The 57671-nt window shown below is 68.4% G+C and carries 52 protein-coding genes and 3 tRNA genes (2 of these 55 running past the window's edge); 24 read left to right on the top strand and 31 right to left on the bottom strand.

Features of this window, described 5'->3' with window-relative positions:
* The 4 genes from ACWEKS_RS07860 to ACWEKS_RS07845 all read left to right on the top strand — a co-directional run.
* On the top strand, window positions 1-879 hold the 3' portion of the coding sequence (locus tag ACWEKS_RS07860; RefSeq protein WP_452339367.1) for a hypothetical protein. The gene continues 45 nt to the left of window position 1, outside the view; the window shows 879 of its 924 coding nt (coding positions 46-924); its start codon lies off the left edge, out of view; its stop codon occupies window positions 877-879.
* A gap of 248 nt (window positions 880-1127) precedes the next feature.
* On the top strand, window positions 1128-2111 hold the full coding sequence (gene trxB, locus ACWEKS_RS07855) for a thioredoxin-disulfide reductase (RefSeq protein WP_452339366.1): 984 nt from the start codon (window positions 1128-1130) through the stop codon (window positions 2109-2111).
* Window positions 2112-2123: 12 nt separating this feature from the next.
* Window positions 2124-2462 carry a thioredoxin gene (trxA, locus tag ACWEKS_RS07850; RefSeq protein WP_354849029.1) on the top strand — a complete coding sequence of 113 codons (339 nt, stop codon included), beginning with the start codon at window positions 2124-2126 and terminating at the stop codon, window positions 2460-2462.
* A gap of 220 nt (window positions 2463-2682) precedes the next feature.
* Entirely contained in the window at window positions 2683-3879 is a 1197-nt protein-coding gene (locus ACWEKS_RS07845) for an N-acetylmuramoyl-L-alanine amidase (protein WP_379384558.1), read from the top strand.
* Window positions 3880-3958: 79 nt separating this feature from the next.
* Here ACWEKS_RS07845 and ACWEKS_RS07840 read toward each other — a convergent pair whose 3' ends face one another.
* The 9 genes from ACWEKS_RS07840 to rpmH all read right to left on the bottom strand — a co-directional run bounded on the left by ACWEKS_RS07840 (window position 3959) and on the right by rpmH (window position 10703).
* Window positions 3959-4678, bottom strand: coding sequence for a GNAT family N-acetyltransferase (locus ACWEKS_RS07840; protein WP_452339365.1), 720 nt, complete (start codon window positions 4676-4678; stop codon window positions 3959-3961).
* Window positions 4679-4839: 161 nt separating this feature from the next.
* On the bottom strand, window positions 4840-5856 hold the full coding sequence (locus ACWEKS_RS07835; RefSeq protein WP_452339364.1) for a ParB/RepB/Spo0J family partition protein: 1017 nt from the start codon (window positions 5854-5856) through the stop codon (window positions 4840-4842).
* 51 nt (window positions 5857-5907) lie between these two features.
* Window positions 5908-6876, bottom strand: a complete 969-nt coding sequence (locus ACWEKS_RS07830) for a ParA family protein (protein WP_452339363.1) — start codon at window positions 6874-6876, stop codon at window positions 5908-5910.
* A gap of 351 nt (window positions 6877-7227) precedes the next feature.
* Window positions 7228-7965, bottom strand: a complete 738-nt coding sequence (rsmG, locus tag ACWEKS_RS07825) for a 16S rRNA (guanine(527)-N(7))-methyltransferase RsmG (protein WP_452339362.1) — start codon at window positions 7963-7965, stop codon at window positions 7228-7230.
* Window positions 7966-8122: 157 nt separating this feature from the next.
* Window positions 8123-8659 (bottom strand): Jag family protein, encoded by a 537-nt coding sequence (locus tag ACWEKS_RS07820; RefSeq protein WP_452339361.1) that lies wholly within the window; start codon window positions 8657-8659, stop codon window positions 8123-8125.
* A 30-nt stretch (window positions 8660-8689) separates the two neighbouring features.
* Window positions 8690-9778: a membrane protein insertase YidC gene (gene yidC, locus ACWEKS_RS07815; protein WP_379400795.1), complete on the bottom strand. Its 1089-nt coding sequence runs from the start codon at window positions 9776-9778 to the stop codon at window positions 8690-8692.
* A gap of 4 nt (window positions 9779-9782) precedes the next feature.
* Window positions 9783-10103, bottom strand: a complete 321-nt coding sequence (yidD, locus tag ACWEKS_RS07810; protein ID WP_354849007.1) for a membrane protein insertion efficiency factor YidD — start codon at window positions 10101-10103, stop codon at window positions 9783-9785.
* Window positions 10100-10471 (bottom strand): ribonuclease P protein component, encoded by a 372-nt coding sequence (rnpA, locus tag ACWEKS_RS07805; RefSeq protein WP_452339360.1) that lies wholly within the window; start codon window positions 10469-10471, stop codon window positions 10100-10102. The genes yidD and rnpA overlap by 4 nt, the downstream gene beginning before the upstream one ends.
* A gap of 88 nt (window positions 10472-10559) precedes the next feature.
* Window positions 10560-10703, bottom strand: coding sequence for a 50S ribosomal protein L34 (gene rpmH, locus ACWEKS_RS07800; RefSeq protein WP_033085250.1), 144 nt, complete (start codon window positions 10701-10703; stop codon window positions 10560-10562).
* 535 nt (window positions 10704-11238) lie between these two features.
* Here rpmH and dnaA point away from each other — a divergent pair.
* The 8 genes from dnaA (at window position 11239) to ACWEKS_RS07760 (ending at window position 23585) form a co-directional block, all read left to right on the top strand.
* Window positions 11239-13200 (top strand): chromosomal replication initiator protein DnaA, encoded by a 1962-nt coding sequence (gene dnaA, locus ACWEKS_RS07795; RefSeq protein ID WP_452339359.1) that lies wholly within the window; start codon window positions 11239-11241, stop codon window positions 13198-13200.
* A gap of 802 nt (window positions 13201-14002) precedes the next feature.
* Window positions 14003-15172, top strand: coding sequence for a DNA polymerase III subunit beta (dnaN, locus tag ACWEKS_RS07790; protein WP_354848996.1), 1170 nt, complete (start codon window positions 14003-14005; stop codon window positions 15170-15172).
* Window positions 15173-15334: 162 nt separating this feature from the next.
* Window positions 15335-16519 (top strand): DNA replication/repair protein RecF, encoded by a 1185-nt coding sequence (gene recF, locus ACWEKS_RS07785; RefSeq protein WP_452339358.1) that lies wholly within the window; start codon window positions 15335-15337, stop codon window positions 16517-16519.
* Window positions 16520-16654: 135 nt separating this feature from the next.
* Window positions 16655-17263 (top strand): DUF721 family protein, encoded by a 609-nt coding sequence (locus ACWEKS_RS07780; protein ID WP_379384577.1) that lies wholly within the window; start codon window positions 16655-16657, stop codon window positions 17261-17263.
* A 434-nt stretch (window positions 17264-17697) separates the two neighbouring features.
* A complete protein-coding gene (gene gyrB, locus ACWEKS_RS07775) occupies window positions 17698-19731 on the top strand; it encodes a DNA topoisomerase (ATP-hydrolyzing) subunit B (protein WP_452339357.1) in 2034 nt (677 codons plus the stop codon).
* Between the two features lie 124 nt (window positions 19732-19855).
* Entirely contained in the window at window positions 19856-22369 is a 2514-nt protein-coding gene (gene gyrA, locus ACWEKS_RS07770; RefSeq protein WP_452339356.1) for a DNA gyrase subunit A, read from the top strand.
* Between the two features lie 45 nt (window positions 22370-22414).
* Window positions 22415-23374, top strand: coding sequence for a DUF3566 domain-containing protein (locus ACWEKS_RS07765; protein WP_452339355.1), 960 nt, complete (start codon window positions 22415-22417; stop codon window positions 23372-23374).
* A gap of 137 nt (window positions 23375-23511) precedes the next feature.
* Window positions 23512-23585: transfer RNA gene (locus ACWEKS_RS07760), tRNA-Ile, on the top strand.
* A 156-nt stretch (window positions 23586-23741) separates the two neighbouring features.
* Here ACWEKS_RS07760 and ACWEKS_RS07755 read toward each other — a convergent pair.
* From ACWEKS_RS07755 to ACWEKS_RS07745, 3 genes are all read right to left on the bottom strand, one after another.
* A tRNA-Ala gene (locus ACWEKS_RS07755) sits at window positions 23742-23814 on the bottom strand.
* A gap of 50 nt (window positions 23815-23864) precedes the next feature.
* Entirely contained in the window at window positions 23865-24461 is a 597-nt protein-coding gene (locus ACWEKS_RS07750) for a MarR family winged helix-turn-helix transcriptional regulator (protein ID WP_452339354.1), read from the bottom strand.
* A complete protein-coding gene (locus tag ACWEKS_RS07745) occupies window positions 24455-25045 on the bottom strand; it encodes a protoglobin domain-containing protein (protein ID WP_452339353.1) in 591 nt (196 codons plus the stop codon). Before ACWEKS_RS07745 ends, ACWEKS_RS07750 begins: the two co-directional genes overlap by 7 nt.
* Window positions 25046-25106: 61 nt before the next feature.
* Between ACWEKS_RS07745 and ACWEKS_RS07740 the strand changes: the two genes are divergently transcribed.
* Window positions 25107-25214, top strand: a complete 108-nt coding sequence (locus ACWEKS_RS07740) for a DLW-39 family protein (protein ID WP_354848972.1) — start codon at window positions 25107-25109, stop codon at window positions 25212-25214.
* A gap of 98 nt (window positions 25215-25312) precedes the next feature.
* Entirely contained in the window at window positions 25313-28462 is a 3150-nt protein-coding gene (locus tag ACWEKS_RS07735) for an ATP-binding protein (protein WP_452339352.1), read from the top strand.
* On the opposite strand, the gene ACWEKS_RS07730 is transcribed toward ACWEKS_RS07735, so the two are convergent.
* Complete coding sequence (locus ACWEKS_RS07730) at window positions 28440-29234, bottom strand: ABC transporter permease (protein ID WP_452339351.1); 795 nt, start codon at window positions 29232-29234, stop codon at window positions 28440-28442. The two genes, ACWEKS_RS07735 and ACWEKS_RS07730, sit on opposite strands and share 23 nt — an antisense overlap.
* Window positions 29231-30181 (bottom strand): ATP-binding cassette domain-containing protein, encoded by a 951-nt coding sequence (locus tag ACWEKS_RS07725; RefSeq protein WP_452339350.1) that lies wholly within the window; start codon window positions 30179-30181, stop codon window positions 29231-29233. Before ACWEKS_RS07725 ends, ACWEKS_RS07730 begins: the two co-directional genes overlap by 4 nt.
* A 183-nt stretch (window positions 30182-30364) precedes the next feature.
* On the opposite strand from ACWEKS_RS07725, the gene ACWEKS_RS07720 reads away from it, so the two are divergent.
* From ACWEKS_RS07720 to ACWEKS_RS07710, 3 genes are all read left to right on the top strand, one after another.
* Window positions 30365-31390, top strand: coding sequence for an adenylate/guanylate cyclase domain-containing protein (locus ACWEKS_RS07720; protein ID WP_452339349.1), 1026 nt, complete (start codon window positions 30365-30367; stop codon window positions 31388-31390).
* Window positions 31391-31828: 438 nt separating this feature from the next.
* On the top strand, window positions 31829-32824 hold the full coding sequence (locus ACWEKS_RS07715; RefSeq protein WP_452339348.1) for an ATP-binding cassette domain-containing protein: 996 nt from the start codon (window positions 31829-31831) through the stop codon (window positions 32822-32824).
* Window positions 32821-33663, top strand: a complete 843-nt coding sequence (locus tag ACWEKS_RS07710) for an ABC transporter permease (protein ID WP_452339347.1) — start codon at window positions 32821-32823, stop codon at window positions 33661-33663. Before ACWEKS_RS07715 ends, ACWEKS_RS07710 begins: the two co-directional genes overlap by 4 nt.
* A 25-nt stretch (window positions 33664-33688) precedes the next feature.
* Here ACWEKS_RS07710 and ACWEKS_RS07705 read toward each other — a convergent pair whose 3' ends face one another.
* From ACWEKS_RS07705 to ACWEKS_RS07695, 3 genes are read right to left on the bottom strand one after another with little or no spacing between them, the layout of a single operon-like run.
* On the bottom strand, window positions 33689-33871 hold the full coding sequence (locus tag ACWEKS_RS07705) for a hypothetical protein (RefSeq protein ID WP_354847382.1): 183 nt from the start codon (window positions 33869-33871) through the stop codon (window positions 33689-33691).
* Window positions 33872-33926: 55 nt separating this feature from the next.
* Window positions 33927-35765, bottom strand: a complete 1839-nt coding sequence (gene glmS / locus ACWEKS_RS07700) for a glutamine--fructose-6-phosphate transaminase (isomerizing) (protein ID WP_354847385.1) — start codon at window positions 35763-35765, stop codon at window positions 33927-33929.
* A gap of 15 nt (window positions 35766-35780) precedes the next feature.
* Window positions 35781-36050, bottom strand: coding sequence for a hypothetical protein (locus ACWEKS_RS07695; protein ID WP_354847388.1), 270 nt, complete (start codon window positions 36048-36050; stop codon window positions 35781-35783).
* A 133-nt stretch (window positions 36051-36183) separates the two neighbouring features.
* Between ACWEKS_RS07695 and ACWEKS_RS07690 the strand changes: the two genes are divergently transcribed.
* Window positions 36184-36723 (top strand): peptidylprolyl isomerase, encoded by a 540-nt coding sequence (locus ACWEKS_RS07690; protein WP_364609714.1) that lies wholly within the window; start codon window positions 36184-36186, stop codon window positions 36721-36723.
* 36 nt (window positions 36724-36759) lie between these two features.
* Window positions 36760-37626: a rhomboid family intramembrane serine protease gene (locus ACWEKS_RS07685; protein WP_452339346.1), complete on the top strand. Its 867-nt coding sequence runs from the start codon at window positions 36760-36762 to the stop codon at window positions 37624-37626.
* On the opposite strand, the gene ACWEKS_RS07680 is transcribed toward ACWEKS_RS07685, so the two are convergent.
* Together ACWEKS_RS07680 and crgA are read right to left on the bottom strand one after the other, a co-directional pair.
* Window positions 37623-38066, bottom strand: coding sequence for a PH domain-containing protein (locus ACWEKS_RS07680; RefSeq protein ID WP_452339345.1), 444 nt, complete (start codon window positions 38064-38066; stop codon window positions 37623-37625). The two genes, ACWEKS_RS07685 and ACWEKS_RS07680, sit on opposite strands and share 4 nt — an antisense overlap.
* Window positions 38067-38152: 86 nt before the next feature.
* On the bottom strand, window positions 38153-38419 hold the full coding sequence (gene crgA / locus ACWEKS_RS07675; RefSeq protein ID WP_040862582.1) for a cell division protein CrgA: 267 nt from the start codon (window positions 38417-38419) through the stop codon (window positions 38153-38155).
* Window positions 38420-38568: 149 nt separating this feature from the next.
* Between crgA and ACWEKS_RS07670 the strand changes: the two genes are divergently transcribed.
* The 3 genes from ACWEKS_RS07670 to ACWEKS_RS07660 all read left to right on the top strand — a co-directional run bounded on the left by ACWEKS_RS07670 (window position 38569) and on the right by ACWEKS_RS07660 (window position 40436).
* Window positions 38569-39207: an aminodeoxychorismate/anthranilate synthase component II gene (locus ACWEKS_RS07670; RefSeq protein WP_452339344.1), complete on the top strand. Its 639-nt coding sequence runs from the start codon at window positions 38569-38571 to the stop codon at window positions 39205-39207.
* Between the two features lie 91 nt (window positions 39208-39298).
* Window positions 39299-39982 carry a RibD family protein gene (locus ACWEKS_RS07665; protein ID WP_452339343.1) on the top strand — a complete coding sequence of 228 codons (684 nt, stop codon included), beginning with the start codon at window positions 39299-39301 and terminating at the stop codon, window positions 39980-39982.
* Window positions 39972-40436 (top strand): dCMP deaminase, encoded by a 465-nt coding sequence (locus ACWEKS_RS07660; protein ID WP_452339342.1) that lies wholly within the window; start codon window positions 39972-39974, stop codon window positions 40434-40436. Before ACWEKS_RS07665 ends, ACWEKS_RS07660 begins: the two co-directional genes overlap by 11 nt.
* Before the next feature lie 84 nt (window positions 40437-40520).
* Here the strand turns inward: ACWEKS_RS07660 and pknB are convergent, their stop codons facing one another.
* The 7 genes from pknB to ACWEKS_RS07625 form a co-directional block, all read right to left on the bottom strand.
* A complete protein-coding gene (gene pknB / locus ACWEKS_RS07655) occupies window positions 40521-42419 on the bottom strand; it encodes a Stk1 family PASTA domain-containing Ser/Thr kinase (RefSeq protein WP_354847406.1) in 1899 nt (632 codons plus the stop codon).
* Window positions 42416-44020: a protein kinase domain-containing protein gene (locus ACWEKS_RS07650; RefSeq protein ID WP_452339341.1), complete on the bottom strand. Its 1605-nt coding sequence runs from the start codon at window positions 44018-44020 to the stop codon at window positions 42416-42418. Before ACWEKS_RS07650 ends, pknB begins: the two co-directional genes overlap by 4 nt.
* 34 nt (window positions 44021-44054) lie before the next feature.
* Window positions 44055-45530: a peptidoglycan D,D-transpeptidase FtsI family protein gene (locus tag ACWEKS_RS07645; protein ID WP_379392950.1), complete on the bottom strand. Its 1476-nt coding sequence runs from the start codon at window positions 45528-45530 to the stop codon at window positions 44055-44057.
* Window positions 45527-46993 carry an FtsW/RodA/SpoVE family cell cycle protein gene (locus ACWEKS_RS07640; protein ID WP_452339340.1) on the bottom strand — a complete coding sequence of 489 codons (1467 nt, stop codon included), beginning with the start codon at window positions 46991-46993 and terminating at the stop codon, window positions 45527-45529. Before ACWEKS_RS07640 ends, ACWEKS_RS07645 begins: the two co-directional genes overlap by 4 nt.
* Complete coding sequence (locus tag ACWEKS_RS07635; protein ID WP_452339339.1) at window positions 46993-48501, bottom strand: PP2C family protein-serine/threonine phosphatase; 1509 nt, start codon at window positions 48499-48501, stop codon at window positions 46993-46995. The genes ACWEKS_RS07640 and ACWEKS_RS07635 overlap by 1 nt, the downstream gene beginning before the upstream one ends.
* Window positions 48498-48965: an FHA domain-containing protein FhaB/FipA gene (locus ACWEKS_RS07630; RefSeq protein WP_040862589.1), complete on the bottom strand. Its 468-nt coding sequence runs from the start codon at window positions 48963-48965 to the stop codon at window positions 48498-48500. The genes ACWEKS_RS07635 and ACWEKS_RS07630 overlap by 4 nt, the downstream gene beginning before the upstream one ends.
* A 208-nt stretch (window positions 48966-49173) precedes the next feature.
* The gene (locus tag ACWEKS_RS07625) at window positions 49174-50592 is read right to left on the bottom strand and encodes a DUF3662 and FHA domain-containing protein (protein ID WP_452339338.1); all 1419 of its coding nucleotides are present in this window, start codon (window positions 50590-50592) and stop codon (window positions 49174-49176) included.
* 292 nt (window positions 50593-50884) lie between these two features.
* Here ACWEKS_RS07625 and ACWEKS_RS07620 point away from each other — a divergent pair.
* Window positions 50885-50967, top strand: a tRNA-Leu gene (locus ACWEKS_RS07620).
* Between the two features lie 823 nt (window positions 50968-51790).
* Here ACWEKS_RS07620 and ACWEKS_RS07615 read toward each other — a convergent pair.
* Window positions 51791-52843: a stage II sporulation protein M gene (locus tag ACWEKS_RS07615; protein ID WP_452339337.1), complete on the bottom strand. Its 1053-nt coding sequence runs from the start codon at window positions 52841-52843 to the stop codon at window positions 51791-51793.
* A gap of 76 nt (window positions 52844-52919) precedes the next feature.
* Between ACWEKS_RS07615 and ACWEKS_RS07610 the strand changes: the two genes are divergently transcribed.
* The gene (locus tag ACWEKS_RS07610) at window positions 52920-53726 is read left to right on the top strand and encodes an RDD family protein (protein WP_452339336.1); all 807 of its coding nucleotides are present in this window, start codon (window positions 52920-52922) and stop codon (window positions 53724-53726) included.
* On the opposite strand, the gene ACWEKS_RS07605 is transcribed toward ACWEKS_RS07610, so the two are convergent.
* The 4 genes in view from ACWEKS_RS07605 to ACWEKS_RS07590 are tightly spaced (at most 3 nt apart) and all read right to left on the bottom strand, a layout consistent with a single transcriptional unit that may run on beyond the window.
* On the bottom strand, window positions 53704-54999 hold the full coding sequence (locus ACWEKS_RS07605) for a DUF58 domain-containing protein (RefSeq protein WP_452339335.1): 1296 nt from the start codon (window positions 54997-54999) through the stop codon (window positions 53704-53706). The genes ACWEKS_RS07610 and ACWEKS_RS07605 overlap by 23 nt on opposite strands.
* Window positions 55000-55002: 3 nt before the next feature.
* Window positions 55003-56022: an AAA family ATPase gene (locus ACWEKS_RS07600; RefSeq protein WP_452339334.1), complete on the bottom strand. Its 1020-nt coding sequence runs from the start codon at window positions 56020-56022 to the stop codon at window positions 55003-55005.
* Complete coding sequence (locus ACWEKS_RS07595; RefSeq protein WP_452339333.1) at window positions 55998-57083, bottom strand: DUF4129 domain-containing protein; 1086 nt, start codon at window positions 57081-57083, stop codon at window positions 55998-56000. Before ACWEKS_RS07595 ends, ACWEKS_RS07600 begins: the two co-directional genes overlap by 25 nt.
* On the bottom strand, window positions 57080-57671 hold the 3' portion of the coding sequence (locus tag ACWEKS_RS07590; protein WP_452339332.1) for a hypothetical protein. The gene runs 284 nt beyond the window's last position; 592 of the gene's 876 nt are visible here — the last part of the coding sequence; its start codon lies beyond the right edge, outside the window; its stop codon occupies window positions 57080-57082. Before ACWEKS_RS07590 ends, ACWEKS_RS07595 begins: the two co-directional genes overlap by 4 nt.

The following is a 57671-nucleotide window of genomic DNA, read 5'->3' as shown; positions in this document are numbered from 1 at the left end:
CCGCCCTTCTCCACCGAACTGCTCGCCGATCTGCACGGCGGCAGTCTGCCGCCGGAGGAATCCGAGCGGCTCTGGCCCGCGGTCCGCCGCGACCCGGAGGCCATGCGCTATCTGCACTCACTCGACCGCGTCGACGATCGCCTGCACGACCTCGGCCGCGACGAACACATCGCCCACCCCATGCCCGCCGAGGTGGCCGCCCGTCTGGAACGCATGATCGAAGACCTCGCCACCGGCGACGAGGCCCCGGCCACCGCCGACCGGCCCGCCACCGTCACCCGGCTGCCCGTCGCGCCGCCGCCCGTCACCCGCTCCACCCATCCGGCCCCGCCCTCCACCACCCCCATGCCGGTGCTCGACGGCTCCGTCTTCGATACCGGCCGGCTCGATCCCCGTGAGCTCGAGGATCCCGAACCCCCGGCCGCGTTCGAGGACGACACGGATCCCGGCGAGCCCGTCCCGTTCGAGACCCCCTCCCGCCGCCTGCGCTGGCTCACTGTCGCCGCGGCCGCCGCGGCGGTGGTCGCGGGCGCCGTGGTGGCCGTGGACGCCGTCAGCACCCGCACCGTGGCCCCGGCCGCCCAACCGGCCGCCGACGCCAACCTGGACCCGGGTCTGGCGCCGACGGCCGTCCTCACCGCCATGGGCCGCCACGACATCACCGGCCCGCTGGCGGCCGGCAACGCGCTCGCCGCGTGCCTGCAAGCGGCCGGGCTGGACCGCCAGGTGCTCGGCTCCCGCAGCGTCGTGTTCTCCGGCACACCCGGCGTCCTGGTCCTGCTGGCCGGACCCAAACCCCCGCAGATCACCGCGGCCGTCCTCGGAACAGCCTGCGGCCCAGGCAATCCCCAGGTGCTCGGACGCGCCGATATCGGCTAGCGCCCAACGATCCTGGAGATCGGCCTGTAGTTCGCGGCCCGGCTCGATTCTGGACTGCGGCTGGAATAGACCTCCGCCTTGGAGCGGGGGAGCGGAGGAGGGAAGAATCGAGCTTGCCAGGGCCGCGAACCGCCCGGAGCGAAGCGGAGGGCAAATAGGCACGGGAACAACAGCGTTTAGGCTGTTGTTGACCGACACGCTCACGCTCGAGCGATCGAGATTCTGCACAACAGCTTCGGAGGGCCACCTTGAGCACGCCTGTTCGCGACCTGATCATCGTCGGTTCCGGTCCGGCCGGCTACACCGCCGCGGTGTACGCCGCCCGGGCGGAACTGGAACCGCTGCTCTTCGAGGGCACCCAGTTCGGCGGCGCGCTCATGACCACGACCGAGGTCGAGAACTTCCCCGGCTTCCGCGAGGGCATCATGGGCCCCGACCTCATGGAGGAGATGCGGGAGCAGGCCAAGCGCTTCGGCACCGACATCCGCACCGAGGACGTCGACGCCCTCGACCTGACCGGTCCCATCAAGAAGGTGACCGTCGGCGGCGAGGTCCACGAGGCCTACGCTGTGATTCTCGCCATGGGCTCCGCGGCCCGCTACCTGAACGTGCCGGGCGAGCAGGAGTTGCTCGGCCGCGGCGTCAGCGCCTGCGCCACCTGTGACGGCTTCTTCTTCAAGGGCCAGGACATCGTGGTGGTCGGCGGCGGCGACTCGGCCATGGAGGAGGCGACCTTCCTCACCAAGTTCGCCAGCTCGGTGACCGTCATCCACCGCCGCGAGGAGTTCCGCGCCTCCCGCATCATGCTGGAGCGGGCCAAGAACAACGACAAGATCCGCTTCGTCCTGAACTCGGAAGTCGTTGCGGTGCACGGGGATACCGCGGTCACCAGCCTGACCCTGCGCGACACTCGCACCGGCGAGACCTCCGAGCTGGCCGCGACCGGTCTGTTCGTCGCCATCGGCCACGACCCGCGCAGCGAGCTGGTGCGCGGCCAGGTCGATCTGGACGGCGAGGGCTACGTGCTGGTCCAGGGTCAGAGCACCTACACCTCGCTGCCGGGCGTCTTCGCCGCCGGCGACCTGGTCGACCACACCTACCGGCAGGCCATCACCGCCGCCGGTACCGGCTGCCGCGCGGCCATCGACGCCGAGCGCTGGCTCGCCGAGCAGGGTGACATCACCACCAACACCCTCGATCACGCCGGTCAGCCGGTGGAAGTGAACAACTAAAAGGAGCCAGGCATGTCCGACGCCAAGACCGGTGCCACCAAGACGGTGACCGACGCCACGTTCGCCGACGAGGTATTGCTCAGCGAGAAGCCCGTTCTCGTCGACTTCTGGGCCGCCTGGTGCGGCCCGTGCAAGATGGTCGCACCGGTGCTGGATGAGATCGCCGCCGCCAACACGGACAAGATCACCATCGCCAAGGTGGACGCCGACAACAACCCGGAGACCGCGGCCCACTACGGCATCATGTCGTTGCCTACCATGGTCCTGTTCCAAGGGGGCAAGGAAACCAAGCGGATCGTCGGTGCGAAGGGCAAAGCTGCCCTCCTGCGCGAACTGGAAGAAGTTCTTTAACGACGCTGGATAGAATTTCGGCGCCAGCGGGGGCCTACGTGGTTACGCAAGCTGCCTCCTTCGACCCCGGACGCGGGCGCCAGGGTTAGGATGCCTGCACTCGACAGTTGCCGAAATTCGGTCCGGGTCTGAAACAATCGTTCGACGCTCCGGTCGTGCGTAGGTATGAACCGCCGCATGAATGGGTACCCGGGTTGGCGGAAGGAAAGGGCTCTCACGCATGCACCGACTTCGTCACGGCGATACAGGACCAGCCGTAGCAGAGGTTCGGAGCACCCTGGCAAGCCTTGGGTTCCTGCATTCCCGCCCCAACAGCGACCCCTCGGGTCCGATCGGGGAGTACTGGAAGGACGCCGACGCGACCTTCGACCATGATCTGGACTCCGCGGTGCGTGCCTTCCAGCAGCACCGCGGACTCCTGGTCGACGGCGTGGTCGGTCCGGCGACCTACCGCGCGCTGAAAGAGGCGTCCTACCGCCTCGGCGCGCGGACCCTCATCTACCAGCTGTCCGCACCGCTGTACGGCGACGATGTCGCCACCCTGCAGCGGCGACTGCAGGATCTGGGCTTCTACGTGCACCGGGTGGACGGCTACTTCGGCCCGCACACCCACGACGCGCTCACCTCGTTCCAGCGCGAGATCGGGCTGTCCTCGGACGGCATCTGCGGTCCCGACACCCTGCGCTCGCTGGATCTGCTGGGCGCCCGCGTCACCGGCGGCAACCCACACCGCATCGCCGAGGAAGAGGTGGTGCACCGGGCCGGGCCGCAGCTCACCGGTAAGCGCATCGTCATCGATCCGGGCCTGGGCGGACCCGACAAGGGGTCCCCGGTGCCGACCGAATTCGGTGACGTCTACGAATCGGAGATCCTCTGGGATCTGGCCAGCCGGCTCGAAGGACGCATGGCCGCAACCGGTATGGAGACCTTCCTGTCCCGGCCGTGGGGGGCCAACCCCTCCGACGCCGAGCGGGCCGAGACCTCCAACACCTTCGACGCCGACCTGATGATCTCGCTGCGCTGCGCCAGCAATGACAGCGGTGCCGCCAGCGGCGTGGCCAGCTTCCACTTCGGCAACTCGCACGGCTCTACGTCCATGATCGGACAGGTGCTGGCCGGGTTCATCCAACGCGAGATCGTGGCACGAACCTCGTTGCAGGACTGCCGGACCCACGCCCGCACCTGGGATCTGCTGCGGCTCACCAAGATGCCGACCGTCCAGGTCGACATCGGCTACCTGACCAGTGATTACGACTCCTCGGTGCTGACCAACCCGCGCATGCGCGACGTGATCGCCGAGGCCATCCTGATCTCCGTGAAGCGGCTGTACCTGCTGGGCCAGGACGACCAGCCCACGGGGACATACACATTCGCCGAACTGCTCGCCGAGGAACTGGCGGCCGCAGACCGGCTCTGATGTTTCACATGAAACAAACCCCTCCAACCCATTCGGGCTGGAGGGGTTTTTCGTCGGGGGAGTGGGAACCCCGGGCGGGCTACCGCGTGGCGATGCGGGTGGGCATGGTCAGCGCGGCCGCCGCGAGGAGCTGGTCGAGCGCCCGCTCGACGTCTTCCTTCCACAGGTGCTCGTGATCCAATTCCAGACGCAGGCGCGGGAATCGATGATGCGAGGCGACCACCTTGAAACCGACGTCCTCCAGGAAGTCGGCCTCGATCATGCACTGCTCCGGCGAACACCCGGACGGGGCAGGCGCGGGCGAGCGGCGCGGCGTGCCGATCCGCTCGCGCAGGGTCATGGAACCGGCGGCCGGCATCGCGGTGGTCGGCGGATCCTTGCGAATGCCGAACGCCTCGATGGCCCGCACGCCGCGGCGCACCAGATCGCCCACCACGGCCTGAATCAGCTGGAGGGCTATGTCGGTGTCACGGTAGGGCATTTCGGCGCTCAGCGTGGTCAGCAGCACCGCATCCGGGCTCACCGGAGACGTGGGGAAGAGACCGGCACGCGGCACAGCGCTGGGCGGCGCATAGAGCGCGCAGCCCGCCGACCGGTCATCCACCACGGCGACCTGTCCGCACGACCCCCACTGCAACATGACGGTGGAGAGCCAGGCCTCCTTCTCGAAGGTCGGGTCGCTGAAGCTATGGGAATCCGCCGCCACCGCCGGATCGATCTCCCAGAACACGCACCGCCGCGCATGTACCGGAAGTTTGTCGAGTCCGCCGAGGGTAAGTGCGGTCACGCTGGTCGACACCGCTCTGCTCAGCCTCCAGCTGTCTGATTCATCCACACTCACGCCGCATCACACAGTGCTCGCCAAAAAGAATAAGCGATCAACGCTTTACGCCTCTCCAGGGCCATGAACCCGAACGTCACAGTGACGTTTCCACTGTGACCCCCGGGGGGGGACCCACTCTAGGGCTTCGACTGCTCCATGAGACTGACAATTCGCTCGAGATCATCGATAGAGCCGAACTCGACCGTGATCTTGCCCTTGCGCTTACCCAGACTGACCGTCACGCGGGTGTCGAAGGACTCCGACAACCGCTCCGCCACGTCCTGCAGACCCGGCATCTGAATCGGCTTGCGCTTGGGCGCCGGGGGAGTCACCGCATCCGGATTCCGGTTCGCCAGCGTGACAGCTTCCTCGGTCGCCCGGACCGACATGCCCTCCGCCACGATGCGCGCGGCCAGGGCCTCCTGCGCATCGGCCCCCGCCTCCAGGGCCAGCACGGCACGGGCATGGCCGGCCGACAGCACGCCGGCCGCCACCCGGCGCTGCACCGGAATCGGAAGCTTCAGCAGGCGAATCATATTGGTGACGACCGGACGCGAACGGCCGATGCGCGAAGCCAGTTCCTCGTGGGTGACGCCGAACTCCTCCAGCAGCTGCTGATAGGCGGCCGCCTCTTCGAGCGGGTTCAGCTGCACCCGATGGATGTTCTCCAGCAACGCGTCTCGCAGCATGGAGTCATCCGCGGTCTCACGCACGATGGCCGGGATGGCGGACAGGCCCGCCTCCTGGCTGGCCCGCCACCGCCGCTCGCCCATGATGAGCTGATAGCGGGGGACCGGTACGGACTCGACCTGACGCACCACGATGGGCTGCATCAGACCGAATTCCTTGATGGAGTGCACCAGTTCGGCGAGCGCCTCTTCTTCGAAGACGGTGCGCGGCTGCTTGGGGTTCGGCTCGATCTGCTCCGGCGGGATCTCCCGGTAGACCGCACCCGCGTCCGTGCCGTCGACGGCCGGCTCGACCGGATCGGGAACCCGATGCAGGTGCGCCGACGCCGGCTGCGGACCAACCGGATCCAGGCCGATGACAACATTGGCGGCGGCACTGCCGAGCCCGCCGGGCGTGGTCGCCGGGCCGGTCGGGATCAGTGCCGCTAGGCCGCGCCCCAGTCCACCCTTCTTCGCCTGACTCATCGGCCTACCGACCCCTTCCGTTGTTCACCGTTCACCGCCACCGAGATTCACCTACACACCGGATTGTGCGTCCGAAACGGGCGCCGACGCAGTCTGGCGCGCCGAGTTACGCGACGCGATCTCACGTCCGGCATCGAGGTAGCTCATCGCACCCCGCGAGCCCGGATCGTAATCGAGGACGGTCATGCCGTAGCCGGGAGCCTCCGACACCTTCACGCTGCGCGGGATGACCGCGCGCAGCACCGCATCGCCGAAGTGCGAGCGCACCTCCTCGGCCACCTGATCCGCGAGCTTGGTGCGGCCGTCGTACATGGTGAGAACGACGGTGGAGACGTGCAATCCGGGATTCAAATGTGCCTGCACCAGACCGATATTGCGAAGCAACTGACCCACGCCCTCGAGTGCGTAGTACTCGCACTGGATGGGGATCAGCACCTCCTTGGCGGCGACCATCGCATTGACGGTGAGCAGACCCAGCGACGGCGGGCAGTCGATCATGACGTAGTCGATGTCGTACCCGGCGAGATTGGCCTCCTGGATGGCGGCCTTGAGCCGGCCCTCGCGGGCGACCATGGAGACGAGTTCGATCTCCGCGCCGGCCAGGTCGATGGTGGCCGGGATGCACAGCAGCCGTTCATTGTGCGGGCTCTGCTGGATGGCGTCGCTAACCGAGCACTCGCCGATGAGGAGTTCGTAGCTGGAGGGGATGCCCGAGTGGTGCTCGATGCCCAGGGCGGTGCTGGCATTGCCCTGCGGGTCGAGGTCGATGACGAGCACCCGCATGCCCTGAATGGCGAGCGCGGCAGCCAGATTCACGGCCGTCGTGGTCTTGCCCACGCCGCCCTTCTGATTGGCGATGGTGATGACGCGCTGTTCCCGGGGACGCGGAATTTGAGCATTGGTGCCCGACAGCACCTGACTCGCGCGCTGCGCTTCGGCGGCAATCGGGGTGTCAGCGGAGATGTTCCCGAACGGGGTACGGCTGAACTCGTCGGTATCGAAGGGACCGCTATCGAGCATGCCGGGAACCCGGGACGTTGTTTCCCGTGAAACATTCGCCGGACCGTTGGACATACAGGCTCCTAACCCGAAGAACTCAAAGACACATGGCCGAGCAGAATTTCGCGCACCAGGCAGCAACGGCCGCGACGCTGCGTTGTCACCGAGGGCTGGCTCGAATCGGCTGGAAGTCGTTCACGCTCGACGTTCATTAGCTTGCCAGTAGAGGACACAATACGGAAGTTGAACGGGCAGCTTCGCACCGCGACACGCCTCGAGTCAGGGAAACTCACCCGCGAAACCACTCAAAGATCGCAATCGGCTTCATGTTTCACATGAAACATCGCGACGCCGGGAGTCGCCCGAGCTTCGTCAGTGACGCTTCGGGCGACTGGTCCCACGACCCCCGTCCTTGCGCTCCGCCCGGCGCTCGGCGCGCGCCAACCGCTCGGCGCTGATGACATAGGTCGGCGTCTCGAGCACTCCCACACCACATTCCAGGACCTCGGCGTGCCCCGCCCCCGCCTTGGTCAGGTCGTCGCGATCGCGCTCGAGTTCCTCCGCGGCGCTGATTCCCTTGAGCGCCAGCATCCGTCCGTGTTCGTGAACCAGCGGCATGGACCACCCCGCCAGCTTCGCCAAGGGAGCGACCGCGCGGGAGGTGACGATGTCCGCGCCGCCCGCCTCCTTCTTCACGCCGGCCTGCTCGGCCCGGCCGCGCACAATGAGGACATTGTCGAGTCCGGCCTCGGCCACGAACTCGGCCAGGAAGACGGTCCGGCGAAGCAGCGGCTCCACCAAGGTGATTCGGAGATCGGGGCGGGCAATCGCGAGCGGGATGCCGGGCAGGCCCGCCCCGCTGCCGATGTCGACCACGCGCACGCCGTGGGGGATCAGGTCACCGATCACCGCGCAATTGAGAATGTGGCGATCCCACAGCCGGGGGACCTCACGCGGGCCGATCAATCCGCGCTCCACGCCCGCGGTGGCGAGGGCGGTGTAGTAGAGCCGGGCCTTGTCGAGCCGATCGCCGAAAACGACCGCGGCCGCGGCCGGGGGATCGACCGGACCCGGAGCGGTCATCTCGGTGTCAGGTTCCACGTGAAACATCCTTCCGAACGAACTTGCCCAACCCATGGGGGACTCTCGGGGATCGTGCCCCCGAACCCCCTCGCACGGTGGCGAATTGCGACGGGGGACGACTTCAGATAAGCGTAGGGCCCCCGGGTCTCTGTAACCCGGGGGCCCTGCCGTACGTGTCCGCGTGTCAGGCGGGGAGTACCACCACGCGACGGTTCGGCTCCACGCCTTCGCTCTCGCTCACCACACCGTCGAGGGCGGCCACGGCGTCGTGGACGATCTTGCGCTCGAACGGCGTCATGGGAGCGAGGGCTTCACGCTCACCGCTTTCCAGCACGCGCTTGGCCGCCTCGGTGCCGAGCGCGCTCAGCTCCGAACGACGATTGGCACGCCAGCCCGCGACATCCAGCATGAGCCGGCTGCGCACACCGGTCGCCTGCTGCACGGCCAGCCGGGTCAGCTCCTGGAGCGCGTCCAGCACCTCACCCCGGCGACCGACCAGCTTCGCCAGATCCTTGCCGCCGTCGATGCTCACGACGGCGCGGTCGCCCTCCACATCGAGGTCGATATCGCCGTCGAAGTCGAGCACGTCCAGCAGCTGCTCGAGGTAATCGCCGGCGATCTCACCCTCTTCGATGAGCGCTTCCTCGGCGTCGGTCGCGGCGTCCGGTGCCGCAGTCGCTGCCGTCACAGTGGGTTCCCCTCCGTCGGTTTCAACAGTCATGGTTGTTTCCTTCATCTGGAGTTGTCAGTCTCAGCGACGCCGCTTCTGGTTGGCGCGGCCACGATTACCCGAGCGCTTCTTGCCGGTGCTCGGCCGGGCGCCGGGCGCGGGCTTGGCACCATTCTGGGACGCCTGCGGCGCATCGGAGACAGCGTCCTCGACGGCATCGGCGGGGGCGTCCTCGACCTTGGCGGCCGCCTGCTTCTTGCGGACGTCGACCGGCTTGGCGCCCGGCTTCGGGGCGTTCTGCGCGCGACGCTCCAGGGCCGCCTGCTTCTTCTCTTCTTCTTCCTTCTCGATGCGGCCGAAGACGAGGTGCTGCTGCCCGTAGGTCCAGATGTTGTTGGAGACCCAGTAGATCAGGATGGCCACCGGGAGGAACGGACCACCCACGAGTACACCGAGCGGGAAGACGTAGAGCGCCATCTTGTTCATCATGGCGGCCTGCGGGTTGGCCGCGGCCTCCGCCGACTGCCGGGCCACCGAGGCGCGGGCGTTCATGTGGGTCGCGACACCGGCGATCACCATGAGCGGAATCGAGACCAGCGCGATGGCCAGCTTGGTCGGCACGCCGCCGTAGTCGGCGAAGGACTGCAGCACGGTGGCGGGCTCGGTGATGTAGGCCGAGAGGGGAGCGCCGAAGAGCCGGGCGGACAGGAAGGACTGAACGTCGGCCGCGGAGAAGATGTAGTTCGGGGTGTGGGCATTGTCGTAGGGCGTCATGCCCAGCTGCCCGATCCCGTGGCCGGTGCGGTTGAACGACCGCAGCACGTGGAACAGACCCAGGAACACCGGAACTTGCAGCAGCACCGGCAGACAGCCCATGAGCGGGTTGAAGCCGTGTTCCTTCTGCAGCTTCTGCATCTGGACCGTCATTTCCTGACGGTCGTTCTTGTACTTCTTCTGCAGCTCCTTGATCTGGGGCTGCAACTCCTGCATCTGCCGGGTGGTGCGCACCTGCTTCACGAACGGCTTGTAGAGCACGAGCCGCAACGTGAACACCAGGAACACCACGGCCAGTGCCCAGGCGAATCCGCTGTTCTTGCCCAGCACATACCCGAATGCCTGGTGCCAGAACCACAGAATGGCCGACACCGGGTAATAGATGAAGTCGAGCACGGCGCTATGCACTCCCGTCGTTCGTATCGCCGGTCACCGCGGGCGATGATCCTTCGTAAGCTGATGCCGCGTGCCGATGCTTGCGCTCCGGTACGGGGTCCCACCCACCAGGGTGCCAGGGCGCACATTTCGCCAATCGGACGGCCGTCAGTCCGAGCCCGACGAACAGTCCGCGGGTGCGCAGCGCCGTCACCGCGTACTCACTGCACGAGGGAGTGAATCGGCACACCGGCATGCGGGTGGGGGAGATATAGGTCCGATACAGCTCGATGAGGAATATCAGAGCTTTGGCCGGTATCCGGGCAGCGGCGCGCAGGGCGTTCATGACAGAGCGCCGAGCTTGCGCAAACCGCTGTGCAATTGACGCAGCAGTTCGTCGGAGGGCGTGCCGGCCGCACCCGGCAGGGCGCGAATGACAATGTCTGCGCCGCCGGGCAATTCGGCCGCCACGCGTGCGCAGATATGACGCAGGCGGCGGGCCACCCGGTGGCGTACCACCGCCGGACCCACCGCCTTGCTGACGATCAAGCCGAAACGCGGACCGCCCACCCGGATGGCCGGGGTCGATCCGCTCGACTGATCATCGTGTAGCAGTACGTGCACAACGAGGTCCCGTCTCCCGATCCGCCGGCCCTGGCGCACCGTCCGGGAAAAGTCGATGCGCCGGTGCAGCCGGTAGGGCTCAGGCAGCACCTGAGCATCCAGCGGAGTGCGGGCGGATGGGGGACCGGAGACCGGACGGCGAGTCGTACATACGACGCCGCATCCGGGGGTTACCGAATCAGGCCGTGAGCTTGGCGCGGCCTTTGCCACGGCGCGCCGAGACGATGGCACGACCCGCACGGGTCCGCATCCGAAGACGGAAGCCGTGGACGCGCGCCCGACGACGGTTGTTCGGCTGGAACGTCCGCTTGCCCTTGGCCACGGTCAACACTCCTCTAGGTGGTGGGCATCCGGTGACGCCCGAAGCTTGTCGGTGAAACAGTGCTCTCGAGGGACCCGGGTCTCTCGGCGCAATACCCTTGTCGGCACGGGCAGCAGACAGCCGCCACCGCACCACAGGGTGACTGTAGAAGGGTACTTACCCCCTGGACGAGGGTCAAACTCGGGGGTAGAGGCCCGATTTCCGGACTGGATCGATCGTTCCGCGTGGCGTTTGCTGCGGGTTCGTGTCGCGGCGCGGGCGTCGTGTACGGTCCTTTCCAGTCCTTCGCTGCGACTGCGGTTGACTTTGCCAGCTGATTGCTGTGAACCCGCAGGTACGCGCCAGATTCGGGGAATCAGACACGCGGTTGCGTGTATCCCCAGGTTGTCCACATCTGTGGATAATTGTGTGGAAAGACCCCTGGAGTGGCATATTCGTAGGGCCGACGGTGACTCGCCGACGCCCGGTGACTGGGGGAGCCGAGCAGCGCAGACCGTCTGCTCCTATCGACCTACACCCGGGGAGGACTACGTTCGTGGACGACGAGCAGAATGTGCTGACGGCTGTCTGGCCCGAAGTGATCGCCGAGTTGGCGAGTGGTTCCGCGGACGGGGAGATCCAGCCGGTCAGCAAGGCCCACAAGGCGTGGCTCAACACTATCGAACCGATCACCTTCGCGCAGGGCTTCGCCCTGCTCTCGGTGCCGGGCACGATGGCGCAGGTGACGGTCGAGCGGGACCTGCGGGAGCTCATTCTGCGATCCCTGGCCCGCCGCGGTCTCCAGGTCGAGGGCCTGGGCGTGCGCATTCGCGCGCAGCAGCATCCGCCCGCCGGTCGCTCGGGGAATGCCCCGCGCCACGCACGCATGACCTCCCGGCCCGAGCGTCCGCGCGAACCCGAACCCGCGCCTCCCGCGTATCCGGCCGAGCCGCCGCTGGGCGAGCGTCCACAGCCCATGTATCCGAGTCCGCAGGAGTACGCGGCGCCGCGCTACCTCCCTCCCCAGGACTACCCGGCCGAGTACGGCGAGCGCGATGCTTATCCACCTGTGGAATTCGGGCAGCCGCCGATGGCCGAAGAGTTGCCGATGTCGGCGCCGGACCGTCCGATGCCGGTCGGGGAGCCCGCGCCGCCCCGGCGCCGCGACAACCATCGCAGCGCGCCCATGCCGCCCGGGCAGGAGTCGCTGTTCTCGCCGGATCCCGAGGACGAACCCGTCCGTACCGCCGCGCAGCGGTATTCCGACGAACCGCAGCGCTATGCCGATGAACCCGCTCCGCAGCGGTACTCGGACGAGCCCGCACCCCAGCGTTATCCGGACGAACCCGCGCCACGTTATTCGGAGGAACCGGCCGCGCGCCGGCCGGTGGACGAGGCGCACGACGACGAGCCGGTGGTCAATGTCCGCAATTCGTGGCCGACCTATTTCAACCGGACGCCCGAACGCGAGCCCGCGCCCGCGCCGTCCTCGGCCAGCCTGAACGCGAAGTACACCTTCGACACCTTCGTCATCGGCGCCTCTAACCGCTTTGCGCATGCCGCGGCGGTGGCCATCGCGGAGGCGCCGGCGCGCGCCTACAATCCGCTGTTCGTCTGGGGCGCTTCGGGTTTGGGCAAGACGCACCTGCTGCACGCGGCTGGCCACTACGCCCAGCGGCTGTTCCCGGGCATGCGGGTGAAGTACGTGTCCACCGAGGAATTCACCAACGACTTCATCAACTCGCTGCGTGACGACCGGAAGGTGGCGTTCAAGCGCCGCTACCGGGAGACCGACATCCTGCTGGTCGACGACATCCAGTTCATCGAGGGCAAGGAAGGTATCCAGGAGGAGTTCTTCCACACCTTCAACACCCTGCACAACGCCAACAAGCAGATCGTGGTGTCCTCCGACCGGCCGCCCAAGCAGCTGGCGACGCTGGAGGAGCGGCTGCGCACCCGGTTCGAGTGGGGGCTCATCACCGATGTGCAGCCGCCGGAGCTGGAGACCCGCATCGCGATCCTGCGCAAGAAGGCCCGCATGGACCGCCTGGACGTGCCGCACGATGTGCTCGAACTGATCGCCAGCCGGGTGGAGCGCAATATTCGCGAGCTGGAGGGCGCGCTGATCCGCGTCACCGCGTTCGCGTCGCTGAACGGGCAGCCGCTGGATCTGTCGCTGGCCGAGGTGGTGCTGCGGGATCTGATGCCCGACACCGCGACGCTGGAGATCACGGCGGCCACGATCATGGCCGTGACCGCGGAGTACTTCAACACCACGCTGGAGGAGCTGACCGGTCCCGGCAAGGCGCGGCCGCTGGCGCAGGCCCGGCAGATCGCCATGTATCTGTGCCGTGAGCTCACCGATCTGTCCCTGCCCAAGATCGGCCAGGCCTTCGGCCGCGACCACACCACGGTCATGTACGCGGAGAAGAAGGTCCGCAAGGAGATGACCGAGCGGCGGCGCGTGTACGACCAGGTTCAAGAACTCACAGCCCGAATCAAACAGCGTTCGCGCTGATCCACAGTCCACAGGACCCCACGTCGTCTGACGTGGGGTTCTTTGTTTTCCAGGGTTGTGGATTCCTCGAGGAGTCCTCGAGGAAGGCGTGTGGATTCCTCGAGGAATCCCACTGTTGTCCACCGGATTGCCCCCAAGCCGTCATGCACAGGGGTGCACAACTTTTCGTGCACAGTTCCCACAGGAGGATTCATCCTCGAGGGCTGACCTGCCCGGATGCGCTCAGCGGCTTGTGGATTCCTCGAGGAGTCCATGTCAGGTCCTCGAGGAATCCTCGAGTTGTCCCCGGTTTCGCTCAGATGTGCGCAGCATGGCCCGAAACGTGGGACCAACTCGAGGATGGCTCGAGGAGAGATGTGGAATAGCAGGTCAACTCCACAGCCACGCGTTGTTCATCCTCGAGCCACCCCGACGACATCCACACGCCGCCGGACGCTCCGACCTGGGTGAATGGCCGAAGTCCACAGAACTAACAGGACCTACTACTACTTCAGTTCTTCTTCTAGAAAAGGTTCTTCTAAAACAGGGTGTGTGGAATCTCGGGTTGGGAGGACACGGTTCGATGCGCAGCCCCTCCCCACCCGATCGGGCAGCAAGGAGAAGGACGGGCAAGAGATCGGTGCCGAAGGGGTTCAGAGGCAGCGCCCGTGAGAGCCCACCAGAGTTCCGGTAGTGAGCCGGAGGGTCGGCGTAGGCACGTCGGTCTCGCGCAGGTACGGTTTGGTGTCGGCCCCGTGTGCGAGACTGCCGATTACTGATCCGAAGATCCGAACGACCGACAGTGGAGAGGACAGACCGGGCGATGGAGCTTGCAAGCATGAAGTTTCGGGTCGCCCGCGAGGACTTCGCCGAATCCGTAGCCTGGGTGGCCCGCAGCCTGCCGTCGCGGCCTCCGGTGCCTGTGCTCGGTGGCGTGCTTCTCGTGGCTGACGAGGACGGCCTGACGGTCTCCGGTTTCGATTACGAGGTCTCCGCGCAGATGCGGGTGGCCGCGGAGGTCGCCGGTCCGGGTCAGGTGCTGGTGTCGGGCCGCCTGCTGGCCGATATCACCAAGGCGCTCTCCAACAAGCCGGTGGACGTGTCGGTGGACGGCACCCGCGTGCTGATCGCCTGTGGCAGCGCCAAGTTCTCCCTGCCGACCATGCCGGTCGAGGACTATCCCCAGCTTCCCGAGCTGCCGCCGCAGACCGGTGAGCTCGCGGTGGACCTGTTCTCCGAGGCGGTCTCCCAGGTGGCCGTGGCCGCCGGCCGCGACGACACCCTCCCCATGCTCACCGGTATCCGCGTCGAGATCGAGGGCCCCAAGGTGGTCCTGGCCGCGACCGACCGCTTCCGTCTCGCCGTACGTGAGCTGGAATGGCAGCCGGGCCGCGCCGATGTGGAGACCGCGGTGCTGGTCCCGGCCCGCACGCTGTCCGAGTCCGCGAAGACCCTCGGTGCGTCCGATCAGCCGGTGCAGCTGGCGTTCGGTACCGGCACCGACGGCCTGCTGGGCATCGTGAACGGCGGCCGCCGCACCACCACGCGCCTGCTCGACGCGGAATTCCCCAAGTTCCGGCAGTTGCTCCCCAAGGAGCACACCTCCATCGCCACCCTCGCGGTGAACGCGCTGACCGAGGCCATCAAGCGTGTGGCCCTGGTGGCCGAGCGCGGCGCCCAGGTGCGGCTGGAGTTCTCCGAGGAGGGCCTGCTGCTCTCCGCCGGTGGGGACGACGCCGGCCGCGCCGAGGAGTGGCTGGAGGCCGAGTTCCGCGGTGAGCCACTGACCATCGCCTTCAACCCCGGCTACCTGCTCGACGGCCTCTCCGCCGCGCATTCGGACCGGGTGACCTTCGGTTTCACCACTCCCAGCCGCCCGGCGGTGTTCCTGCCGGCGCCGGAGGAGGAGCCCGCCCAGCTGGAGTCGGGCGCGTTCTCGGCCCTCAGCGGCAACTACATCTACCTGCTGATGCCGGTGCGGTTGCCGGGCTGAGCCCGTTCGGTAACCCATCGACCCGGCGCGGACGACAACCTGTGCACAGTGTTGACAAACCTGTGAAAAACTCGGCGCGCGTGGCGGATTCGCCGCGCGCGTTCGAGTATCCCCAGCCGGGGCCGGTACTGGACCCGATCGCGGGCGTGGTGGACTAGCCGGATGCACGTGCGTGCGCTGTCACTGCGCGATTTCCGGTCCTGGGAGGCCGCCGAACTCGAACTTTCGGCCGGTGGCACGGTTTTCCTGGGCGCCAATGGGAACGGCAAGACCAACCTGATCGAGGCCATCGGCTATCTGTCCACACTCGGCTCACACCGGGTGGCGGCCGACGCTCCGCTCATCCGGATCGGCGCGCAGAAGGCCCGGATCGGTGCGACGGTGGTCAATACCGGCCGCGAGCTGCGGGTGGATATCGAGCTGAATCAGGGCACGGCCAATCGCGCCCAGATCAATCGCTCACCGGTGCGGCGGCCGCGGGAGATCCTGGGGATTCTGCAGACCGTGCTGTTCGCGCCGGAGGATCTGTCGCTGGTGCGCGGGGATCCGGGGGAGCGGCGGCGCTTCCTGGACGAACTGGCCACCACGCGACTGCCGCGGCTGGCCGGGGTGCGCGCGGATTACGACAAGGTGCTGCGGCAACGGTCGGCGCTGTTGAAAACGGCTGGGCGCAATGCCCGTTCGGGTGCGCGTGGCGCGGAGATGAGCACCCTCGACGTGTGGGACGGCCATCTGGCGGCGCACGGGGCGGTGCTGCTGGCGCAGCGGCTGCGGCTGGTACACGACCTTTATCCACATCTTGCACAGGCTTATTCAGATATCGCGCCCGAATCCCGGACCGCCGCAATCGGTTACCGCAGTGCGAGCCTGCCGCCGGAATTCCTGGATCCCGCGCGTGCGCCACAGGCCGGGGACGAGGAGGCGCTGGATGCGATCCTGCTGCGGGAGCTGGCCGCGGCGCGCCCCAAGGAGTTGGAGCGCGGGGTGTGCCTGGTCGGCCCGCACCGTGACGATCTGGATCTGATGCTGGGTTCCGCGCCCGCGAAGGGTTTCGCGAGTCACGGTGAGTCCTGGTCCTTCGCCCTGGCATTGCGGCTCGGGGCCTTCCAGCTGCTGCGTTCCGCCGGAACCGATCCGGTGCTGATCCTCGACGACGTGTTCGCCGAACTGGATCGCCGGCGCCGTACCGCCCTGGCCGCGGTCGCTGCCGGCGCCGAGCAGGTGCTGATCACCGCCGCGGTGCCCGAGGACGTGCCGCCCGAGCTGGATGCCGCGCCGGTGCGGGTGGAGACGACGGGCGAGGCCGATCACCGGGCGTCCCGGATAGCCGAGTCGGCGTCCATGTGACCTTGCGGTGGACGTCCATGTGATCCTGCGGTGGAATCGTGCGTCGTGCCGGTGAGTCCGTCGGTGCGATACGGCAGAATCACGTGACGAACCGCCGATGATCATCGGGATTCCCAGGTGTGGAAGGAGTTGTGGATGGCCGAGCCGACCGAAGGCAACGACCACACCCCGCCCGAGGCGAATCCTGGTGCCCCCGGTCGATCCAGCGACGGGACCGGCCCGGAACCGGAGTTGCGCGGCGTCGACCTGGCTCGGCGCGCCCTCGAAGAAGCGCGGGCGGCGGCGCGCGCGGCCGGTAAGTCGGTGGGGCAGGGCCGAGCCTCGCCGCGCAAGGGGGGCGTTCGTGCGCTGCGGCGGCGCAGCGGCTGGTCGGGTGCGCATCCGGACGAGCGTGATCCGCAGACCCTCTCCGCGCTGGCCATGCAGCTGGCCAAGGGCCGCGGCTGGTCGGCCAAGGTCGCCGAGGGCACGGTTTTCGGCCGCTGGGCCAGCGTGGTGGGAGAGGACATCGCGTCCCACGCCCAGCCCATCTCGCTGGAGAACGGCGTGCTGAGCATCCAGGCCGAGTCCACGGCCTGGGCGACCCAGTTGCGCATGTTCCAATCCCAGATCCTCGCCAAGATCGCGGCCGCGGTCGGCAACGGCGTCGTCAAACAGCTTCGGATCAACGGCCCGACCGCACCGAGTTGGCGCAAGGGTGAGCGGCACATCAAGGGCCGGGGCCCGCGCGACACCTACGGGTAGGCCGCGAATTTCCGCTCCGGGGCGTTTGTTTCACGTGGAACGAGCAGAGATCGTCACGCACAGCGTCCGGAGATCGTCCGGAGATCACCGAGAACCCTCGCGCAAACCGCTCCGGGCCCACGCTCACATCGCCCGCTGAAGCTTCCGGAACCCCCCACACCCATAACGGGTCATGTCGCTGGTCGATTTCATGACCCTACGGCCCACTCAGGGGTGTCATAGGTGGGTTCTCTGTCGGTCGTACCAGTAGGATGGGGGAGTAACTAGCGGCGATACCTCCCGGCGCGTTCCGCAGCGCCCGCGCGTGAGCCCCCGTAATTCTCGAGCAGACAGCGTCTGGGTACTCGAGCAGACAGCGTCTGAGGGCTCCACGCGTGCCATGCACTGTGCCGGGAGGATCAGCAAGTAAGGAGAGCTACCCACCAGTGGCTGCCATGGACTCCAACGCAGAAGGCTCGACCAAGCAGGGCAATCAGTCGTACAGCGCGACCTCGATCACGGTGCTCGAGGGGCTGGAGGCGGTACGCAAGCGCCCCGGTATGTACATCGGCTCCACCGGTGAGCGCGGCCTGCACCATCTGATCTGGGAGGTCGTCGACAACTCGGTCGATGAGGCGATGGCCGGGTATGCCACGCGTGTCGATGTCACCCTGCTGGCCGACGGCGGTGTCGAGGTCGTCGACGACGGTCGTGGTATCCCCACCGATATGCATGCGCAGGGTGTGCCGACCATCGAGGTGGTCATGACCCAGCTGCACGCCGGCGGCAAGTTCGACGGCGAGTCCTATGCGGTGTCGGGTGGTCTGCACGGTGTCGGCATCTCCGTGGTGAACGCGCTGTCCACCCGCCTCGAGGCCGAGGTGAACTACGGCGGGTACCACTGGACGCAGGAGTACAAGGACGCCAAGCCCGGCAAGCTGATCCAGGGCGAGTCGACCAAGAAGACCGGCACCACCATCCGGTTCTTCCCGGACCCGGACATCTTCGAGACCACCACCTTCAGCTTCGAGACCGTCGCCCGCCGTCTGCAGGAGATGGCGTTCCTGAACAAGGGCCTCACCATCACGCTGACCGATCAGCGGATCCACGAGGGCGACATCACCGACGAGGTGGTGAGCGAAACCGCCGAGGCGCCCAAGCATCTCGACGAGAACGCGCCCGCCGCCGAGCCGAAGACGAAGACCCGCACCTATCACTACCCGGGCGGTCTCGAGGACTACGTCCGCCACATCAACCGGACCAAGACGCCGATCCACAATTCGATCGTCGGCTTCACCGGCAAGGGCACCGGCCATGAGGTCGAGGTGGCGATGCAGTGGAACTCGGGCTACTCGGAGTCTGTCCACACCTTCGCCAACACCATCAACACCCACGAGGGCGGCACCCACGAGGAGGGCTTCCGCGCGGCGCTCACCACGGTGGTGAACAAGTACGCGAAGGACAAGAAGCTCCTCAAGGAGAAGGAAGGCAACCTCACCGGTGACGACATCCGTGAGGGTCTCGCCGCCATCGTGAGCGTGAAGATCGCCGACCCGCAGTTCGAGGGCCAGACCAAGACCAAGCTCGGCAATACCGAGGTGAAGTCCTTCGTCCAGCGCACCTGCAACGAGCACATCTCGCACTGGTTCGAGGCGAACCCGGCCGATGCGAAGACGATTGTGCAGAAGGCGGTTTCGTCGGCGCAGGCGCGGGTCGCGGCCCGTAAGGCGCGTGAGCTGGTGCGCCGCAAGTCGGCCACCGACATCGGCGGTCTGCCGGGCAAGCTGGCCGACTGCCGCTCGAAGGATCCGAGCAAGTCCGAGATCTACATCGTGGAGGGCGACTCCGCCGGTGGTTCGGCCAAGTCCGGCCGCGATTCGATGTACCAGGCGATCCTGCCGCTGCGCGGCAAGATCATCAATGTGGAGAAGGCGCGCATCGACCGCGTGCTGAAGAACACCGAGGTGCAGTCGATCATCACGGCATTCGGCACCGGTATCCACGACGAGTTCGACATCAACAAGCTGCGCTATCACAAGATCGTGCTGATGGCCGACGCCGATGTGGACGGCCAGCACATCTCGACGCTGCTGCTCACCCTGCTGTTCCGCTTCATGCGCCCGCTGGTCGAGCACGGTCACGTGTACCTGGCCATGCCGCCGCTGTACAAGCTGAAGTGGCAGCGGTCCGAGCCGGAGTTCGCCTACTCCGACAAGGAGCGCGACGGTCTGCTGGAGCGCGGCCTGGCGGCCGGCAAGAAGATCAACAAGGACGACGGCATCCAGCGCTACAAGGGTCTCGGTGAGATGAACCCGAAGGAGCTGTGGGAGACGACGATGGACCCGAGCGTCCGCGTCCTGCGTCTCGTCACCCTGGACGACGCCGCGGCCGCCGACGAGCTGTTCTCCATCCTCATGGGTGAGGACGTCGAAGCTCGGCGCAGCTTCATCACCCGCAACGCCAAGGACGTTCGCTTCCTCGATGTGTGATCGGGCCACCCCGGAACTCGGAGCAGGGGGCTGAGCCGCCGGACCCCCATTCGGGGGCCGGCCCCCCGAACCCCCGCCGCGTGCTGCCCGCACACACCAAAAGACTTCCTACGGAGACCAATTCATGACTGAGACTTCGCTTCCGCCCTCGGGTGGCGACCGCATCGAGCCGGTCGACATCCAGCAGGAGATGCAGAACTCCTACATCGACTACGCCATGAGCGTGATCGTGGGCCGCGCGCTGCCGGAGGTGCGCGACGGCCTGAAGCCGGTGCACCGCCGGATCCTGTACGCGATGTACGACAACGGGTATCGGCCCGACCGCGGCTACGTGAAGTCCGCGCGCCCGGTCGCCGACACCATGGGTAATTACCACCCGCACGGTGACACCGCGATCTACGACACCCTGGTGCGCATGGCGCAGCCGTGGGCGCTGCGCTACCCGCTGGTCGACGGCCAGGGCAACTTCGGTTCCCGCGGCAACGACGGCGCGGCCGCCATGCGTTACACGGAGTGCCGCCTGACGCCGCTGGCCATGGAGATGCTGCGCGAGATCGACCACGAGACGGTCGATTTCATCCCGAACTACGACGGTAAGACGCAGGAGCCGACCGTGCTGCCGAGCCGGGTGCCCGCCCTGCTCATGAACGGCTCCAACGGCATCGCCGTCGGCATGGCGACGAACATCCCGCCGCACAACCTGAACGAGCTGGCCGAGGCCATCTACTGGGCGCTGGACAACCACGACGCCGACGAGGAGACCACCCTCGCGGCGTGCATCGAGCGCGTGAAGGGCCCGGACTTCCCGACCGCCGGCCTGATCGTGGGCACCCAGGGCATCATCGACGCCTACACCACCGGGCGCGGTTCGGTCCGCATGCGCGGTGTGGTGGAGATCGAGGAGGACAACCGGGGTCGCACCACGATCGTCATCACCGAGCTGCCGTACCAGGTCAATACCGACAACTTCATCAACGCCATCGCCGAGCAGGTGAAGGACGGCAAGATCGCGGGTGTCTCCGACATCCACGACGAGTCGTCCGACCGTGTCGGTCTGCGCATCGTCGTCACGGTGAAGCGCGACGCCATCGCCAAGGTGGTGCTGAACAACCTCTACAAGCACACCCAGCTGCAGACCTCCTTCGGCTGCAACATGCTCTCGATCGTCGACAAGGTGCCGCGCACGCTGCGCCTGGATCAGATGATCCGGCTGTATGTGAATCACCAGTTGGAAGTGATCATCCGGCGCACCCGCTACCTGCTGCGCAAGGCGGAGGAGCGGGCTCACATCCTGCGCGGTCTGGTGAAGGCGCTCGACCAGCTGGACGCCGTGATCGCGTTGATCCGCCGCTCGGCCGACACTGAGACCGCGCGCACCGGCCTGATGCAGTTGCTGGAGATCGACGAGATCCAGGCGACCGCCATCCTCGACATGCAGCTGCGCCGCCTGTCGGCCCTGGAGCGTCAGAAGATCCTCGACGAGTTGGCCAAGATCGAGGCCGAGATCGCGGACCTCAACGACATCCTGGCCAAGCCGGAGCGCCAGCGCGCCATCGTCCGTGACGAATTGGCCGAGATCGTCGACAAGTACGGCGACGACCGCCGCACCAAGATCATCGCGGCCGACGGCGATGTGCAGGACGAGGATCTGATCGCCCGCGAGGACGTGGTCGTGACGATCACCGAGACCGGCTACGCCAAACGCACCAAGACCGACCTCTACCGTTCGCAGAAGCGCGGCGGCAAGGGCGTGCAGGGCGCGGGTCTCAAGCAGGACGACATCGTCAAGCACTTCTTCGTCACCTCCACCCACGACTGGCTGCTGTTCTTCACCAACAAGGGCCGGGTGTACCGGGCCAAGGCGTACGAGCTGCCCGAGGCCAACCGCACCGCGCGCGGCCAGCACGTGGCGAACCTGCTCGCCTTCCAGCCGGACGAGAAGATCGCCCAGGTCATCCAGCTCAAGTCCTACGAGGACGCGCCCTATCTGGTGCTGGCCACCCGGAAGGGTCTGGTCAAGAAGTCCAAGCTGACCGACTTCGATTCCAACCGGACCGGCGGCATCGTGGCGGTGAATCTGCGCGATGAGGACGAATTGGTCGGTGCGGCACTGTGTTCGGCGGACGACGATCTGCTGCTGGTGTCGGCGCACGGCCAGTCCATCCGCTTCAATGCCAACGACGAGGTGCTGCGCCCGATGGGACGGGCCACCTCCGGCGTGCAGGGCATGCGCTTCAATGCCGACGATGAACTGTTGTCGCTCAACGTCGTTCGCGACGCGGAGGGCATCTATCTGCTTGTCGCGACGGCGGGTGGGTACTCCAAGCGCACGGCCATCGACGAGTACACGGCGCAGGGTCGCGGCGGCAAGGGTGTGCTGACGATCCAGTACGACGAGAAGCGTGGCAATCTGGTCGGTGCGCTCATCGTCAATGACGATGATGAGCTGTATGCGATCACCTCCGGTGGCGGTGTCATTCGCACCGCGGCGAACCAGGTTCGCAAGGCCGGTCGCCAAACCAAGGGTGTGCGGTTGATGAACCTGGGCGAGGGCGATATTTTGCTCGCGATCGCCCGGAACGCGGATGAGCCCGACCAGGTTGCCGAAGATGACACCAGCGGTTCGGCGAAGCAGTAGTTTCACCACAGCAGCGGCGGCACGAACGGATCGAAGGATTCACCATTGACCACGAATCAGCCGAATGACCAGCGCGGTCATGCCAATGGCGTGACCGAGAGAATCGCCCCGTCCCCGATTCCGCCGCGGCCTGTTCCGCGGACCGGCGGGAACGACGGCGGTGCGCCGCAATCACCCGAATTGTCGGACCAGTCCGGCGATTTCGGGCCGGAAGGTAACAATTCGGCAGAGGCCGCGGCACCGGAGGCCGCGGACACCCACGGCGGTTCGCCCTTCCAGGAAGGCTGGTCCCAGCTGCCGCAGCGGGAGCCGCAGTCCAACCTGTACCGCCCGGGCCAGGCCCCGACGCCGGGCAGCACCGCCAGCCTCAAGGGCGGCGGTCTGCAAGGCGGCGGTCTCAACGCCGGTGTCTCCAATGCCCGCACCACCGCAGACCTGGCGGCCAAGGCGGCGCGCAAGGAGGCGGCCATGGTGAAGTCCGTCGGCATCGACGGACCGACCCGCAGCATCGCCCGCCCGGAACTGGTCAAGGATCTGCCCGATCTGTCCGAGCTGCGGCACCCGCTGCCGCCGCCGGAGCCGATCGCGCCGGCCGGTCCGGTCTCGCCGTCCGCCCCCGCGGCGGTGGCGCAGGCCGCGGCCACCGGTGAGCCGCTGCGTGCCACCGTGCAGCTGCGCCACATCGACCCGTGGTCCACGCTGAAGGTCTCGCTGGTGATCAGCGTGGCCATGTTCTTCGTGTGGATGCTGGCGGTCGGCCTGCTGTACCTGGTGCTCGAGGGCATGGGTGTGTGGGAGCGCCTGAACTCCACCTTCACCGACATGGTCTCGGACAACTCCAGCTCGGCGCTCATCGACGCGGGCACGGTCTTCGGCTACGCCGGTGTGATCGGTCTCATCAATGTGGTGCTGCTGACGGCGCTGTCCACGGTCGGCGTCTTCGTCTACAACCAGTGCACCGATCTGGTCGGCGGCATCCAGGTCACCCTGGCCGATCCCGACTAGAAACCGCTGTTTCGATCCGCCGCTACGGCCGGTCCGTCCTGCCCTGTGCAGGGCGCTGACCGGCCGTTTTGGTTATCGGCGCTCCGGTACGGTAATCTTCTGCCTCGTTCGAGTCACACACTTCGAACACCCATTGAGGGCCTATAGCTCAGGCGGTTAGAGCGCTTCGCTGATAACGAAGAGGTCGGAGGTTCAAGTCCTCCTAGGCCCACTCGAAAGATCGAGAACGCCTTCCGGTAATTCCGGGAGGCTTTTTTCATTTCACGATTCGGTCACTGCGGCATCGGGATACGGCGCGCACCGAATACGAACGCGCACGGAATACGAAAAAGCCACAGGCTGCGAGGCAACCTGCGGCTTTCGTTTGTGGAGCCTAGGGGAATCGAACCCCTAACCCCTGCCTTGCAAAGGCAGTGCTCTGCCAATTGAGCTAAGGCCCCAGACCTGCACGAAGGTACATGTCGGAGTTGGCCCAGGTCAAACCCCGTGCTCAGTCGCCTGCTGGTTGGTGCTCGGGGCAGTTGACGCGGAGGTCACGCGGGGGGAGCGGCTGCTGGAGCAGGTCGCAGCGGGGTGTGCCCGCATCGCCCGGGCGGTAGAAGCGGCAGGTGGTGCAGGTGCGGGCCACCTGCACCACCCCGGCCCGGAGCAGCCCGGCAATCAGGTCGAGCAGGGTGCGCAGGGCCTGATCCTGTTGTGCGCCGGGCAGATCCGCGACGCAGGCGCGCAGCACGTCGTCCGCGGCGCGGATCTGGGCGGCCAGTTCGGCGCCGTCGGGGGTGAGGACGATGGCGCTGCGCCGGCGGTCGCCCGGGGCGGGCTGCCGGGCCACGTGACCCTTGCGTTCCAGCGCCAGCAGCGAATCCGACACCGTGGGCTGGCTGACCCCGAGTTCGGCGGCCAGCAGCCCGGTGAGGGGTTCCGGCGGCGGGCCGTCGGCGAGGGTGCGCAGTAGTTCGAGTTGCAGGGGCGTCAGGCCGGTGCGGGAGGCGATGGCCTGACGGTGGGCGCGGACGCCGCGGGCGATCCGGTCCAATGCCGCGACCACCTTGTCCGCGACCTCGTTGTCGTCTCCCGCATTCACCACAGGTCAGGACTGTACGGCCTGGCCCACAGCACCGCCGACAGGGTGATCGCCTTGAACCAGGCGTGATACATGACATCGACCTCGGCAGCGGGTGCGCCGGTCGCGCCCAGGAAGTCGCGGATCGTCACGGTGATCGGCACGATCAGCGCGAGCAGATGCCGCAGCGGGATGTGGGTGGCGGGCGAGTCCACCCCATCGGTGCGGTTCTTGCCGGAGGTGTGGTGCCGGCGCGCGATCTCCTCCTGGTAGGCCAGCCAGTTCGCGTCGTACTCGCGGGTGCACACATCGGCGATCCACTGCCCGAACCGGGCCCGCACGGCGGCCAGGTAGGCCGGATCGGGTTGCCCGTCGGCGCCGGCGAAGGCGGCGACCAGATGGCTGTTCGCGCCGACGAATCCGTACCAGACGTCGAGGATTCGGTCGGTCTGCGGCACCAGGATTTCCCCGGCGCGCCGCAGGGCTGCGGCATCCTCGGCGCTCCACAGCAGCGACCGCTGGAGTTCGGCGAGCTCGTCCGGCGAGATCGGGGAGGACGTGAGATTCGGGCTGTCGTAGGTGTATCCGGCGGGAGCTGGGATCGTCATGCCGAGAAGCATAGGAGTCCTATGTTTGTTCGTCAAGACTCCGCCACGTAGGGTGGGAGACATGAAATTCGTCCTCACCCTCGTTGTGATCGCCGCCGTCGTCTTCGGAATCAGCAAGCTGCGTCAGCGCAATGACGCCGACCTCTGGCACGAGGTCACCACCCGCTGAAAACCGCTGACGGTGTGCTGATTTCGTCAACCTGATGACGAATCGGCGCACCGTTCGCCGGATGCGCCGCGCCGGCCACCGCCCACTACGGTGAGTGCGTGAGTATCCAGCTGACCCTGCTGTCGAGCGTTTCGTTGCGCGGACAGGAGATCACCGGGCCGCGCGTGCGGGCCCTGCTGGCCGTGCTGGCCATGGATCTGCGCGGCGGCGGCAGCGCCGCCGGACTGGTCGACGGGGTCTGGGCGGACGCGCTGCCGGAGAATCCGGCCAAGGCATTGCAGGTGCTGGTTTCGCGGACGCGGGCGCAACTGGGCGCGGAGCTCATCGCTGGCACGCCCACCGGCTACCGGCTCGCTCTGGAACCGGATCAGGTTGACGCGGCAGCACTGGAGATCCACGCGGCGGCGGCCGAAAGACACGCCCGCGCAGGCGATCTGGCGGCAGCCCTGACACAGGCCGAGGCCGGGCTGGCGCTGTGGGACGGCAGCGTCGAAGACCTGCGCGACACTTCCGATCCGGTGGCGGAACTACGGGCGGCCCGGCTGCCCGCGCATCGCACGCTGACCACCGTCCGGGCGCTGAGCCTGGCCAGATCCGGCCGATACGCGGAGGCTCTCGGACCCCTCACCGAGATCGCCGAGCGCGCGCCCCGCAATGAGGAAGTGCTGGCCGAACTCCTGCGCGCCGAGGCCGATACGTCGGGACCTGCCGCCGCGCTGGCCCGCTACGACCGCTATCGCCGCCTGCTCCGCGACGACCTCGGCACGGACCCCGGCGATACCCTGCAGTCGATCCACCGGCAACTGCTGCGCGCGGGCGAACCTGCAGTGCGCCACGGTATCCGGCACGAACCGAATCCGCTGGTGGGCCGGGAGCCCGAGCTCGCCGCGGTGACCGCCCTGCTGCACGGTCATCGGGTGGTGTCGATCGTGGGTCCCGGCGGGCTGGGCAAGACCCGGCTGGCCCATGCCGTGGGCGCTGCGGCCGAGCAGCGGTCGGTGTATCTGGTCGAACTCGCCGCCCTCACCGACGACCGCGCGGTCGCGGCGGCGGTGGCGGCCGCGGTCGGCGCGGGCGAGCTGGTGCCCGGTGGCGGCGCGGCCACCGCGGTGGCCGGTATCGCCCGCAAGCTGGGTGCGGGATCGCTACTGATCCTGGACAACTGCGAACAGGTGCTGACCGGTGCCGCCGAATTGGTCAGTGCGCTGGTGTCGCTGACCCGTGACCTGCGGGTCCTGGTCACCAGCCGCGCCCCGCTCGGCGTGAGTTCCGAAGCGGTGCATCAGCTTCCGACCCTGGGTCCGGAGCCGGCGGCCGAGCTGTTCACGCAGCGGGCCCGCGCGGTGCGGCCGGAGATCGAGCTGCCGGGCGCCCAGGTCGCAGAATTGTGCGCCGCCCTGGACGGTCTGCCGCTGGCGGTGGAGCTGGCGGCCGCCCGGGTGCGGGTGATGTCGGTGGCCGAGATGTCGCAGCGATTGTCCGACCGGTTCACCCTGCTGCGCGGCGGTTCCCGCGATGCGCCGCAGCGGCATCGGACGCTGCGGGCGGTGGTGGAGTGGAGCTGGAACCTGCTCGACGAACCCGGCCGGGCGGCCATGCGGCTACTGTCGATCTTCCCGGGCGGATTCACCGCCGACGCCGGAAACCGGCTGCTGGACGGCGATCTCGTCGACACTCTGGACATCCTCACCTATCTGGCCGACCAATCGCTGATCCAGGTGAGCGAGACCGGCACCGGCACCCGTTTCCGCATGCTGGAGACCGTGCGGGAATTCGCGGCGGCCCAGCGTGCGGAGGCCGGGGAGGAGGAGCGGGCGCTGCAGGAATTCCTCTCCTGGGCAAGAGATTTCGGGATCTCCCGCACCCCGCACGCGTTCGCGGAACTGGCCGAGACCACCATCGTCCGGGTCGAACAGGACAACCTGGTGCGGGTCCTGAGCATCGCACTCGACCGTGCCGAAGCCCCGACAATGGCCGCAGTCTGGTCGGTGCTGGGCTCCTATTGGTTCGTAGGCGCGCACTATGGGCGGGTGGGGGATGCCGCAGCCGAATGTGCCCGGCTGCTCTCACATTTCCACCCGGAACCCGCACTGGTGGAGGCGACCAGGACCGCTGCCGTCGTCGGCGCGGTGCAGGGCGCGGTGCAGGGCCGTCTCGACGCGCGGTCGCTGCTGGTGCTGCGGCGCTTGCCCAGCGCGCCGCCCGATACTCCGGCCCGGGCCCTGGCCGTGGTGTTCCGCGACGCGCCGGAGCTGCTGGGCGCGGATCCGGAGGCGCTGAATCGCCTGTGCGACAGCCATCGTCCGCTGCTCGCGGCGATCGGGCAGCTACTGGTGAGTGTGCGTGCCGAACAGGTCGGCGACCGGGAGGCGGCTCTCGCCGCCGCCGAGCACATGCGTGCCGCGCTCGAGACCGCGCCCGGCGGCTGGCTGAACTTCCAAGCCCGTTGCCGCATCGGCCATCTGGCTCTGCTGGCCGAGCGCCCCGAGCTGGCGCGCCGGGAGCTGGACGCCGCTCTCCGCCAGGTGGACGGCCTGGGGCCGCGCCCGGATCGCGGTGACCTGCTGGTCGCCTCCGCCCTGGCCGCCCTGCAACTCGGCGATCTGGACGGCGCGCACGCCTGGCTGGCGCAGGTGCCCGATCGCGCCGATCCGTTCGCGCATCCCTACGCGCCGGTGGCGCACGCGGAGTTGCGGCTGGCGCGCGGTGAGATCGACGACGGCCTGTGGCGCTGGCGGGAAATCGTGAAATCGGCGTCCAGTCCGGAGAATCCGTTCCAGCGGCCGGACCCGCGCGGCGTGCAGGTGTGGTCGCTGGAGGGCCGGTCCGCCGCGGTGCTGGCGCACGCCCGGCAGGCCCGGCCGGATCTGGTCGCCGCCCTCGCAACCGAGCTGACCCGCGAGGTGATCGCGCTGCTGGAGCGGCCGTCCGACCAGCCCTCCGGCCATCTCGCCGAGCTGACAGCCTGCGGCGCGGTGCTGTTGGCGCTGGCGGCTCTGGATCTGGCCGGGGGACAGGCGGTCTCGGGTGCCCGGCTGACCGCGTTGGCGGAACGGTTCGACCCGCCGCACCAGATCCATCCGACCATGTCCGCGTCCGCGGCCCGCGCGACCGCCGAAAACGCCGACAGAGCGGCATATCTCGAGGCTCGCTCGAGCTATGCCGCCCTGGATGTGGCGGGATTGCGGTCCGTCGCGTTGGCGGTCCTGCGGGATCGGGAAGGAGTTACCGACCCGGTTCGCGGTTGAGCAGCATGGTCGCGCCCCAGAACGCGGCGGCTGCGATGCCCGTGCACCAGGCGATGGCGATCCACGCCTGGTGGCCGACCGGCGTGCCCAGCATCAGGCCACGCAGCGTCTCCATCACCGGGGTGAAGGGCTGATTGCGGGCGATCCAGCCGAGCCAGGCCGGCATGGATTCGGTTGGCACGAAACCACTTCCGAAGAAGGGCAGGATCATCAGCAGCATGGGCAGATTGGAGGCGGTCTCCACACTGTCGCTGACCAGACCCATGAGCACCGCGATCCAGGTGATGGCCAGGGTCAGCAGCGCCAGGATGCCCGCCGCGCCGAGCCAGCCGAGCAGGCCCGCATCGGGCCGGAAGCCGACGATCACGGCGACACCGAGCACCACCGCAACGCTGAGGAACGTCTGCACCATGCTGCCGACCACATGCCCGGCCAGCAGTGACGGCCGGAAGATGGACATGGTGCGGAACCGCGCCACGATGCCCTGGGTCATATCGGTGCACACCGCCACCGCGGTCGCCGTCGCGGCGCTCGCCACCGCCAGCAGCAGGATGCCCGGGGTCACATAGTTGACGTAATCGCCACGCCCGCCGGAACTTCCGAGTCCGGCGCCGAGTGTGCCGCCGAAAACGTAGACGAACAGCAGCAGGAAGATGATGGGCCCGATGACCAGCGGCAGCGTCATCGACGGGTAGCGCACGATGTGCATGAGGCTGCGCCGCACCATCATGGCCGAATCGGTGAGGGCGTTCTTCACGGTGGTGGTGCTCATCGCACGGACTCCTTGGGCAGGCCGGTGAGGGCGAGGAAGACATCGTCGAGATCGGGTGTGTGGATGGATAATTCGGCCGCGTGCAGTCCGGCGGCGGAGAGCCGGTCGAGCAGGGTGTGCAGCGAGTCGACACCGCCGTCGCCGGGCACCTGCAGGGTCAGCTCGTCGTCGTCGCGAGTGCTCGCGCCCAGCAGGCGCGCCGCGGCGTCGAGGGCGCGCGGATCGGTGAAACGCAGCTTCACGTGACCGCCCGGCACCAGCCGCTTGAGTTCTTCCGGAGTTCCCTGGGCGACCACCTTGCCGCCGTCCAGCAGCGCGATGCGGTCGGCCAGCTGATCGGCCTCCTCCAAGTACTGGGTGGTGAGGAAGACGGTGGTGCCGCCCGCGACCAGCTCCCGCACCAGCCGCCAGACCGCGCGGCGGCTGCGCGGGTCCAGGCCGGTGGTGGGCTCGTCCAGGAACAGCACCGGCGGACCGCTCACCAACCCCATGGCGATGTCGAGACGACGTCGCATGCCGCCCGAGTAGGTGGCGGCGGGCTTGCGAGCGGCGTCCACCAGGTCGAATTGCTCGATGAGCGCGGCGGTACGGCGTTTGCGTTCGGCGCGGGGGAGGTGGTGCAGGGTGGCCATCATGGCCAGGTTCTCCTCGCCGGTGAGCAGGTTGTCCACGGCCGCGAACTGTCCGGTGAGCCCGATGGCGGCGCGCACCGCGTCGGGGTCGGTGCGCGGGTCGTGCCCGGCCACCCTGATCTCGCCGCGGTCCGCGGCGATGAGGGTGGACAGGATCTGCACGGTGGTGGTCTTGCCCGCGCCGTTCGGTCCGAGCAGCGAGAAGATGGTTCCGGCTTCGACATTCAGGTCGATGCCGTCGAGCACGTGGTGGTCGCCGTAGGACTTGTGCAGCCCGGTCGCCGTGATCGCCGGTGGGCGCGGGGCGGTGGTCATGGTGTCTCCCTCTGGTTCGCGACCGGGGCGGCCGCTGCTGAGAGAAGAGTGCGCGGGCGTGGATTCACGGCGGTATCACCGCGGTTTCACGCGCCGGCGGCGGTGGAACCGATCGGGAAGTTCGGGGCTGTGACACGAAACAAGCCAGGGTTTTCCGGTCGATTCACGCCGTAAGGTCGAAGTATGGCGCCCACTGAGATGTCCGAACTGGTGCAGTCCGTGGTGGAGCCCTATCTGCTCAGCGGGCCGCGCAAGTACAACCGGCACCAGGTGTCGGACCTGACCGGGCTGCCCAGCAGCGTCACCCGGCGGCTGTGGGTGGCGCTCGGTTTCCCGGCCGACCCGGACGACGAGGCCGTGGAGTACGGCGACTCCGATATCGAGGCCGCCCGGACCTTCGCCAAACTGCACGTGCTGGCCTCCGCGGACGTGCACCGGCAGACCACCGCGGCGCGCACCCTGGGCCGGTCCATGGCCCGGCTGGCCGAGTGGCAGGTCGATCTGGTGACCGAGGAGATCCTGGATCGCCTGGCCACCATCACCCGCGAGCAGCCGGACATCGATCCGACGGAGGCCGCGCGCATCGCCACCGACGAGGTGGTCACCGAGTTCGAGACATTGCAGCGCTATGCCTTCCGCCGGCACCTGGACGCTGCGCTGGCGCGGTCGCTGAACGGGGGAGCGGTGGCCGGGGACGCGCTGCGTGAACTGGCCGTCGGATTCGCCGACATGGTCGGTTACACCCGCCTGACCCGGCACCTGGAGGCCGATGAGCTGTCGGCGCTGCTGGAGGCCTTCGAGACGGCCACCAGCAATGCGATCGTGGCCAATGGCGGCTGGGTGATCAAGAACGTCGGTGACGAAGTCATGTTCGCGGCGAACACCGCCGCCGGGGGCGCGCGCATCGCGCTGGCCGTGCAGGAGGCCGCCATCGCCTCGCACGGCGTCACCCAGGAACTGCGGGTGGGGCTGGCCTACGGCGAGGTCCTGCAACGCTTCGGCGACCTCTACGGCTCGGTGGTGAATACCGCGGCGCGACTCACCGGTGTGGCCCGGCCGGGCACGGTGCTGGTGGACGACGGCGCGGCGGCGGCGATCGAGACCGACCCGGAATTCATGCTGCGGCATCTGGCCACGGTGCGGGTGAAGGGCATCAACCGGTTGTACGGGCATGTGCTGCGCCGCAATGAGATTCGGCCGTTGGTCTGAGCGATTCCGCTGCCGGACGGTGATTCCGCCGCCGGGCGAACCTACTCCGGGAATGGGGGCGGGCCTCGGCGAAGGGGGGGAGTTAGCCGAGGCCCGCGTAAGGTCGGCCCGGGGGGGAGGGGCCGACGGGAACGATCCTACGCGACGAATTCGGATTGTGTGGCTATCGGGGGCCCGCGTTCCAAGTTTTTTTCGCGGAAAAAGTGTCGTACCCGGGTGCGTCCATGGCGGCGTGACCGAATTGCGCCCTTCGCCGAAATCGATTCGAGTAGTGCACTACTCGCGCTCGTGGCGGGTGTGTGGGCGGATCATCGAATCGGCCGCATCCCGTACCGGCAACCCCGAGCACCGCCGGACCCCCAACGGGATGCGGCCTCTTTGGTGTAATGGCAGTTGAGAGTCGCTGCGGCAGTCCCACCACGAGACACCAGGAGAATCATGCCCGACGCGATAGTCGCCGAGGGTCTGGTCAAGAGGTACGGCCATCTGGTCGCCCTCGACGGCCTGGACCTGTCCGTTCCCGAAGGCACCGTGACCGCCTTGCTCGGCCCCAATGGCGCCGGCAAGACCACCACCGTGCGTGTGCTCACCACCCTGCTGATCCCGGACGCGGGCCACGCCACCGTCGCCGGGGTGGACGTGCTGAAGGATCCGCAGCTGCTGCGCTCCCGTATCGGCACCTCCGGGCAGTACGCGGCCGTCGACGAGTACCTCACCGGCTTCGAGAATCTGGAGATGGTCGGGCGGCTGTACCACATGGGCGTGCAGCGCAGTAAGGAGCGCGCCCGCGAGCTGCTGGACCGCTTCCGGCTCGCCGACGCGGCCGACCGGCCGGTGAAGGGCTACTCCGGCGGCATGCGGCGCCGGCTCGACCTGGCCGGCGCGCTGGTGGCGAATCCGCCGGTGCTGTTCCTGGACGAACCCACCACGGGCCTGGATCCCCGTGCGCGCCTGGATCTCTGGGATGTCATCGAGGAGCTGGTGGCGGGCGGCACCACGCTGCTGCTGACCACCCAGCACCTGGAGGAGGCCGACCGGCTGGCCGATTCCATCGCCGTCATCGACCACGGCCGGGTCATCGCCAAGGGCACCTCCGACGAACTCAAGGCCATGGTGGGCGGCGACCGCATCGAGCTCGTCGTCGACCATGCCGACAATCTGGCCGTCGCACAGCAGGCGCTGGAAGGCTTGGCGCACGGCGAGATTCGCCTCGAACCGGGCCTGCGACGCATCATCGTGCCGGTCGATGACGGCTCGCAGGCCCTGGTGGACGCCATCGGGCAACTCACGAAACATGAAGTGCGCATTCATGATGTGGGTCTGCGCCGACCCTCGCTGGATGACGTGTTCCTGTCGCTGACCGGGCACGAGGCCGAGGAGCTGGTCAACGGACATCGTTCCGCCGACGAGAATCTGGGGGGTGGTGCCCGATGAGCGCCGTCCTCGCCGTCGCCGAGAAGCCCTCGCTCGCACAGCGACTCGCCATGGTCGTCAGCGACAGCCTGACCATCACCAAGCGCAATGTCATCAAGATTCGGCGCGTGCCGGACGTGCTGGTCTTCTCGACCTTGGCGCCGATCATGTTCGTGCTGTTGTTCGCCTACGTCTTCGGCTCGGCGATCACCGTGCAGGGCACGTCCTACCGGGAATTCCTGATCGCCGGCATCTTCGCCCAGACCGTGGTGTTCGGGGCCACCTATACCGGTCTGAGCCTCGCCGAGGACATGCAGAAGGGCATCATCGACCGCTTCCGCTCGCTGCCCATGGCGCCGTCCGCGGTGCTGATCGGCCGCACCGCGGCGGACATGGTGATGAATGTGGTCAGCCTGATCGTCATGTCGCTGACCGGCCTGGTGGTGGGATGGCGGATCCGCGGTTCCCTCCTCGACGCCGTGCTCGCGTATGTCCTGCTGCTGTTGTTCGCCTACGCGATGTCGTGGATCCTGGCCACGATCGGCCTGATCGTGCGGGCGCCGGAGGTGTACAACAATGCCAACTTCATGGTGATCTTCCCGCTCACCTTCATCGCCAACACCTTCGTGCCCACCGCCAACCTGCCCACGGTGCTTCGTGTGGTGGCGGAGTGGAATCCGGTGTCGGCGGTGACGCAGGCGACCCGCGACCTGTTCGGCAACACCAGCCCGATGGGGCTGAGCGCGGATGTCTGGCCCATGCGGCACCCGGTCGCGACCACCCTGATGTGGATCGTGGTGATTCTCGCGATCTTCGTGCCGCTGGCGCTGAATCAGTACAAACGGTCGGTGAGCCGCTGACCCGTCGGCCGATGCCGCCGGCCCGTCAGTGGGTCGGCGTCAGGTCCGGAGTCGGCGCCGAGCCGTTGCGCGAGTAGCCCAGGCGCGGCGGCTCCGCGGCCGGCGCCTGCGGCTGCGGGCGCTTGCTCACGAAGAACGCGATGACGCCGCCCGCAATCGCGACGAGGGCGGCCACAATGACCTTGTTACGAACGCTCCCCAGCTCCATCCGACCATGCTGGCACAGCAATGGAATTCGTGCACGAACGGGGGAGCGAACGCGGTTACTCGACGGTAACGCTCTTGGCCAGATTGCGGGGCTTGTCCACGTCCCGGCCCAGCGCCATGGCCGTGTGATAGGCCAGCAGCTGCAGCGGGATGGTCAGGATGATCGCGTCCAGCTCCGGGCACACCGCCGGGACCCGGATCACCGCGTCCGCCAGGCCATCCGGCAGATCGGTATTGGTGACCGCGATGACCGGCCCGCCGCGCGCCTTGATCTGCTCGATGGTGGTGATGTTCTTGGCCAGCAGCTCGTCGCCGGGGACCAGCACGATGCTCGGCATCTCCGGGTCGATCAGCGCCAGCGGGCCGTGCTTGAGCTCGGAGCCCTGATACGCCTCGGCGTGAATGTAGGAGATCTCCTTGAGCTTCTGCGCGCCCTCGCGCGCCACCGGCCAGGCGCGCACCCGGCCGATGAAGAACATGCTGCGCGCCTTGGCGAATCGGGACGCGATATCGGCGATCTCCTCGTCGGCGGCCAGCACCGCGTCGATCGCGTCGGGCAGCGCGCGCAGTCCGCTGACGATGCGCTCACCGCCGGCCGCGGACAGATCCCGCACCCGGCCCAGCAGCAGCGCCAGCATGGCGAACGACACCGTCATATTGGTGAGCGCCTTGGTGGAGGCCACCGACACCTCCGGGCCCGCGTGCAGGAACACGCCCGCGCCGCACTCCCGGGCGATGGCGCTGCCCACCACGTTCACCGCGCCGATCACCCGGCCGCCCTTGCGCTGCAATTCCTGAACGGCCGCAAGGGTATCCAGGGTCTCGCCGGACTGGCTGATGGCCACGTACAGGGCGTCCGGGTCCACCACCGGATTGCGGTAGCGGAACTCCGAGGCGGGCTCGGCGGTGGCCGGAATCCGGGCCAGCTCCTCGACCAGTTGCGCGCCCAGCTGGCCCGCGTAGTAGGCCGAGCCGCAGCCCAGGAACACCACCTTGCTGATGCCGCGCAGCTCGCGCGCGTCCATATTGAGGCCACCCAGGTGGGCGGTGGCGAATCGTTCGTCCAGGCGGCCGCGGAGCGCCCGGCGCACGGCGTCGGGCTGTTCGGCCATTTCCTTGCGCATGAAGTCCGGGTACCCGCCCAGCGCGTAGTCCTCGGCCGCCATGTCGATGGTGGTGGGGATCTTGTCGGTGCGGCGCGCCTCGAGACCGAGTGTGCTGGTGCGGAATTCGCCCGCGCGCACGGTGGCCAGCTCGCCGTCGTCGAGGAACACCACGCGCTGGGTGTGGTGCACCAGGGCGGCCACATCGGAGGCCACGAACATCTCGCCGTCGCCGACGCCGAGCACGATGGGGGAGCCGTTGCGGGCCACCACCAGCTCGTCGGGCCGGCGGGCGTCGAGGACCAGCAGGCCGTAGGTGCCCTCGACCCGGTGCAGCGCGGTGCGGACCGCGTCCTCGAGCGTTTCGGCCCCGTCCAGGGCGGCGGCCACCAGGTGCGCGATGGCCTCGGTATCGGTGTCGGAGACGAATTCCACCCCGTCGGCGGTCAGCGCGGCGCGCAGTTCCTCGGCGTTCTCCACAATGCCGTTGTGCACGACCGCGATCCGGCCGGAGCCGTCGGTGTGCGGGTGCGCGTTCGCGTCGGAGGGCTCGCCGTGGGTGGCCCAGCGGGTGTGCGCGATGCCCACATTGCCGCGCAGCCGGGCGCCTTCGGCGTCGGCCCGATCACGCAGGTCCTGGACCCGGCCCTGGGTCTTGGTGACCCGCAGCCGGCCGCGGTGCGGCACGGCCAGTCCCGCGGAGTCGTAGCCCCGGTACTCGAGCCGGTGCAGGCCCTCCAGCAGGACCGGGACGGCCTCACGGTGCCCGATGTAACCGACGATTCCACACATTGCGCGACGGACTCCTCACCCGTAGACGATGCGACGCAGTTGTCGTTCGGTGAAGTCGGGGGCGGCCACCGGGCGCTGCGCGAGCTCCGCCGCCAGGCGCTGCCAGATCTCGGCATTGCGGACCTGACGGCCCTGCAGTTCGGCATGTCTGCGGCGCACGAACTGCTCGGCGGTCTCGTCGAAGTATCCGACGACGTCGGCGACCACGCGGGCCGCGACGGCGGGCGGCAGGCCGGTGGAGGCCGCTACATGGCGCACCAGGTCGACCGGAACCCCGTCATTCACCCGACAGAACTTGCCATGCCGCGGCTGTTTCCGCCACTTTTGTGCCCGGATTCGGGCAGGGGATCACATGTCCGGGTCATACTCCGAGCAGAAATTGTGCCGATTCCGGGCGTGCTCCGGCCCTGCGCCTAGGCTGGCGGGCGTGACCTCACCGAATCAGACCGCCGTGGCGACGCTGCACACCAGCCACGGTGACATCAAGATCTCGCTCTTCGGTAACCACGCCCCCGCCACGGTCCGCAACTTCCTCGGCCTGGCCGACGGTTCCGCGCGGTACACCACGAAGAACGCCTCCGGCACCGACTCCGGACCGTTCTACGACGGCGCGATCTTCCACCGCGTGATCGACGGATTCGTGATTCAGGGCGGCGACCCCACCGGCACCGGCCGCGGCGGTCCCGGCTACGAGTTCAAGGACGAATTCCACCCGGAACTGCGGTTCACCCGCGGCTATCTGCTGGCCATGGCCAATGCCGGGCCGGGCACCAACGGCTCCCAGTTCTTCATCACCCTGGGCCCGCAGCCGGGCCTGAACCGCAAGCACACCATCTTCGGTGAGGTCCTCGACCCCGAATCCCGCAAGGTGGTCGACGCCATCGCCGGCCTGCCGACCGATGACGACGACCGTCCCAGGGACGGCGACGTCGTGATCAACAGCATCACCATCTCCTGACCCGGCCGAATCAGGCCAGAGCCGAAGAGAATTCACATGCAACCCCAGCCGCCCGCGCCGACCTGCTACCGCCACCCCGACCGGCCCACCGGTCTGGCCTGCACCCGGTGCGGGCGCTCGGCCTGTCCCGAATGCCTCACCCCGGCCGCGGTCGGACAGCACTGCGTGGACTGTGTCCAGCAGGGCCGCAACGATGTCCGGCCGGTCCGCAACGCCGCCGGGACCGCGGTGTCGCGGATACCCAACCCGTACGTCACCTACTCGCTGATCGCCATCAATGTGATCGTCTACGCGGTCACCGTGCTCCAGGCCCACAGCCTGATGGACAACCAGCGGTCGCGGCTGTTCTACGACTGGGTGCTGGTGCCCGCCTTCGTCGGCGACGGCGGCTGGGTGCGGGTGCTGGGGTCGGGCTTCCTGCACTACGGGCCGATTCACCTGCTGGCCAATATGTTCGCGCTCTACGTGCTCGGCCCGTACTGCGAAGTGGCGCTGGGCCGTGGGCGATTCGTGGCCGTCTACCTGGCCTCGCTGCTCGGCGGTTCGGCGGCGGTGACCGCGCTGTCGGATCCGCTCACCGCCTCGGCGGGCGCGTCGGGCGCGATCTTCGGCATCTTCGGCGCGGTGGCCGTGATCATGCTGCGGACCCGGCAGAACCTCACCCAGATCGCGGTGCTGCTGGTGATCAACCTGATCATCACCTTCTCGGTGCCCGGCATCTCGATCTGGGCGCACCTGGGCGGACTGCTGGCGGGCACGATCGCCACCACCGGCATCCTCTACGTGCCGCGCTGGCTGGGGATTCGGGAGACTCGCACGGCGCTGAACATCGGCTGGGCGGCGGTGGCGGTGGTGGCGCTGCTCGCGGTGCTGGCGACGGTGCTGGCCGCGCCGAGCCTCTAGCGCGCCAGGTGAATACGCAGCACCTCGAGGACATCCTCGGGGTGCGCGCCCAGATCCCAGCGGCCCAGGATCAGCAGCTTCTCTTCGCCGTGGTGATCCACATCCATCTCGAGCATGGGCATCCGCCGGCCGAGTCGCCGGTAGTACACCACGCGGACGCGCAGGATCTGCTGGGGCGTGTAGCGCTGCAGCCCGGTCAGGCCACGCACCACGATATGCACAGGGTTACCGGGCTCGATCGCCAGGCGCGGCCGCTGCCGCAACCCCATGCCGGTGAGGAAGAGCAGTCCCAGCGCGGCGACACCGATGAGCAGGCGGCCGGGCGCATCGTTCGTCACGAAGGCGGCCACGACCAGCGCGAGGCCGCCGACGGCGCAGGCCGCGAGCGCGGCCGGGGGTGTGGACCAGGCGAGAGGGGAGGAGGGATCGGGGGCTGTCACTGTCCCCACTCCCTCCTCGAGTTGTCCACAGGCTCATCCACAGGTGTGTATGAATAACAATGGTGTAAGCCACACATGTGCCGGACTCAGCGCCAGCGCATGGTCATGATCAGGCCGACGACCATCAGGCCGAACCCGATCAGGAAGTTCCACGCGCCCAGGTCGCTCATCCAGCCGATGTGCTCGTTCGCCAGGTAGTAGACGAGCAGCCAGGCCAGCCCGGCCAGCATGAAGCCCAGCATGATGGCGACGTACCAGACCGGCGACGGACCTGCCGATTTCACCCGTACGGGCGTGCGGCTGGCCGGGTTGATCGTGTAGTCGGTCTTCTTCCGGACCTTTGACTTAGGCATGACGTCCTCGTATTCGGCGTTCTGTCTGCATAGACATTATCCCGGCAACCCTGTGGAAAGTGTCGTTGGGGAGTGCCCGGTCGATTGTGGCGACACGGTTCGGCGGTATTGCGTGCGACGGCGCGCACCGCGCCAACTACTCTCGAATCATGCGTGTACTGGTCGTCGACAACTACGACAGCTTCGTGTTCAACCTGGTTCAGTATCTCGGACAGCTGGGTGTGGATGCCGAGGTCTGGCGCAACGACGATGATCGGCTCGCGGATGTGGACAAGGTTGTGCAGGACTACGACGGGGTGCTGATCAGCCCCGGGCCCGGCACCCCCGATCGCGCCGGCGCCAGCATCGCCCTGGTGCACGCCGCCGCCCGGCACGCCACTCCGCTGCTCGGCGTCTGCCTGGGTCATCAGGCCATCGGAGAAGCGTTCGGCGCCACCGTGACCCGTGCCCCCGAACTGTTGCACGGCAAGACCAGCGAGGTCTTCCACATCGGCGCGGGCGTGCTGGCCGGTCTGCCGGATCCGTTCATCGCCACCCGCTACCACTCGCTGACCGTCCTCGAGGAGACCATGCCGCCGGAGCTGGAGGTGCTGGGCCGCACCGAATCCGGCATCGTCATGGCTATGCGGCATCGCGATCTGCCCATTCACGGTGTGCAGTTCCATCCCGAATCCGTGCTCACCCAGGGCGGGCACCGCATGCTCGCCAACTGGCTCGGCGTGTGCGGCGAGCGGCCGGCGGAGGGACTGGTGCAGACCCTGGAGGCGGAGGTCGCGGCACTGGCATGAGCGGTCAGGGCCCGGAGGAGCCGTTCCACCTCCCAGCGCTTGCCTGCGTAACCACGCAGGGCCCCCGCGCATGCCACATGGATACAGCGTCATGAGGCCGCACGTCATGCTGTCGGTGGCCGTCAGCATCGACGGCTATATCGACGACACCGGCCCCGACCGGCTGCTGCTGTCCAACGCAGCCGATTTCGATCGGGTGGACGCGCTGCGCGCGGACTCCGACGCCATCCTGATCGGCGCGGAAACCCTGCGCCGCGACAATCCCCGGCTGCTGGTCAACAGTGCGGATCGGCGCCTGCATCGGGTCGCCGCGGGCAAGCCGGAGTATCCGGTGCGCGTGATCGTCACCGCCGGTGGCGATCTCGACCCGGAACTGCGGTTCTGGCACTGCGGCGGCGAAAGACTGGTCTACACCACCGATTCCGGAGCCACCCGCATCGGTGACCGTTTGGCCGGGCTGGCCGAGATCGTCTCGCTCGGCTCGTTGATCGAATTCGATGCCCTGCTCGATGACCTGGGCAAACGCGGCCTGGAGCGGCTCATGGTCGAGGGCGGCGGTGCCATTCACACCGGCTTCCTGTCCGCCGGTCTGGCCGACGAGATCCGGATGGCCGTGGCGCCGGTCGTGGTCGGGGATCCGGCCGCCCCGCGCTTTCTCGGGCCCGCCGCCTTCCCGGGCGGCCCCAATCACCGCATGCAGCTGGCCGATGTGGGCCGGATCGGCGATATCGCGCTGCTGCGCTATCTGCCGAAGGAGGATTCCGATGTCGGATGACGAGGCACGGCTGGATCGCGGCTGGATGCGGCACGCCATCGGCCTGGCGCGGTTGTGCCGGCACAGCGACACCGCCTTCGCGGTGGGCGCGGTGATCGTGGGCGCGGACGGGGTGGAGATCGCGCACGGGTGGTCGCGGGAGACCGACGACAAGGTGCACGCCGAGGAGTCGGCGCTGAACAAGCTGGAGCCGGACGATCCGCGGCTGCCGTCGTCCACGCTGTACAGCACGCTGGAACCGTGCTCGCAGCGGGCGAGCCAGGATCGGCTGCCCTGCACGGATCGCATTCTCCGGGCCGGCATCCGGCGTGTGGTCATCGCCTGGCGGGAGCCCGGCACTTTCGTGGACAACTGCGTCGGGGTGGAGAAGCTGCGCGAGCACGGCGTCGAGGTGATGGAGCTGCCGGATCTGGCCGAAGAGGCCATGTCGATGAACCGTCATCTGCGACTGTAGGTTTCGCGCGCCGAAGGTTTCACATGAAACAAAGGGGGTTCGCGGACAGTCCGCGAACCCCCTGTTCTCACAGTGGAATCGGCATCACGGCGGGCCGAGCGACAGCACGCCGGTCGTGATGGTCACCGTCTGGCTCTTGCCCAGCGGCGAGCCCGCGGTCGGCTGCTGGGCCAGGATGCGCCCGACCTCACCCGCGTTCAGGGTGCTCATGTTGTTCTGGCTGACCTGCCCGTTCCAGCCCTTCTGCCGCAGCATGTCCACGGCCTGGGCCGGGGTCATGCCGCGCAGGTCGGGCATGGTCAGCTGGTCGCCGCTGGAGACCTGCACGGTGATGCTGGAACCCTTGTCGGCCTGGGTGCCCGCGGGCGGATTGGTGGCGATGACCGTGCCCTTGGGCTGGTTGTTCGGCACCTCCTGCACGGTCACCTTGAAACCGGCGGTGTCCGACAGCGTCGACTGCGCGACGTCGATGGACTGGCCGACCACGTCGGGCACCCGCACCTTGTCCGGGCCGGAGCCGAGGGTGATGGTGACCTGCCCGTCGGAGTCGATCTTCTGCCCCGCGTCGGGGGTCTGCCCGACGATCTTGTCCTTGTCCTCGGTGCTGGACGCTTCCCGCTTCACATCCGGATTCAGCCGCAGCCCCTGGGAATTCAGCTGCTGTTCGGCCTGCTGCTGGGTGAGCCCGGCCAGTTTCGGCACCGGCACCTGCTGCGGGCCGGCCGACACCTGCAGGGTGACGGTGCTGCCCTTGTCGACCCGCGAACCGCCCAGCGGCTGGGTGGCGATCACATTGCCCTGCGCCACCTTGGGATCGTTCTTCTGCTGGATGGCGACCGTGAAACCGGCTCGCTCCAGATCCCGTTGCGCCAGTTGGTAGTTCTGATTGGCCACATCCGGCACCGCGACCTGATCCGGATGCGAGCCGGGTCCGATCAGCATCCACAGCAGACCGCCGACCGCGGCGATCGCCGCCACCGCGAGCACCGCGATCAGCGCCGTGCGCCGGCGCGGGCTCGCCTCGACGATCTCCTGCTCGGTGGTGTCGTCGCGGCGCTCGACGGTGCGGTAGCTGCGCGGCGGCGGCAGTTCGTCGTCGAAGCTGCGGTCCTCGTCGGTCATCACCATGGGCGCGGTGGGTTTCTGCCCGCCCAGCACCCGGATCAGGTCGGCGCGCATTTCCGCAGCGGTCTGGTACCGGTTGGCCGGGTTCTTGCTCATGGCCTTGAGCACGACCGAATCGAGTTCGCGTGGCACGCCCGGATGCACCTGCGACGGCAGCCGCGGATCCTCCCGGACGTGCTGGTAGGCCACCGCGACCGGCGAGTCGCCGGTGAAAGGCGGTTCGCCGGTGAGGATCTCGTAGAGCACACAGCCCACCGAGTACACGTCCGAGCGGGCATCCACCTGTTCGCCGCGGGCCTGCTCGGGCGAGAGGTACTGGGCGGTGCCGATGACGGCGGCCGTCTGGGTCATGGGGTTGGAGCTGTCGGCGAGGGCCCGGGCGATGCCGAAGTCCATCACCTTCACCGCGCCGGCGCGGTTGATCATGATGTTGGCGGGCTTCATGTCCCGGTGCACGATGCCGTTGCGGTGCGAGAAGTCCAGCGCCGCACACACATCCGCGATGACCTCCATGGCGCGCCGGGGCGGCAGCGGGCCCTTGCCGCGCACCAGGTCGCGCAGGGTGTCGCCGTCGACGTACTCCATGACGATGTAGGGCAGCGGGCCGCCGTCCACCTCGGCCTCGCCGGTGTCGTACACCGCCACGATCGCCGGATGGTTGAGCGCCGCCGCGTTCTGCGCCTCCCGCTTGAAACGCAGGTAGAACGTGGGGTCGCGGGCGAGGTCGGCGCGCAGCACCTTGATGGCCACATCCCGGCCGAGCCGCAGATCCCGGGCCTTGTGGACCTCGGACATGCCACCGAACCCGATGATCTCGCCCAGCTCGTAGCGGGAGGAGAGGTTCTTCGGGGTCGTCATGGCAATCCTTGCTGCGGGACTGTGGATGAATAGGGGTCGGACTCGTAGACAGGACCGCGGTTACTGCCGGGACTTACTACGCCGGGAGTCACCCCGCCGGGATTCCCGCCGCCGGGACTCACTCCGCCCGGATTCGCTGGCAATGATGGTATGTCGTTGTTCGGCCAGGGCCAGCGGCCGGTGGTGGTCGGCCGTGCCGAGGTGGTGGTCTTCGGCACGGTGGTGGTCGGCGGCGCGGTCGTGGTGGGCGGTGGCGTGGTCGTCGGCTCGGGTGTGGTGGTCGGCGGCGGCTCGTAGGTGGTCACCGCGGGCGGCGGCACCGGCCGTTCCCGGGTGGTCGTGGTCGGCGGGGGCGTGGTGGTGGTCGGCGTGATCACCGGGGGCGCCACCACCGCGCTGGTGCGGGCGGGCGGCGTGGAGTCGTGCGAGGAGCTGCTCATCAGCACGATGGCGGCGGCCGCGCCCAGAATGAGCGCGCCCACGCCGAGCCCGGCGATGGCCTTCTGGCCGGCGGTGAATCGCCCGGTTCCGAGGTCTTCGGCACCGGTGAAGGTCATCGGGCCCGCCGGAGTGCGCGGTCCGGGCATCACGGTGGTCGCGGAGGCGGGCGGCTCGGCGACGCCGCGCATGGGCTGCGGCGGCGGCGCGTACCGGGTGGTGGCCTGGTCGGCCCGGGCGCCCGGCATGATCATGGTCGGTCCGGGCGGCAGCACCCGGGTGGCGCCGGTCATCGGCGGCACGGACGGAATGCCGCCGGGCGGCGTGGGCCGGCGACCCGAGCGCACCGCGGCCACCGCGTCGGCGAACTCGCCGCCATTGGTGTAGCGCTGGCCCGGATCCTTGGCCATGGTGATCTCGATGAGCTCGCGCACATTCGGCGGCAGATCGGCGGGCAGCGGCGGCGGGGCCTCCCGCACGTGTTTCATGGCCACGGTCAGCGCACCGTCACCGGTGAACGGCCGGGCGCCCGAGAGCGCCTCGTAGCCGACCACGCCCAGGGAGTACACGTCGGAGGCGGCGGTGGCGTCCTCGCCGGTGGCCTGCTCCGGCGCGATGTACTGGGCGGTGCCCATCACCATGCCGGTCTTGGTGACCGGGGAGGCGTCCACCGCCTTGGCGATGCCGAAGTCGGTGATCTTCACCTGACCGGTCGGGGTCACGAGGATATTGCCCGGCTTCACATCCCGGTGCACCACGCCCGCCAGGTGCGCGACCTGGAGAGCGCGCCCGGTCTGCTCGAGCATGTCCAGACCCTGCGCCACCGAGAGCCGGTTCAACCGCGACAGCACCGCGTTGAGCGGTTCACCCTGTACGTACTCCATGACCAGGTAGGCGATTTCGCCGCCCGACCCGTCCTGCGTTTCGCCGTAGTCGTAGATGCTCGCGATGCCCGGGTGGTTGAGCTGCGCGGTGGTCCGCGCCTCGGTACGGAAGCGCTGCCGGAAGGTCGGATCGGCGGAGAACTCCGCCTTGAGCACCTTCACGGCGACCCGGCGGTCCAGCCGGGTGTCCAGCGCTTCCCAGACCTGACCCATGCCGCCGGTCGCGATCAGCCGCTGCAGCCGGTACCGGTCCGCGATCATCGCACCGTTGTTCAGCATTCGTGACCCTGTCTACCTTGCACTCTCATGTCGTTCAGCCCCCCAGTCCGGCGTCCAGCACCGCTCGCGCGATCGGGGCGGCCACGGAGCCGCCGGTGGCCGCCAGTGCCCGGTCGCCGCCGTTCTCGACGATCACCGCTATCGCGATCTTCGGGTTCTGCGCCGGCGCGAAGGCGATGTACCAGGCGTGCGGCGGCGTGTTGCGCGGATCGTTGCCGTGCTCGGCCGTGCCGGTCTTCGACGCGATCTGATACGAGCGCGGCTGCGTCCCTCCCTGCGTGTTCTTCTCCGACTCCAGCATCAGATTGGTGATCTGGGTGGCCACCTGCGGTGTCACCGCCTGGCCCACCGAGGTCGGCTTGGTGGTCTCCAGCGTGCTCAGATCGGGCGCCTGCAGCTGGTCCACCAGAAACGGCTTCATCCGCACGCCGCCATTGGCGATGGTGGCCGCGATAACCGCATTGTCCAGCGGGGTGAGCGCGACGTCGCGCTGACCGATGCTGGACTGGGCCATGGCCGCATTGTCGGGAATCGTTCCGACCGTGCTGTCCGCCCAGGGGATCGGAATATTGGGGTGCTGGGTTCCGATGCCGAACGCGCTGGCCTCGTCCTTGAGTTTCGCGGCTCCGACCTTCATACCGAGCTCGGCGAAGGCGGTGTTACAGGAGTACTTGAAAGCGTCGGTGAGAGAAGCGGTTTGGGCGTCGCCGGGACCGCAGTGGCTGCCGTTGTAATTCTCCAGCGTGGTGGTGGTGTCGGGCAGCGTGATCCGCGGCGCCGCGGTGAACTGATCGTCGGGCTTGGCGATGCCGTTGGACAGCGCGGCCGCGGTCACGATCACCTTGAAGGTGGAGCCCGGCGGATAGGTCTGCGAGACAGCGCGATTCAGCATCGGCTGGCGCGGATCCTGCTGCAGCTGCTCCCAGGTCTTCTGGGTGGCGGCGCCGTCGTGCCCGGCCAGCAGGTTCGGGTCGTAGGACGGCGTCGAGACCATGGTCAGGATGCGGCCGGTGCTGGGCTCGACGGCCACCACCGAACCGGTCAGGTTCTTGGCGGTGAGCTGGTCGTAGGCGACCTTCTGCATGACCGGGTTGAGCGTGGTCACCACATTGCCGCCGCGCGGATCCCGGCCGGAGATCATGTCGATGAGCCGGCGCCCGAACAGGCTGTTGTCGGAGCCGTTGAGCACCGAGTCCTCGGCGTGCTCGAGCTGGTTGCTGCCGTACTGCATCGAGTAGTAGCCGGTGGCGGGCGCGTAGGCCAGCGGATCGGTCGGGTAGGTGCGCAGGTACTTGTAGCGGTCGTCGGTGGCGACCGACGAGGCCAGCACCGTGCCCGCCGCCGAGATCTGGCCGCGCTGACGTGCGTACTCGTCCAGCAGGACTCGCACATTGCGCGGATCGTTGCGCAGGCTGTCGGCCTTGAACACCTGCACATAGGTGGCATTGGCGAGCAGCGCGACGATCATCACCATGACCGCCAGCGCCACCCGGCGCAGCGGCGTGTTCACGCGCCACCCCCCTCGACCTTGCGCAACAGTTGAGTCGACGCGTCCGCGATCGGCTCCGCCCGCTTGCGGGCGGGGGCCGGCCGGCGAGCGGCGTCGGACACCTTGATCAGCAGGCCCAGCAGCACATAGTTGGCCAGCAGGGACGAACCGCCGTAGGACATGTACGGCGTGGTGAGACCGGTCAGCGGAATCAGCTTGGTGACGCCGCCGACCACCACGAACACCTGGATGGCGATCGTGAAGGACAGGCCCGCGGCCAGCAGCTTGCCGAAGCTGTCGCGAATGGCCAGCGCGGTGCGGATCCCGCGAATGGTGAACACGCAGAACAGCATCAGGATGGCGGTCAGCCCGATCAGGCCGAGCTCCTCCCCGATGGCGGAGATGATGAAGTCGGTCTTGGCGAACGGCACCTGCGAGGGCCGCCCGCTGCCCAGCCCGGTCCCGGCCAGTCCGCCGGTGGCCAGCCCGAACAGCGACTGCGAGATCTGGTAGCCGGTATTGGAGTAGTCGGCGAAGGGATGCAGCCAGGTTGAGAACCGCACCCGCACATGCCCGAACGCGAAGTAGGCGAACACCACCCCGATGGTCAGCAGCACCAGCCCGACCGCCACCCAGCCCACCCGCTCGGTCGCGATGTAGAGCATGCACAGCACGGTGGCGAAGATGAGCAGCGAGGTGCCCAGGTCCTTCTCCACCACCAGCACACCCACCGACAGCACCCAGACCAGCAGGATCGGGCCCATGTCGCGCATGCGCGGCAGCTCCATGCCGAACACGTGCTTGCCCGCTCCGGTGAACAGGTCGCGCTTGGACACCAGCACACCGGCGAAGAACACGATGAGCGCGATCTTGGCGAACTCACCGGGCTGAACACTGAAGCCCGGCAGGCGAATCCAGATCTTCGCGCCGTTCACCTGCGAGTACCGGTCCGGCAGCACCGCGGGCAGGGCGAGGGCGATGACCCCGATCAGGCCGAGGGTGTAGGCGTAGCGGGCCAGGCTGCGGTAGTCACGCAGCGCGATCAACAACCCGGTGAAAACCACCATCCCCAGCCCCGTCCACAGCACCTGCTGGTTGGCGTCGGGGGAGGGGATGGGCAGCGAGGCGAACGCGGCGTCCTGTGCCTGCGCCAGGTCGATGCGGTGGATCACCACCAGGCCCAACCCGTTCAGCAGCGCCACGATCGGTAGTAGGACCGGATCCGCGAAGGCCGCGAACCGCCGCACCGCCAGATGCGCGACGCCGAACAACGCCATGTACGCGGCACCGAGTTTGGCGATCTCCCAGGTGATCGCCTGCTCCTGACTGGCCTCCACCAGCACCAGCGACACCGTCGTGATGACGGCCGCCAGCCCCAGGAGCAGCAGCTCGACATTGCGCCGGGTGGCGGGCGGCGGCGCAGGAGCGAATCCGCCCGGTGGACTGGGAAAAGCCCCAGTGGACGGCGGTGCCGGTGCGGACATCAGTCCGCCGTCCTGCAGTTCTGCCCCGGAGTCTGCGGTGCCGTGGTGGTGGTGACAGGAGCGGTCGGCTGGTCGGTCTTGCGGGGTTCCAGGGGGTGGTTCTCGCCGGTGCGCTCACCGCCGGTGAGGTTGCCGGGCGCGGCCGGAGCGGCCGGGGTGGTGGTGACGGGTGTGCCCGGCTGGTTGGGGTCGGCGGGCGGCGCGACCGGCGTGGTCGACGGCGTGACCGGCGCCTGCTGCTGCTTCTCGCACGGGGGCAGCAGTTCGCCCTGCACCAGGTTCCGGATCTGCTTGACGGCGTCGTCGCGGGAACCGGGCGGCAGGCCCTTGTCGACCGAATCGCGGCCGCTGGGGCGGAGATCGTTGCGGGTCAGCTGGGCACAGCCGGAGGGAAACTTGTCGCCGGGTGCGGTCAGCGTCAATTCGCCGCCGCGCGTGACGCAGCCGACCTGGTCCACATCGCGGATGGAGTAGCCCAGCACCGAACCGGGCAGGCCGCGCAGCACGACCACCTTCTCGCCGTCCACGCCGACGTAGTAGTTGCTGCGAATCATGTTGTAGCCCACGGTGAGTCCCGCGCCGACCGCCACCAGCAGGGCCAGTGACAGCGCCAGCCAGCGCAGCTTGTGGCTCTTCTTGGGCGGTTCGGGTTCGGGCTGCGGCACCGCGCGGCGCGGCGTGGCGCGCGGCGGGCGCATGGCGGCGGCCCGGCCGGCGGCGGTGTTCGGCGGGGGAGTGTCCTCGTCCTCGCCGGAGGCCGCGCCCGCCACGATCGGGTGGCTCTGGCCGTAGTCCAGATCGATGACGTCGGCGACCACCACGGTCACGTTGTCGGGACCGCCACTGCGCAACGCCAATTCGATGAGCCGATCCGCCGACTCGTCGGTGGTGCCCTCGCGCAGCGTGTTGGCGATGGTCTCGTCGCTCACCACGTCCGAGAGGCCGTCGGAGCAGAGCAGATAGCGGTCCCCGGCACGCGCCTCCCGCACCACCAGGGTGGGGTCGATCTCGTTGCCGGTGAGCGCCCGCATGATCAGGGAGCGCTGGGGATGAGTGTGGGCCTGCTCCGGGGTGATCCGCCCCTCGTCCACCAGCGACTGCACGAAGGTGTCGTCGCGGGTGATCTGGGCCAGCTCACCGCCTCTGAGCATGTAGGCGCGGGAGTCGCCGATGTGGGCGAGGCCGAGTTTGCGCCCGGCGAACAGGATGGCGGTGAGCGTGGTGCCCATGCCGTCGAGTTCGGGCTCCTCCTCGACCTGGTCGGCGATGGCCGCATTGCCTTCGTGCACAGCACGATTCAGCTTGCCGAGCAGATCGTCGCCGGGCTCGTCGTCGTCCAGATGCGCCAGGGCGGCGATCATCAGCTGCGAGGCGACCTCACCGGCGGCGTGGCCGCCCATGCCGTCCGCCAGCGCGAGCAGTCGCGCACCTGCGTAGACGGAATCCTCGTTGTTGGCTCGGACGAGACCACGGTCGCTGCGCGCTGCGTAGCGGAGAACAAGTGTCACGATCGCAGCTCGATCACTGTCTTGCCGACACGGACAGGGGTGCCGAGTGGAACTCGGACCGGAGTGGTGACCTTCGACCGGTCGAGGTAGGTCCCGTTGGTGGAACCGAGATCCTCGACGTACCAATCCTCACCACGCGGAGACAGTCGCGCGTGGCGGGTGGAGGCGTAGTCGTCGGTGAGAACCAGTGTGGAGTCGTCGGCCCGCCCGATCAGCACCGGCTGTGTGCCGAGCGAGATGCGGGTGCCGGCGAGAGAACCCTGAGTCACCACGAGATATTTGGCGCCCTTCTGGCCCCGGCGGAATGATGGGAGCACCGCGGAACCGCCTGCGGCCCGAGGCGCGACCCGAAGGCCGGAAGCCGCGTAGATATCGCTGCGCAGGGTCCGGAGCACCGCCCACACGAACAGCCACAACAACAGCAGGAACCCCGCACGGGTCAATTGCAGGATCAATCCCTGCACGGTGCTCCACCTCCTGTTCGACCGTGTCGTGAGTACGGGGCAGTTACGGAGGTGTGGCTCCGTGACCCCCAACCGGTGTGTTGCTGGTCAGCGCGGCCAGAGTCCGCCGCGAGCATTGGCAGCATCATAGGGCCGTCGACCGGTTGCGATCACGATACGACCGAGGAATTCCCAGCCATATCGTGACCTGCACCGCGAGCTTACGGGATCAGACGATCCGGATCAGGATCTCGGAATGTCCGGCGCGGATGACATCCCCGTCGGCGAGCTGCCAATCCTGGACGGGAGACCCGTTGACCAGCGTGCCATTGGTCGAACCGAGGTCCGAGAGCATCGCGGTCTGGCCGTCCCAGCGAACCTCGATGTGGCGCCGGGAAACTCCCGTATCCGGCAACCGGAAGTGCGCGTCCTGCCCGCGGCCGATGATGTTGCTGCCCTCGCGCAACTGGTAGGTACGGCCGGAGCCGTCGTCCAGCTGCAGCGTGGCCGAGTAGCCCGAGCCGCTGCGCGCCGGCGCCGCGCCGTAGCCGGCCTGCTGCTGGCCGTAGCCCTGCTGCTGGCCGTACGCCTGCTCGTCGCCGTAGCCGGCCTGCTCCTGGTACTGGTCGTAGCCCTGCTGGCCATAGCCCTGCTGCTGCCCGTACCCCTGCTCGGCGTAGCCCTGCTGACCGTAGCCGCCCTGGTCGTAGCCCTGCTGGCCATAGCCCTGCTGCTGGCCGTAGCCCTGGTCGGCGTAGCCCTGCTGCTGCTGGCCGTAACCGCCGCCCTGCTCGCTGTAGGCCTGGTCGTAGCCGTGCTGCTGCTGGCCGTAGCCCTGGTCGGCGTAGCCCTGCTGCTGGCCGTAGGCCTGCTCGGACTGGCCGTAGCCCTGCTGCTGGCCGTAGCCCTGCTCGGCGTAGCCGCCCTGCTGCTGGCCGTAACCGCCGCCCTGCTGCTGGTTGTAGTCGTAGCCATTCTGGTAGTCGCCGTAGGCCTGCTCGGACTGGCCGTAGCCGCCCTGCTCGTAGCCCTGCTGACCACCGTGGCCGTACTCGCCGTAACCCTGCTGACCTTGACGGCCCGCAGGCGGGGGCGCGTACCCGCGGTTCCGCGGATCGGACTCCGCGGGCTCACGGCTTGGGTCGTAGCCTGAGTTCTGCGTCATGGGGCCAGCTCCTGGTTGCGGGTTGGGTCGTTGTGGGCGTCCAGGTCCCGGTGACGGGCCTGCCCGCCCACCCGCGTCCGGATCGACCCGGCCGCGTGTCCTGAACTGTCCGGTGTGCAGCGTAGGGGATGCCTCGAACTCCACGTGTACTTCACCGTAGGTCTGCCACCCTTGCTCGCGGATGTAGTCCTGCAGATGCTTGGCGAAAGCACGCTTGGTGAGCTCGTAATCCTGCGTGGCGAGATCGCGATCCGGCTGTCCCTCGCCCTGGACGAGCTGCCGTAGATCCGACTCGTTGACGGTGATGGCATAGCTGTTAGGAGCCAGCAGATGCCCGCCACCGAGATCCTGGATGTGGTCGGCGGCCTCGCGCTGCAGTGCGGCCTCGACCTCCTGGGGCACGACGCTCCCGCCGAAGGCGCGGGCGAAGACATCGCCGACAGCACCCTGGAGACGGCGCTCGAATCGGGAAACAATTCCCATGCCCCCTCCCTTCTCGGGTCCTGCCGCTCCGGTGCGGGAGCGTGCGTCGTGTCATCTGTCCGACCGGCCGTGACGTGCGCGATGTGTCCTTGAATAGCAACACGCCGACGTGGCGTGTCGCCGCAAGGACACGGTGATTGCATGATATCCACGATCGTCCACACCTGTAACTCTTGGCGGCGAGCCGAGGTTCCCGGGGCGAACGCTGATCGTGATCACCCCTCCGCACCCCCGATAACCAGGCGATTTCGTTTTGGTGCAGACCCCGTGATACGTTTCTTCCCGTCGCTCAGGGCGAGTGGCGGAATGGCAGACGCGCTGGCTTCAGGTGCCAGTGTCCGTAAGGACGTGGGGGTTCAAGTCCCCCCTCGCCCACAATGAGGAAGGCCCTCGATCCGAATCGGATCGGGGGCCTTCCTCTATGTCCGGGTTCGGCTGTGTCCGGGTTCGGCGTCCTGCCGGCCGGGTTGGGCGTCCGGGCCGGGAGTGTGATGTCGGATCGGCATGAGTGTGGCGCCCGGTGCCGGCCCGCGCGGGCGGGGTCGCGGCGCGAATCCGCACGGTGCCGGTTCCGCTCAGCGAGACTCGAAAAGCCGCTGGTCACAACGGATGTGACGAAGATCGCACACCCTGTTCGGGGTTACCCACCGGAGGCGTTGCCAGGGGGCGTTTCGGGGCCTTCGTGGGGGCGAAAATCGTTTGCCAGAAGATGCCGACATGGGTATGCGCCCGATTACAGTCCAGTTATGCCTGATGATCATTTAGCGAAAGCCATTCGAAACAAACTTGAGGTTTGTTTGATCCTGGGCGATCGGTGGGCAATCAGCCTGAGCTGGGTCGAAACGCCAGCTTAACGCGGGTTGAACTGATGGTGAGCGGAAAATTTGCGAGTTTTTGGCAAACCAACTGACGGGGTTCGAAACGCATCGCGCGCCCGGGTTCGAAAGGGGTCTCGAAACGCGACCGCGGGGATAGTTTCGGACCCCTCCGCAGACCGCCCGCAAAGCGTATGCCGAGAATTAGCTATCTTGTCGGGTTCCCTACTGGGAAACGATGTTTCGCCTGGTCGCCTTATACGTCCGGTGGGCAAGTCGGAGGTTGCGTAGCCATAACGATTGTGTAGAGTCGTCGGCAACGCTGGCCGCAGCTGAGCCGGACTCGCTGCGGCCAGTGGAAATCAATCCGAACGGTGCCGCGACTACGAAGTCGCCACTCCCGCAACCGGTTCCGGACCCTTCTGGATCGAATAGCCCGTGATGTGCTCCGGGTGATTGCTCGCTGCCCGCTCCGACCGCAGGCGCTCCTGCTCCCGCACCGCACCGCGGCCGCGCCCGAATACATAAGCCAGGAAACCGAGTTCGGCCAGCGCGCCGATGCCGACCCGGACCGCCGTGGGCAGTCCGCTGGGTGTGACGAAGCCCTCGAGGAAACCCGACACCAGCAGCACGCCCACCAGCCCGAGCGCGATCACCGCGGTCGCCCGGCCCTGCCGCGCCAGCGCCTGCGGACGGCTCTCCCGGCCCGGATCGATCAGCGTCCAGCCCAGCTGCAGACCCGCCCCGCCGGCCACGAAAATGGCTGTGAGCTCCAGCATTCCGTGCGGCAGGAGCCAGCCGAAGAACGGGCCCAGCCGCCCCGCCCCCGCCATCAGCCCGGCGCTGATGCCGAGGTTCAAGGCGTTCATGGACAACAGGTAGACGGCGGGCAGGATGAGCACCCCGAGGAAGAGCGCCATGGCCGACACCCACGCGTTGTTGGTCCACACCTTGGCGGCGAAGGCGTCGTGCGAGTGCTCGTAGTAGTAGGTCTCGAATTCGCCGCCGGGGCGCGTCAAGGCATCTGTATCCGTGTCCAGGCCGAGATGCCGGCGCGCGGCCTCCGACCTGGCCACCCACGCGGCCAGCCCGGCCGACCCGAGCAGGAACACCGTCGCCACCGACAGCCACCAGGGCCGAGCCCGGTACACGGCGGCCGGGAACCGGTGCGTGAAGAAGTAGGCGATCTCCCGCGGCGTGTCGAAGCGGGCGCTCAGTATCCGGCCCCGCGCCCGGGTCAGCACCGCCGACAGCCCGGCAATGAGGTCCGGATCCGCCTCGCGCGACTGCAGCCGGGCCAGCTGCTGCGACGTCAGCCGGTAGAGCTGCACCAGCTCGTCGGACTCCGAACCCGTGAGCCGCTTGCCGCGGGAGGCCAGCTGATCCAGCCGCTCCCAGGAAGGCCTGTGAACGAACATGTAGGCGTCCAGATCCATGAGTACCCCTCCTGCGCTACGGCTGACAGAATGCTATCCATCGTGTTTCCGCCTGGCTGAGCGAAGCGAAGGGCAATTGGACACTGCACTGTTCACCACCGGCGAAGCCGTGGCCGTCGAGCTGCCGATCGCGCGGATCCCCACGCGGGCCGCGGCCTTCCTGCTCGACCTGCTGCTGCAGGCCGTGATCGGAACGGTACTGGCGCTGCTGTTCGAGGCGCTGCTGGTGTGGCTCGGCGCCGATTCCGCGTGGCGCGACGCCGCCGTGCTGGTGGCCATGGTGAGCGCGCTGATCGGTTATCCGGTGCTGTTCGAGACGTTTTCGCGCGGGCGCTCGGTGGGGAAGATGGCGGTCGGGCTGCGCGTGGTGCGCGCCGACGGCGGGCCCATCGACTTCCGGCACGCGGTCACCCGCGGACTGGCGGGGATCGTCGACTTCTGGATCATGGGCACCGGGCTGATCGCCGTCGTGGTGTCGCTGTGCTCGCCCCAGGCCCGGCGGGTCGGGGACGTGCTGGCGGGCACCGTCGTGGTGCACGACCGCAGCCGGCTGCCCTTCGCCGCGCTGGCCGCGCCGCCGCCCTGGCTGGCGGGCTGGGCGCGGCAGCTCGATCTGTCCGGTCTCTCCGATGAATTGGCGCTGTCGACGCGTCGGTACCTGCTGCGGTTCCGCACCTTGACCCCGGAGGTCCAGGATCGGTTGGGCCGCACCCTGGTCATCGCGGTGTGCACGAGCCTGCGCACGCCGCCGCCGAACGGCTATCCGCCGCTACAGATCCTGGGCGCGGTGCTGGCCGAGCGGCAGCGGCGGGCCATCCCGCCGCCGCCCTTCGTGCGGCAGTACCCGAGCGCCGTGCCGGCTACAGCGCTCCGGTCCGCTTGAGCTCCAGGTATTCGTCGGCCAGCGCCTCCGGCAGCCGGTCGGGTGCATCGGCGATGACACGAACACCCATGCGGCGCAGCGTCTCCCGGGCCACCGCGTGCTCGGCGATGACATTCTCGGCGGCGGCCGCGGCGTAGAGGTCGTCCAGGCCGGAGCGGCGGGTGGCGGCGGCCGCCACCTCCGGATCGGTCACCGCGACCACCAGCACCCGATGCCGCTCGGTCAGCACCGGCAGCACCGGTAGCAGGCCCTCCTGCACGGTGGCGGCGTCGAGATGGGTGAACCACACCACCAGGCTGCGGCGGCGGGCGCGCTGCAGTGTCGCGCGCAGCACGCCCTGATAGTCGGTGTCGACCAGTTCGGGAGTGAGCCCGGCGAGCGCGTGCATCAGCTTGATCTGCAAGCGCTTTCCGCCGATGCCGCGCACCTCGGTGCGCAGCCGGCGGTCGTAGGCCAGCAGATCCACCGAGTCGCCGCCCGCGGCGGCCAGCCCGCCCAGCAGCAGGGCCGCCTCGATGGTGGCGTCCAGGCGGGTGCCATCGCCGACCCGGCCGGCGCTCACCCGCCCGGTGTCCAGCAGCATGACCACATGCCGGTTGCGTTCCGGACGCCAGGTGCGCACCAGCACGTCATTGGCGCGGGCGGTGGCGCGCCAGTCGATGGTCCGCACGTCGTCGCCCGCGACATACTCACGGAACGAATCGAATTCGGTGCCCTGCCCGCGAATCGTGGTGGTGTTGCGGCCCTCCAGATGCTGCAGCTGCCGGACCTTGGAGGCCAGCAGCCGCTCACTGCGGAACGGCGGCAGCGCACGCAGCCGGGCCGGGACCTCGCGCCGCACCTGGCGGCCGGCCATGCCCAGCGGGCCCAGCAGACGCAGCGTCACCGGGCCGGCCACCCGGTCGCCGTGATAGTCCGGCGTCAGCTCGGTGTGCAGGCGAATCCTGGTGTTGGGCGGCAGGTTCAGGGCGTGGGTGCGATGGCGGGCGTGCGCGCTGGGCGGCCAGTCGTCCCACAGGGTGCCGCGCACCGGCCGGGCGCCGCCGTTGAGCACCGCCAGCTCCACGTCGATGCTGCGACCGGTGCGGACCGTCGTGACGGGGGACCGCGAAAGCTCCAGCGCGCCCGGCGATCCCAGTAGCAGCAGGTCGGCCGCGATCAGCCCGATCAGCGCCAGGGTGGCGAGCAGCACACCGAGCCACGAGGGCAGCGCCAGCGTGACGAACAGGGCCGCGAGCACCGCCGCGGCGGCCAGCCGGCCGGTGACGACCACGGTCTACACCGGAACGGGGACGGACATCAGCAGCGAGGCCAGCACGCCCTCGGCGGTGACGCCCTCCACCTCGTGCTCGGGCCGCAGGTGCAGCCGGTGCCGGAGCACCGTCGTCGCAACGGCTTTCACATCGTCGGGCGTCACATAGGCACGCCCGTTCAGCCAGGCGAAGGCCCGCGCGGCCGCCATCAGCGCGGTCGCGCCGCGGGTGGACGCGCCGTGCGCCACGGCCGGGGAGGTGCGGGTGGCCCGGCACAGGTCCACGGTGTACGCCAGCACCTCGGGGCTGATGGCCACCTGCGCGACGGCGGCCCGGGCGGCCGCGATGTGCGCGGGACCGGCCACCGGGCGCAGCCCGGCGGCGTTCAGATCGCGCGGGTCGAAGCCCGCCGCGTGCCGCTGCAGGATGCGGAATTCGTCATCGCGCCCGGGCAATTGGACGTCCACCTTGAACAGGAACCGGTCCAGCTGCGCCTCCGGCAGCGGATAGGTGCCCTCCTGCTCGATCGGATTCTGGGTGGCGACCACCACGAACGGATCCGGCAGCGGCTGCGGCACGCCGTCCACCGAAACCTGGCGCTCCTCCATGGATTCCAGCAGCGCCGACTGCGTCTTCGGCGGGGTGCGGTTGATCTCGTCGGCCAGCAGCAGGTTGGTGAACACCGGGCCGCGGCGGAAGGTGAACTCGGCCGAGTGCGGATCGTAGATCTGCGAGCCGGTGACATCGCCCGGCATCAGGTCGGGGGTGAACTGGATGCGGGCGTGCTCCAGATCCAGCGCCGTGGCCAGGGCGCGCACCAGCAGCGTCTTGGCCACGCCCGGAACGCCTTCCAGCAGTACGTGGCCGCGGCACAGCAGCGCCAGCACCAGGAACATGACGGCGTGGTCGTTGCCGACCACCGCCTTGCCGATCTCGGCGCGCAGCGCCAGCAGCGCCTGCTGGGCGTCCTGGGCGGTGGGCGCGTGGTTGGTGTCCACGACGTCCCGGGAGAGTTCGGTCACAAGACCTCCGCTTCGATCCATTCGAGTTGTGCGGCCACGAGTTCCAGCGTGACCCGATCGGGGACCGGGTCGTACAGGGCGCCGCGGATGACGGCCGGGTCCGCGCCGGTGCGGGCCGTGATCGACCCGACCACCAGTTCCGCCGGGGTGTCGGCGGTGACGCCGAGTGCGGGCCGCAGCCGGCGCAGCGCCGCCGCCCGCAGTTTCGCGGCCACGTGCTCGTGATCGCGGGATTTCCGGTACAGCCCGGCCTGTCCGGCGAGCAGCTCGTGGGCCGGGGCCTCCACCGGCAGCGGTTCGCGGACGATGGCGCCGCGGCGGCGGCCACGCCACCACAGCACGGCGACCCAGGCGATGAGGAACTGCAGACCGCCGAAGGCCAGCCAGCCCGGTAGCTGCTGGAAGATGGAGTCGCTGCCCGCGCCGAAGTTCGGCGGCGGCACGTCCGGCCGGTTGGGCGGCGGCGGATTCGACGGTGGCGCCGGCGCGTGGGTCGGCGGCGGGGTCGACGGCCCGGACCCGGCATGGGTGAGCACGTACACCAGCACCACGACAGCCAGCACGGCCACGACCGCGGCCCAGAAGCGCCAATCCTTCAGCAGCCGCGGCAGTTCCGCGCGCTCACGGTCCTTCTTCTCCTTGGCGACCCTGGTCTTACGGGTCCGGCGCCGCTCGGCCGGGCCGGCCTTGGGCGGCGGCGCGATCGAGTACCGGTCGGCCTGTTCCAGCTGCCGGTACTCCGCCTCGGTGGCGTAGCGGCCGCCGTAGACGACCTCGTCGAAACTGTGTGCCGCCGAGGGCAGCTCGCCCGCGTCCGGGACCGCCGCGATAGCGGCCCGCGCGGTTTCCCGGGCCGTGCGCGCCCGCTCCTCGTCGAGGATGCCGCGCTGCTCCAGCCCGCGGGTGACGGCGCGGTACCGCTCGCGCAGCGCGGCAGCGAAATCGCCGCGCCGGGCGGCCTCCTCGGCCGCGGCCAGGTGCGCGGCGGCCGGACCCAGGGCGGGCTCGGGCGGCGCCGCGCCGACGAGATTCGGCGCGGCACCGGCGATCTCCGGCCCGGGCGCCCGGTCGGACCCGGTCATCGGCCGCTCCCGCCGGGCACCCGGATGTCCCACGCCTCGCGGCGGCAGCGCCGGTCGACGTAGGTGACGACCTGCGTCGAGGACTCGACCAGCTCCGCGACCGCCACGATGAGCAGGGTGGCGGTGATGATCAGCACCGTCACCGTCCAGCGCCGGGTGCCGGAGAACTGTGCGGTGAACTGCGGCAGCGCCAGCAGCGGCACCACCAGCACGAGCAGCAGCCCGCGCAGGTACAGCCACAGCCCGACCAGCTGCCATTCCGTTCCGCCCGCAAGCAGTTTCGCGCGTCGCGCCGCCACGCCGTAGGTGGCCGACTGATCGAAGATGGTGGGCACCAGCGTGAATCGCCGCCCGCGCAGCCAGGCCAGCCAGATCACCGCGGGCGGCACGGTGAACAGCAGCGGAGTGCCGACGGCCAGCACGCCGAGACCGATGAGTGTGTACATCACCTGATAGCCGAGCAGCGGACCGGCTTCCGCGGCCAGTCGCCGCAGCGCCTCGCGCCAATTCGCCGGCCTGCGGTACACGACCGCCAGCCCGATCGGCACGGTCACCCCGCGGACGAACCAGCGGATCGACCAGGCGCAC

It is taken from the genome of Nocardia sp. NPDC004711 (genome assembly GCF_053601595.1).
The sequence above is the reverse complement of the archived record's forward strand: the minus strand, read 5'-3'. Positions and strand labels throughout refer to the sequence as shown.

Coding starts and splice junctions, on each gene's coding strand:
- trxA (WP_354849029.1), top strand. CDS start 2,124: ATGTCCGACGCCAAGACCGGTGCCACCAAGACGGTGACCGACGCCACG.
- ACWEKS_RS07845 (WP_379384558.1), top strand. CDS start 2,683: ATGCACCGACTTCGTCACGGCGATACAGGACCAGCCGTAGCAGAGGTT.
- ACWEKS_RS07835 (WP_452339364.1), bottom strand. CDS start 5,856: ATGAGTCAGGCGAAGAAGGGTGGACTGGGGCGCGGCCTAGCGGCACTG.
- ACWEKS_RS07830 (WP_452339363.1), bottom strand. CDS start 6,876: ATGCTCGATAGCGGTCCCTTCGATACCGACGAGTTCAGCCGTACCCCG.
- rsmG (WP_452339362.1), bottom strand. CDS start 7,965: ATGTTTCACGTGGAACCTGACACCGAGATGACCGCTCCGGGTCCGGTC.
- ACWEKS_RS07820 (WP_452339361.1), bottom strand. CDS start 8,659: ATGACTGTTGAAACCGACGGAGGGGAACCCACTGTGACGGCAGCGACT.
- yidD (WP_354849007.1), bottom strand. CDS start 10,103: ATGAACGCCCTGCGCGCCGCTGCCCGGATACCGGCCAAAGCTCTGATA.
- dnaN (WP_354848996.1), top strand. CDS start 14,003: ATGGAGCTTGCAAGCATGAAGTTTCGGGTCGCCCGCGAGGACTTCGCC.
- recF (WP_452339358.1), top strand. CDS start 15,335: ATGCACGTGCGTGCGCTGTCACTGCGCGATTTCCGGTCCTGGGAGGCC.
- ACWEKS_RS07780 (WP_379384577.1), top strand. CDS start 16,655: ATGGCCGAGCCGACCGAAGGCAACGACCACACCCCGCCCGAGGCGAAT.
- gyrB (WP_452339357.1), top strand. CDS start 17,698: ATGGACTCCAACGCAGAAGGCTCGACCAAGCAGGGCAATCAGTCGTAC.
- gyrA (WP_452339356.1), top strand. CDS start 19,856: ATGACTGAGACTTCGCTTCCGCCCTCGGGTGGCGACCGCATCGAGCCG.
- ACWEKS_RS07745 (WP_452339353.1), bottom strand. CDS start 25,045: ATGACGATCCCAGCTCCCGCCGGATACACCTACGACAGCCCGAATCTC.
- ACWEKS_RS07740 (WP_354848972.1), top strand. CDS start 25,107: ATGAAATTCGTCCTCACCCTCGTTGTGATCGCCGCCGTCGTCTTCGGA.
- ACWEKS_RS07730 (WP_452339351.1), bottom strand. CDS start 29,234: ATGAGCACCACCACCGTGAAGAACGCCCTCACCGATTCGGCCATGATG.
- ACWEKS_RS07725 (WP_452339350.1), bottom strand. CDS start 30,181: ATGACCACCGCCCCGCGCCCACCGGCGATCACGGCGACCGGGCTGCAC.
- ACWEKS_RS07720 (WP_452339349.1), top strand. CDS start 30,365: ATGGCGCCCACTGAGATGTCCGAACTGGTGCAGTCCGTGGTGGAGCCC.
- ACWEKS_RS07715 (WP_452339348.1), top strand. CDS start 31,829: ATGCCCGACGCGATAGTCGCCGAGGGTCTGGTCAAGAGGTACGGCCAT.
- ACWEKS_RS07710 (WP_452339347.1), top strand. CDS start 32,821: ATGAGCGCCGTCCTCGCCGTCGCCGAGAAGCCCTCGCTCGCACAGCGA.
- ACWEKS_RS07705 (WP_354847382.1), bottom strand. CDS start 33,871: ATGGAGCTGGGGAGCGTTCGTAACAAGGTCATTGTGGCCGCCCTCGTC.
- glmS (WP_354847385.1), bottom strand. CDS start 35,765: ATGTGTGGAATCGTCGGTTACATCGGGCACCGTGAGGCCGTCCCGGTC.
- ACWEKS_RS07685 (WP_452339346.1), top strand. CDS start 36,760: ATGCAACCCCAGCCGCCCGCGCCGACCTGCTACCGCCACCCCGACCGG.
- crgA (WP_040862582.1), bottom strand. CDS start 38,419: ATGCCTAAGTCAAAGGTCCGGAAGAAGACCGACTACACGATCAACCCG.
- ACWEKS_RS07670 (WP_452339344.1), top strand. CDS start 38,569: ATGCGTGTACTGGTCGTCGACAACTACGACAGCTTCGTGTTCAACCTG.
- ACWEKS_RS07665 (WP_452339343.1), top strand. CDS start 39,299: ATGAGGCCGCACGTCATGCTGTCGGTGGCCGTCAGCATCGACGGCTAT.
- ACWEKS_RS07660 (WP_452339342.1), top strand. CDS start 39,972: ATGTCGGATGACGAGGCACGGCTGGATCGCGGCTGGATGCGGCACGCC.
- pknB (WP_354847406.1), bottom strand. CDS start 42,419: ATGACGACCCCGAAGAACCTCTCCTCCCGCTACGAGCTGGGCGAGATC.
- ACWEKS_RS07650 (WP_452339341.1), bottom strand. CDS start 44,020: ATGCTGAACAACGGTGCGATGATCGCGGACCGGTACCGGCTGCAGCGG.
- ACWEKS_RS07640 (WP_452339340.1), bottom strand. CDS start 46,993: ATGTCCGCACCGGCACCGCCGTCCACTGGGGCTTTTCCCAGTCCACCG.
- ACWEKS_RS07625 (WP_452339338.1), bottom strand. CDS start 50,592: ATGGGAATTGTTTCCCGATTCGAGCGCCGTCTCCAGGGTGCTGTCGGC.
- ACWEKS_RS07615 (WP_452339337.1), bottom strand. CDS start 52,843: ATGGATCTGGACGCCTACATGTTCGTTCACAGGCCTTCCTGGGAGCGG.
- ACWEKS_RS07600 (WP_452339334.1), bottom strand. CDS start 56,022: ATGGATCGAAGCGGAGGTCTTGTGACCGAACTCTCCCGGGACGTCGTG.
- ACWEKS_RS07595 (WP_452339333.1), bottom strand. CDS start 57,083: ATGACCGGGTCCGACCGGGCGCCCGGGCCGGAGATCGCCGGTGCCGCG.